This is a genomic window from Neoroseomonas lacus (genome assembly GCF_014644535.1).
Classification (GTDB): domain Bacteria; phylum Pseudomonadota; class Alphaproteobacteria; order Acetobacterales; family Acetobacteraceae; genus Neoroseomonas; species Neoroseomonas lacus.
Genome location: NZ_BMKW01000011.1, coordinates 1 through 55,694 on the forward strand (window position 1 = coordinate 1; position 55,694 = coordinate 55,694).

Sequence of the window (55,694 nt, forward strand, 5' to 3'; positions counted from 1 at the left end):
CCGCGCCTGCGAATCGCCCCGGCCAGGGCCGGCAGCCACCGGGAAGTCACGACCAGGCGCCGCACCGGACGTCCCGCACCGGCACAATGAAAGGCCCGGCAAAGGGCACCGAAGCCGACTTCCCGCATGGCGGGAATTTTGACACGAATTTCTACTAAAGCGGGTATCCGCTGGGCGCCTAATCTGGCGGCCGCGAACCATCCGGACATCACGCATGACATACACGCTTGGCCTTGGAATCCTTGGTGCCGCGAACCAGTGGTATCTTCCTGGCACTGACATCGCGCCATTGCCGTTGCCGCCCGTCGGGGCGCCGCCGGTGGTCGGCGCCATTGCCGAGGTGTTGGTCGCGCCCATCGGATCCGGGGCGGTCTACGGCGGCAGCATACAGGTGACGGACGGCCCCTCTGGAATCCTGGTGGACGTCCTCGGCGCCTGGAACAGCGTCAAGAATGGCAGCTTTATCTCCGATCAGGCTGAGCGACTGACCATGTCCGGCTTCGTCCATGCCGATGTGGAGCTTGGCGGCGGCGGCGATTCCTTCGTGCTGCTGGAGGGCGCCAAGCGCGGCAATGTCGTGACCGCCGAGGGCGACGATGTCATCACGATCCAGGTCGCCACCAACGGCGCGCTCTGGGTGAACGAGTTTCGCCTCAATACCGGTGCAGGCGACGATGTGGTGACGGTTGGCGCCCTCGACATCGCCAACCGTGCCGCTGCGGGCGACGCCACCTTTGCCGCGACAACCAACGGCGCCGGGGCCTTCACCGGATATGATGCGGGCACCCTCGTGATCGCAGCGCTGGGCGACGGGGACGACCGCTTCCTCGGCCTCGGCGACAGCCGGGACAACGTGCAGGGCGGCGCCGGCCACGACAGGATTGCGGCCGGCCGTGGCGAGGACGTGCTCTCCGGCGGGGCGGGAGCCGACATGTTCCGCTTTGCTATCGGCGACGGCGCGGACCAAGTGCTCGACTTCACCCCCGGCGAGGACCGGCTGGTCTTCCTCGGCCTCGACGTCGCCGCGGTGCAGGCCATGCTGGACAATGCCACTACCGAGAATGGCGGTGCCCTCCTGGGCCATGACGGCGACAGCGTCTTCCTGGCGGGGATCACGCCTGACTTGCTGTCGCTCAGCGACCTTGTCTGAAGGAATGCCCGAAGGGCGGCCCTTCACTCCCTCTGACCCTTGATGGTCGCCGCACCGCGCTGGCGCAGGACCACCAGATCCCGCAGGCCGGACAACGATGCCTCGCGCACCGCGACCACCTCGAAGGCGGCGCCCCAGACCTCCGAGAGGTGCGTCTGGCTCCGAAGGACGCGCCGCCCAGCCGGCGCCTCCATGGTCGGCACCATCCCGTGCCTCAGCCATTGCAGCAGTCGAGCGGTGCCGCCGGCGCCATCCAGCAGGGCGGCCGAGCCCGGCATGCCGAGCAAAACCAACCCGGCTGGCGCCAACGCCGCCACCAGCGCGGCGACCAGCGCGGCGTCGCCCCCCCGGCTGGGTGGGTCGAGGCCGTCCAGCGCCAGGATGGCACCCGCGTCGCCCGGCGGCGGCAGCCCCGCCGTGGGCAGCAGGTCGAGGAGCGGCCCATGCGCGGTCATGCTGCGCCCGGTCACAGCGCGCAGCGCCTCGGTGGCGGCGCGCCAATCCATGGCCGAGGCCCAATCGCCATCCGCCGCGGCGGGAGCCAATGGAAAGCCGCCAACGGGTTCCCAGAGTTCCTGTGGCGCGGTCCCCAGACGCAACCGGCCGCCGCGACCAAGCAGGGCGGCCGGCAGATGGAAGTCGTAATGCGGCCGAAAGGCGCCCGGTGCCAGCCCGAGCGCCGCGCCGGCCTCATCCTCGATCGCTTCGAGCGGTTCGATCTGCACGCGCGCCTCGCCGAGGAACAGCCATGGTGGTTGCGCCGAGGGCTCGCCGCGCGGCGCGATGGCCCAGACCTCGCCGCCAAGCGAGCCATCGGCCTGCCACCGCAGCGCCTCGATCCGCCAGAGTCCACGCCGGACGGATTCGCGCCGCCAGGCGGCGGCCAGTTCCTCGGCCGGGTCGGCAAGCCGCGCCTGAGGCCGATGGAGCAGGGGCAGTGGGCCAGCCCAGACGCGCAGATCCTGTACCTCACGCCCGAGCAGATGCGGCGGAACAGCGAGGGTGAAGCCCGCCGCCACCCCCGGCGGCGGCCCCGCCGGCGGGGCGCCCTCGGCTGCGCTCTCGGGCACCGCCTCGGCCACCGTCCGGCCGGCGATCTCGAGGCGGAGCGGTACCGGCGCGTCGCTCCCGGCATCCCAGGCCCAGCCACGAACGGCGCCGCCACGCAGGCTGGACACCGCGCCGCGCAGGCCGGCGCCACCCGTCGGCGTGCCGCGTCGCCGGGCCACGACAAGGTCCTGATACTCGAAGGGGGGTGCGCTGCGCGGGCACCAGGCGCCGGGGCGCCATTCGGCATCGAAGCCGGCGGCGTCGAACAACGCCAGCATCTCGGCCGCGTCATAGGCGACCGCGTCCTCGGGTACCGCGGGGTTGGACAGGCGGGCAATGCCATGCCTGGCGGGAAACGCACGGTCGGCCTGGCCCGCCGCCAATGCGGACCGCGCTTCGGCATCCAGCACGAAGAAGGTCGCGACCAGGACGCCCCCGGGCCGGCACAGCCGCGCCGCCTCGGCGAGGTAGCGGACCATGGCGTCGGGCAGCAGGTGGGTGAACAGCGAAAAGGCGACGACGCGGTCGAAGCGTTCCTCCCACGGCACCAGCGTCGCCGCGGCCGCGGCGATGCGCCCTTGGGGGTTGGCGTAGGAGTTTCGGATGTCGGCATGGTGGAAGCGAAAGCGCGAATCGACCTCGGCGACGTGGCGCCGGCACCAGGCGATCGCCTCGGCGGCGGCGTCCATGCCGAGGTAGCGGCCGGCCGGACCGAGCCGCGCCGCCAATGGCATCGCCAGGCGTCCCCACCCGCAGCCTATGTCGAGCACGGCATGGTCGGGCGCCAAGCCGCCCGATTGCTCGAGGGCCTCGCGCAGCAGCAGGCCGGTGGCCAGGAACTCCTCGGCCCCGGTCGAACCGACGCGGCGGATCGCCGTCGCATCGGGCACGGGGAAGCCCGGATTGGCGAGAAAGGCACGCGACTCAGGCCGGGCCAGAACGTCGGCGTGCCGCGCGGATAGGCTAATCGTCATAGTTGTGTTATTCATATGTTATTCCCGGTCAGATCGTTTTTCTATCATAAAATACCCTCTATGGTTGTGGTTCTAGCCTCCACCCGGCAAAATTGTATGCATCGGACGAATCATATTCCACCTGCGCGTTTGCTTCTCCTCGCCACCAACCGACTCCGCGGCAAGCGTCTGGCGGATGGCCTGTCGCGGCGCGGGATTGCAGTGCAGATGGCCTCGGGCGCCGACGCGCTGATCGAACAGGTTGGCCAGGCCCCCCCCGATGCGGTCCTGCTGATGCCCGACTGCCTCAACAGCGCCGATGGAACAACAACGGTTCTCCGGCTGCGAGCGGTCTCCGGCATCCCATGCCTGGTGATCGCCCTGCCCGGCGGCGCAACGCTGGACCGGGTAGCGGCCCTCGATGCTGGGGCGGATGAGGTGCTGCACGGCGGCATCCCGCTGCCGGAAGCCATTGCCCGCATCCGGGCCGTGTTGCGCCGGGCGCGCCCGACGATGGTGCCTGAGGCATGGCAGCTGATGGCGACCGGGCGGTGCCTCCTCGCCCCCAATGGAGAGGCGCAGCACCTGACCAGCGCCGAATTCGCGCTGGTCGCGATGCTGGCCGCCGCCGAGGGCGCTCCAGTCGATCGGGACGCGATCTGCCGCCAGGTGTTCCGCCGCCCCTGGCGCCCGGACGACCGCGCCGTCGACAGCCTGGTCAAGCGCCTGCGCCGCAAATTGCCGGCCGACGCCATCCATTCGGTGCGCGGCGTCGGTTACGTGCTTACCGCCACCGTCACCGCCTCGCCGGCTCATGTGCAATTTTGTGCACCGCACACGGTTCGTTCTTCGATCCTCGGAAATGCAACCTATAGTGGCATTACTGATGGTCGATACGACCGAGACACCTGAGGGGAGACCTTTGCAATGGCCGATTTCGCCACCCTGCCGGGCGGCCTGCTGTTCGGTACCCATGGGGCCGACCTGGTGGATGCCGACGTCGACATCCCCGGCAGCTTCGACAACCTGATCGCCACCTTCGGCGGCGCCGATACCATCCATGCCGGCGCCGGCGACGACCTGGTCTTCACCGGCAAGGGCGGCGACGTCGCCTATGGTGATGCCGGGGACGACATCATCTTCGGCGACAAGGGCAGCGACCTGCTCAGCGGCGGCACCGGCGACGATCTGCTCGACGGCGGCAAGGGCGACGACGTGCTGTCCGGCGATGACGGCAACGACGTGCTCTTGGGCGGCGACGGCGCCGACATCGTCTCGGGCGGCGCCGGCAACGACGTGGCCGATGGCGGCAAGGGCGACGACATCGTCAGCGGCGGCGAAGGCAATGACCGCCTGACCGGCGAAGACGGCGCCGACACGCTCTCGGGCGGTTCGGGCGACGACTGGGCCGCCGGCGGCAAGGGCAATGACTACGTCATCGGCGGTTCGGGCAGCGACACGCTGGTCGGCGGGGCCGGTAACGACACGTTGGTCGGCCAGAGCGGCGGCGACACCTTCTACTTCGAAAGCGGTTTTGGCCGCGACGTGGTGCTCGACTTCCATCCGGGCGACGACGTGATCGCGATCAAGGCGAACATCAACGGCACCGGCATCACCAGCCCGGCCGACCTCGCCAGCCATATCTCGAGCGACGATACCGGCGCGGTCATCAACCTCGGCGGCGGCGACCAAATCAAGTTGGTCGGCGTTTCGAGCGAGGATCTGGCCGACAACCTGTCCAGCTACGTCCGCATCGTCTGAGGCGCAGCTGGACACCGACCTCGCCATCGCCGCGCCGCCTGGGAGGGCCATCGGCCGTCCTGGGTCGGCGTCCTGCTTGGTACCGAGGCTGGCCGTGACGACAAACGGGCTGCTGTTGCTCGATATCGCCGGGGCCGAAGCGCTACCGGCCGGGGTGGCACGCCTCACGATCGATGGCGCTCCTCTGCCGCCACCGAGCGCGTCCCTTCTGCTCGACGACGGGGCGTCACCGCGCCTCGTCCACGCCACGCGCTTTCGCGGCGCGCTGCGGCCGGGCATGGCGGCGGTGCTGCATCTGGGCGGCACTGCGGCGGCCGCCTTCGCCATGCCCGCGCCGGTGACCTTCGCCGACTTCGCCGCAGGCTTCGGCTCGAATGAGCGGGCCGCGCTGCTGCGCTTCCTCGCCGCCACCTGCGCATCGATGTTGCGCGCCGCCGCCGACCCCGGCCTGGCGGCGCTGTGCCGCGCGCTGGCGGCACCCCGCGGTGTGGCGCGTCGCCTCGCCCGGCCGGTCGGAGAGCTTTCCGCCTGGCACGTCGGCGCCGTGCCAGACGGGCTATGGCGCCTGCTGACGCCGACCGGCATCCGCGCGACGGGCACCGCGACGCGCGGCGTGCTCGTGCTCGACGCAGCGCCGCCACCGGGCGCTCTACTGCTGCCACCGGGTCTGCGTGCCCCGATGCGCCTCGCCGTGCCGGCGGACCAGCTGTCGTTGACGGCGCTAGTACGGCACGAACTGGCCGGACAGGGTGCCGCCCCCGCCGTTCTGCCGGCGCTCGCCGCCTGCGCCACCCGGGACCCGCGCGCGGCGGCCTTGCTGCGGCAGGCACAGTTGCTCGCCCCCGCTCGCGCCACGCGCGTCGAGGACGCCGCCGGGCCGGTTGGCGCGGGGCTCGACATCGCGGTGTCGGACCATGGTGGCGGCGTCTTTCTCTGCGGCTGGCTGCGTGACCCGCTCGGCCTGGTGACCGCGATGGACCTGCGCGGACCAGGCATCGACCATGCGCTGCCCGACGACGCGCTGCATCGCGTGGCCCGGCCGGACCTAGTCGAACGCTTCGCCCGTGCGCCGCTCGGCGACGCCGGAGGGCGACCGGGCTTCCTGGCCCATCTGCCGGCAGCCGATCCGGCACGGACGGCGCAATGGCGGCTCGCCCTGCATCTGGCGGGCGGCGGCAGCATCGAGGTCACCGCACCGCCCGGCCTGATGCCGGCTGCCGCGGCGCGCGACCTCGTGCTGCGCGCCGCGCATCCTTCCGCCGCCAGCGCGACACTGCTTGACGACTGCCTGGCGCCGGCAGCGGCGTCCCTGCACCGCGCCGCCCTGCGCGAGGCCGCCGGCGCGCCCGAGGTCATCGCCTTCGAAGCGCCGGTCGCGGCGCCGCGGGCAAGCCTGATCGTGCCGCTGTATCGCAACCTGCGCTTCCTGCGCTTCCAGCTCGCCGCCTTTGCCCGTGACCCACAGACGCGCGCCGCCGATCTGATCTACGTGCTCGACAGCCCGGAGCAACGCCACGAGGTCGAACATCTGTTGCGCGGCATGGCGGCGATGCTGAGCCAGCCGATCCGGCTCGTGGTGATGCCGCGCAACGGCGGCTACGCGATGGCCTGCAATGCAGGGGCCGCGGTCGCGCGGGCCCCAGCATTGCTGTTCCTCAATTCCGATGTGCTGCCGGCCGGTTCGGGGTGGCTCGGTGCGATGCTGCGACGGATGGGCCGCGACCGGCGGCTTGTCGCGGTCGGGCCGCGGCTGATCTTCGATGATGGTTCCATCCAGCATGCCGGGCTGCTGTTCCGCCGTGGCGAGGATGGGGTCTGGCTCAACGACCACTACTGCAAAGGCTTCCCGCGCCATCACGCGGATGCGCAGCGGGCGCGCCGCGTGCCGGCGGTCACCGGCGCGGCATTGCTGGCGCGGCGCAACGCCTTCGAGGCCGCCGGCGGCTTCTGCACCGACTACATCGTCGGCGATTTCGAAGATTCCGACCTGTGCCTGAAGCTGCGTGCCGCCGGTGGCGAGATCGCCTACGAGCCGGCGGCGGAGCTGTTCCACTTCGAACGCCAGTCGATCGCGCTGCATGATGGCCACGCGCGGACCCTGGCCGGCGTGGTCAATCGCCGCCTGCACCATCGTCGCTGGGATGGTGCCATCGCCGCGTTGATGGCGCGGTTCCCGGCAGCGTGACGGTTATGCGCATCCTCTTTCTCACCCACAATCATCCGGCGCTGCAGGCCGGCGGCACCGAGGCCTTCGCGCATGGCCTGTTCCGCGCGCTGCGCGACGACCACGGCGCCGAGGGGCTCTTCCTCGCCGGCACCACCGCGCTGCTGCGCGAGAAGCGGCCCGGCACCCTGCTTCAGGCGGCAGGCACGGCCGCGGACGAGATGCTTGTCTCGCTCGATCACTTCGACCGCTTCTATCTCTCGCAGGGCGATGTCTACGGCTTGGCCGCGCTGGCGCCGTTGGTCGAGCGCTTGGCGCCGGACGTGGTGCATCTGCATCACCCGCTGTTGTGGGGCATGGAGGGCATCGACTGGCTGCGCCGTGCCGCGCCGCGCGCCGCGATGGTCGCGACGCTGCATGATTATTTCGCGCTGTGCCCGCGCGAAGGCCAGTTGCTGACGACAGAGGGGCGGCTGTGCCGGGTGCCCGCGCCGGACGCCTGCCGGCGCTGCTTCCCCGACCGGCCGGGCAGCGACTTCACCTTGCGTGACCTCGGCATCCGCAGCGCCTTCACTGCCTTCGACGCGCTGCTAGCGCCAAGCGAGTTCCTGCGCGGCCGCTTCGCCGCCGCCGGCTGGGATGCGGCACGCATCGGCGTGCTGCGCAATGCCGTCGCGGCGTCGGCACCGGCGCCGCATCGCATGGCACCGGACGGGCGGCGCGACCGCTTCGCCGTGTTCGGCAACGTCAACCGATTCAAGGGGACATTGGTGGCGATGCGCGCCTCGGCGCGGTTGTCGCGCGATGGCGTCGCGCATGGCCTCGCCATTCATGGCGGCACCGCCTGGCAGGACGACGCCTTCCTCGACGAGTTCACCACCGCCCTCGCCGCCGCACCCGAGGCCGGCCACCACGGCGCCTATCAGCCCGATGAGGTCGCGGCGCGCATCGCGGGCGCCGATTGGGTCGTGGTGCCTTCCATCTGGTGGGAAAACGCCCCGCTGGTGGTGCTCGAGGCCTTCCGCCATCGCCGTCCAGTGATCTGCGGCGGCATCGGCGGCATGGCCGAGGCGGTGCGCGACGGCGTGGACGGGCTGCATGCGCCGGTTGGCGACCCCGCGGGCCTTGCGGCGGTCATGCGCCACGCTGCCGAGGCGCCGGGCCTGTGGGACCGCCTGGTCGCCGGGATCCGCCCGCCACCCGACTTCACGGCCGCCGCCGCCGAGCACCTCGCGCTCTATCGCAGTCTGATCCCCGAAAGGAGGTCTCGCCGTGCCGTCCGACACCGCGCCGCCGCTCACCCGGTCTGAGCCCGCACCCACGCCGGCCGCCGAGTTGCACGGGCTGGTCGACAACGCCGCGCCCGACCGTCTCTATGGCTGGGCGTGGAACGCCGCCGCGCCCGCCGAGCGTGTCGCGATCGAACTGCGCCTTGGTGCCGCGACGGTATTCCGCACCACGGCGGATTTCGCCCGGCCGGACCTTGCCAAGGCCGGCATCGGTGATGGCTGCCACGCCTTCGAGATCCCGCTCGAAGCCGAGTGGATCCGCCGCCGCGCCGAATTCGCCATCGTGGCACGCGCCGGCGATGGCACCGAGACGCCAGTGCCGGTGCGGATCCGCCGCGCCGCCGGAGAACCGGCCGAGGCGGGGATGCAGCGCGCGGTGGAAGCCGTCGCCGCCGGCCAGCGTCGTCTGCACGAGGATCTGCGCAGCATTGCCGCCCGGCTGCCCGAAGCGGGGGAGCGCGCGGCGCTCGAAGCGCTGCTGCGCGCACAACAGACCCTATCGGAACAGGTCGAGACGCTGACGCTGTGGCTGACGCGGCTCGATGAACGGCTGGCCGTGCTGCCGGAGGCCGCCCCGGCACCGGCGCGGCGCGGGCCGGATGGCTGGACCATCGGCCTCGCGGTGGTGCTGGTGGCAGTTGGCGTGGCGGCGCTCGCGCTGTCACGCGGGTTGGGTGGCTGACGATGGCATCGCTCGCCATGGCCGGGCTTTCCGCGGAGCTCGCGCGCAGCGCGCGGGCGGCGGCGCTGCTCGGCCTGGCGGGCGCCTTTGGACCCTTCGCGCTCGTCATGCTGACGGTGCAGTTCTACGCGCTGGTGGTGCCGACCGGCAGCATGTCGACCGCGCTCGGCCTGGTCGCCGGCTTCGCCCTGGTGGCGGTGACCGTGGTGGCGCTGGGCCAGATCCGCCAGCGCCTGCTGCTGGCGGGAACGGAGAGGCTGGTGCGCCGCCTGACCGCGCGGGCGCTGCCGGCCGCGACCGCCCGTGCCACGCAACCGGGCGTGGCGGCCGAACAGGCGCTGCATGACATCGAGGCGGTGCGCCGCGGCGTGGCCGGCCCGCTGACGTCCTTCGCGCTGGATGCGTTGCTGGTGCCCGCGCTGTTGCTGCTGCTCGCGACCTTCCACTGGGCCTTCGCGCTGTTTGCCGCCGCCGCCGCATCGCTCGCGCTGGTGTTCGGCCTGCTGACCGACCGCGCAACGCGCGAGGCGCTGGTCGAGGCCAACGACGCCACCGCGCAGGCCGCCCGGCTGGTCGCCGATGCGGCCCGCGCAGCCGAGGCGGTCGAAGCGATGGGCATGTTGCCGGCACTGGTGCGTCGCTGGGCCGCTGCGCTCGCCCGCGGCACCGGCGGGCTGCGCCGCGCGCAAGGCACCGCGCGGCTGGCGCAGGCTGCGAGCTTCACGCTCTACGGCATCGCCCAGGGCGGCGCGGTGGCGGTCGGCGTGGTGGTGCTCGCCGAGGGCAGTTCGGTCGGCTACGGCATTCTCGCCGGGCTGCTGCTGACGGCGCGGGTGATGGACCCTTTCTCGCGCCTTGGCGGGCAGCTCGAGGATGCGGCGGCGGCGCGCGCCGCCTGGCGGCGGCTCGACCGGCTGTTGGTGGCCGCCGAAGCCGCGCCGGCGGCGGCGGCCAGCGCCTTCCCCTGCCCGGAAGGGCGGCTGGTGGTGGACCACGTCACGCTGGTCTTCCCCGGTTCGGCACGGCCGCTCCTGCGCGATGTCAATTTGGTGCTCGGCCCGGGCGACGTCGTGGCGCTGGCCGGCCCGCCGGGCACCGGGAAGTCGACGCTGCTGCGCCTGCTGCTCGGCATCCAGGGCAGCAATGCCGGCGACGTCTTTCTCGACGGTCACGCCACGGCGCAATGGGACCGCGCCGACCTTGCGCGGCATGTCGGCTACCTGCCGCAGGAACCCGTGCTCGGCGATGGCAGCGTGGCCGAGGCGATCGCCCGGCTGGACGAGGTGCCGGATATGCCGGCGGTGCTCGCCGCGGCGCGTCTGGCCGGGGCGCTGCGCATGGTGGCCGGCCTGCCGCACGGCTTCGCCACGCCGCTCGGTGGTCGGGTCGCGCTGTCGATGGGGCAGCGCCAGCGCGTCGCCCTCGCCCGCGCGGTCTATGGCGCGCCGCGCCTCGTGCTGCTGGACGAGCCGGCCGGCTACCTCGACAGTGAGGGTGAGGCGGCGGTGATGGCGATGATCGGGACGCTGTCGGCAGCCGGCACGGCGGTGGTCTTCACCTCCCATCGCGAGGGCCTGCTGCGCGCCGCGACCCGCGTGATGACGCTGCGGGACGGCATGCTGACGGAATTGGGCGAGCGCCGCCGCCTGCTCGCCGCGCCGTCGCCGCTGGCCGCGCTGGAACGTCCGGCGCGTCGCCTCGCCGCGCCGGTGGCGGCATGAGCGCGACGCTGCGCCTGCGCGGGCCGGTCACGCCAGCCAGTGGCGTGCGGCTGCCGGTCGCTGTCGTGCTGTTCGTCTGCGTGCTCCTGTCGGTCGCCGTCCAGGGCACCATGCTGACCACGCCGCTGCTGACGATGCATGTGTTCGACGGCGTGATGCAGAGCCGCAACCTCGACACGCTCTGGGTGCTCGCCGCGGCGATGCTGGTGGCATTGCTGCTCGGCGGCACGCTGCAGTTCCTGCGCGCGGCGCTGCTGGCGGCCCTTGCCGAACAGGTCGGGCGCCGGCTGCAACTGCGTGCCCTGGCGGCGTCGGTGCGGATCGCGCTCGGCGGTGACCGCACCGCGGCCGGTCGCGTGCTGCAGGATGTGTCGGCGCTGCGCCGGGTGCTCGGCGGCTCAGTGCCGGCCGATGTGCTGGATCTGCTCTCCATCCCCGTCGCCTTCGGCTTCCTGTGGCTGCTGCATCCGCTGTTCTTCGTCGTTGCGCTGGCGATGACGCTGCTGCAGGGCGGCATCGGGCTGCTCGCCGACGGTGCGACGCGCGACACGGTCGCCGCCGCCGCGCTGGCGGAAGGGCGCAGCCGGCGCGCTCTGCTCGGGCGGCTGGCGCAGCGTGACGCGGTGCTGGGGCTCGGGTTGCTGACGATAGTGCTGGCCCGCTTCGCGCCGGCGCAGGCGCGGTCACTCGACGCCCGCTTCGGCGCGGAACGGCGCGCGCGCGCCCTGGCCGGGCTGCTGGAGCTCGCGGTCTTCGCGCAGCAGATCGCGATCGTGAGTGCCGGCGTATGGTTGCTGATCGGGCAGCGGATCTCGCCCGGCTCGATGCTGGCGGCGGCGACCATGGTGTCCTTCGCGACGCGGCCGGTGGTGCATCTGGTGGGGCATTGGCGGGACTGGAGCGAGGGCATCGCCGCCGCCACACGGCTCGTCGCGGTGGCGCGGCGCGGCGCCCCGCCTGCCCCGGTGCCGGGCGATCCGTCAGCGCCCGCGGGATTGCACGCCGAGGGCCTGACACTGCGCGCGCCGGGGGCACCGAAGCCGCTGCTGCGCGACCTCGGCTTCACGCTGCCGCCGGGCGGCGCGTTGCTGCTCGCCGGGCCGAACGGCGCCGGCAAGACGACGCTGATCCGCGCCCTGCTGGGTCTCGCCGAACCCGAGGCCGGGCGCGTGCTGCTCGACGGCAGCGACACGCTGCGCACGCCGCGCAGCGAGACCGGACCGCGCATCGGCTACCTGCCGCAGGAGGCGCAATTGCTCGATGGCAGCGTGACCGACAATGTCGGCCGTTTCGAGGATGCCGGGACGGCGGCGGCGGTGGCCGCCGTGCGGCGCGTCGGCGCGCATGACGCGATCGGGCGCCTGCCGCGCGGCTACGACAATGCCGCCGGGCCGGAGGCGGGGCTATCCGGCGGACAGGCCCGGCTGGTTGCCCTCGCGCGCGCCTTCCACGGCGCACCGCGGCTGATCGTGCTCGACGAGCCCGAGGCCGGGCTCGACGGCGCGGCACGCGCGGCGCTGCGCGAGGGCGTCGCGGCGGCGCGGGCCGAAGGCGCTGCCGTGCTGCTGGTATCGCATGATCCGACCGCCTGGCGGGGCATCGTCGATGGCGTGCTGCGGCTGAAGGGCGGCGGGGACTGGGCGTTGGAGATGGCGACATGAGCGCCGCCGCCGACGCGCTCGAAGCCGCCTTCGATGCCGCCGTGCCGCCGCCGCGCATCGGCCGGCTGGTGGCCGCCGCGCTGGTGGTGCTGTTCGCCGGCGTCGGCGGGTTGCTCGGCTGGGCGGCGCTGACGCCGATCGAGCGGGCGGTGATCGGCCAGGGGTCGCTGATCGCCGAGGGGCGGCGCAAGACCGTCACGCTGCTCGAAGCCGGGATCCTGCGTGCCCTGCTGGTGCAGGAGGGTGATCGCGTGACGGCGGGCCAGCCGCTGTTGCGGCTCGATACGACGCAGGCGGATGCGGCCGCGGCGCAGGCGCGCGTCGCCTTTTGGGCGCAATCGGTTCGTGCGGCCCGGCTGATGGCCGAGCAACAGGACAGCCGGACCATGAGCCTGCCCGAAGGCGCCGGCGCGGCAGGGCGCGTCGACCCGGGCATCGCCTCGGTCATCGCGGCGGAAACGCATCTCTATGCGGCGCGCTGGGAAGCCTATGAGGGCGCGCTCGGCGTCAGCCGCACACGCATCGCGCAAATGCAGGAACAGATGGCCGCCATCGCGGCGCAGCGGGAGGCGACGGGCACGCGTCTGCGTGCCATCCGCGAGGAATTGGACGGGGTCACCCAATTGGTTGCGCGCGGCTTCGCGACGCGGACGCGGCAATGGGAGCTGCAACGCGCCGAGGCGGAACTTGCCGGCAATCTCGGTCAGTACCAGGCGCAGGAAGCGCAGGCGCTGCAAGCGATCGCGCAGGCCGAGCTGGAGATGGCGAATACCCGGCTCAACCGCCAACAGGAGGTGGCGCGCGACCTGCAGGACGCGCAGGCCCAGCGCGCCGATGCGCAGCAGCGGCTGCGCGGCGCGCAGGACGTGCTCGACCGGCGCCTGGTCACCGCGCCCGAGGCCGGCGTGGTCACCGAGATCCGTTTCTTCACGCCAGGCAGCAGCATCGGCGCCGGGCAGCCGGTGCTCGACCTCGTGCCAGTCGATGACCGCCTGGCTGCCGAGGTGCGCCTCGCGTTAACCGATGTGGAGAACGTGCATGTCGGCCAGAAGGCGCGGCTGCGCCTGGCGGCGTTCCGCACGCGCGAGGTGCCGCTGGTGGATACCGACGTGACCTACGTCTCGGCTGACCGGCAGACGGATGCGCAGGGCAATTCCTATTTCGTGGCGCGGCTCGCGATCGATCCGGCGATCGCCGCGAGCCTGCCGCCCGGAGCGACGCTCGCGCCCGGGATGCCTGTCGAGGCCTTCATCCTCGGCGAGCGGCGCAGCGCGCTCGACTACGTGACGCGACCGCTTGCCGACGGCCTGCGCCGATCACTGCGGGACTGAACGATGGGCAATCTCCCGCACCCGACCCTTCGCCGCCTGACCTGCATGACGAGGCCCGCCGCATGACTGAGTTCTTTGCCCTGCTGGACCGCCGCCGCGCCGGACCCGCGATGGCGGAGGAGGTGCCGGAACCATCGCCGCACGAACCGATCGCGGCGGAGGCGATCCGCGCCGTGCACATGATGACGCTGGCGCGCAGTGGGCTGTTCGATGCGGCCTACTACATCGCCACCTATCCCGACATCGCCGCGGCCGGGATCGAGCCCTTCGCGCATTTCTTCGACCACGGCTTCACCGAGGGGCGGCGGCCGAACCCGTATTTCGACCCGCTGTGGTACCTCGCGCAGAACCCTGATGTCGCCGCGGGCGGGTTGAACCCGCTGTTCCACTACGCCCTGCACGGCGACGCGGAAGGGCGGCGGCCAAGCCCGCTGTTCGACCCCGCCTGGTACCGGACGCGCTACGACATCCCGGCCGGTGAACTCGCCCTGGCGCATTGGCTGAAGCATCGTGCAACGGGACGCTTCAGCCCGATCGCCGACTTCGATGCGGAATACTATCTCGGGCGCAACCCGGACGTTGCCGCCGCCGGTGTCGATCCCTTCGAGCATTTCTGGTTCCACGGCTATCGCGAGGGTCGCAACCCGTCGGCGGAATTCGATGTGCGCTTCTACGCCCAGCGCTACCTGCGCGGGGATGTCTCGGAGAATCCCTTTCCGCATTGGCTGGCGCATCGGCACGAGCCAGGGGTCTTCGGCCGGATGCCGGATGACGAGGCTTCGGTGCCTCGCGAGGTGCGGCGCTTCACCAGGCCTGGTCCGGATTTCGAAGAATTCCGCCCGCTGCCGGCGGATGCGGCGAAGCGGGTGAAGTTGCTGGCCTACTACCTGCCGCAGTTCCATGCCTTCGAGCAGAACGATGCCTGGTGGGGCAAGGGCTTTACCGAGTGGACCAATGTCCCGCGTGGGCTGCCGCGCTTCCGCGGGCATTATCAGCCGCGCGTGCCGCGCGACCTCGGCTTCTATGCATTGGAAGGCAACGAGACCTTCCGCCGCCAGGTGGAGATGGCCAAGGCCGGCGGCGTGCACGGCTTCGTCTTCTACTGGTATTGGTTCAACGGCACGCGACTGATGGAGAAGCCGGTCGAGCGCTTCCTCGCCGACGCGTCCATCGACATGCCGTTCTGCCTGATGTGGGCGAATGAGAACTGGACGCGGCGCTGGGACGGCGCCGAGAGCGAAGTGCTGATCAGCCAGGACTATCGCCCCGACGACGATGAACGGATGGTCGCCGAGTTTGCCCGGCATTTCCGCGACCCGCGCTACATCCGCATCGGAGGGCGGCCGGTGCTGATGGTCTATCGCCCGGCGCTGATCCCGCAGAGCAAGTCCACCGTCGCGCGCTGGCGCCACCTGTTTCGCGAGCAGCATGGCGAGGACCCCCTGCTGGTCATGGCGCAGGGCTTCGGCGACACCGACCCGCGGCCACATGGCCTCGATGGCGCCATCGAATTCCCGCCGCACAAGCTGACGCAGAACCTGGAGCCGATCGCGACCGGGCTCGACATCCTCGACCCCGACTTCACCGGCAAGGTGCACGAGTATGAGAGCGTGGTGCGCGTCTCGCTCGAGGAGGCGGCCCCGGACTTCCCGCTGATCCGCACCGCGGTGCCGTCCTGGGACAATGACGCGCGGCGGCAGGGCACCGGGCTCGTCATCACCGGCAGCACGCCAGCGAAGTACGAGGCCTGGCTAGCCGCACTGATCGAGCATGCCGGCAAGCATCCCTTCCATGGCGAAGCCATCGTCTGCGTCAACGCCTGGAACGAATGGTGCGAGGGCGCCTATCTCGAACCCGACCTGCATTTCGGCAGCGCATATCTGAACGCGACCGGCCGCGCGGTGACCGGCCAGACGCGCCTGGGCGAGGAGGCACCGCCGCGCGTCCTTCTCGTCGGGCACGACGCCTTCCCCGGCGGCGCGCAGCAACTGCTGTTGTCAATCGGCACGACGCTGCGCCGCGCCTTCGGTGTCGAGGTCGAGTTCCTGCTGCTCGCCGGCGGCGCGATGGAGGCGGCCTACCGCCGGGTGGCGCCGACGACGGTGGTGGCCGGGGCGGCCGCCCTGTCCGCCCGCATCGGCGCTTTGGCGGCGCGCGGCTGGCGGCATGCCATCGTCAACACCACCGCCGCCGGTCCCGCCGTCGCGACGCTGCGTGCCGCCGGTCTCGATGCGGTGCTGCTGGTGCACGAATTGCCGCGGTTGATCCGCGAGAAGCACCTGACCGAGAGCGCGCGCGCCGGCATCACCGCCGCGCGCTCGGTGGTGTTCCCCGCGCCCTTCGTGCGCGACGAGGTGCTGTCCACCCTGGGGCTCACCGCCGATGAGCATTGCGTGCTGCGGTCGCAGGGAATCTACAAGGACCTCACCGCGTCCCCCGATGCAGCGGCGGGAATCCGTGCGGAACTTGGCCTGGGCGTGGAAGACCGGCTGGTGCTCGGCATCGGCTATGCCGACATGCGCAAGGGTTTCGACCTGTTCCTGCAACTGTGGCGCCTGCTGCGCTGGCGTGGCCGGCGCGGGGTGCACCTGTGCTGGCTCGGCAGCATGGACCCGGAGATGGAAGCTTGGCTGGCGGAGGAGATCGCCGTCGCTCGCGACACCGGCACCTTCCACATGCCGGGCCGGCGCGATGATGTGGGCGCCTTCTTGCGCGCGGCGGATGCCTATGCGCTGACCTCGCGCGAGGACCCCTTCCCCTCGGTGGCGCTGGAGGCGCTGGCGGCCGGCTTGCCGGTCGTCGCCTTCGATCGCAGCGGCGGCATCCCGGGCCTGCTGGCCGAGACCGGCGCGGGCACGGTGGTGCCTTATGGCGACGTGACGGCGATGGCGGAAGCGCTGTCCGGCGTGCTGCGGACAGCGCCCGAGGATGCGACGCGGCGGCAGGAAGCGGCCTCGCGCAAGCGGCTTGCCGCCTCGCGCTTCGCCTGGCGGCCCTATGTGCGGGACCTGCTGCACCTGGCGGTGCCGGACCTGCCCTCGGTCTCCGTCGCCGTGCCGAACTACAACTACGCGCGCTACATGCCCGAGCGGCTTGGCTCGATCTTCGCGCAGTCGCTGCCGGTGCGCGAAGTGGTCGTGCTCGACGACTGCTCGACCGATGACAGCCTCGCGGTGATCCGCGCGGTGGCGATGCGGCACGGGCGCGAGATTCGGCTCGAGCCGAACGAACGGAACTCCGGCTCGGTCTTCGCGCAGTGGCGCAAGGCGGCGATGCTGGCGCAGGGCGACTATCTCTGGATCGCCGAGGCGGACGACCTCTCCGACCCCGACTTCCTGCTGCGCGCGGTGGCGCGCATGAAGGCCGACCCCGCCATCCGCTTCGCCTTCACCGACAGCCGCAGCATCGGCGTCGACGGCGCCGAGATCTGGCCCGACTACAAGGGGTACTACGCGACGCTCGAAGCCGGCGCGCTGGCGCGCAGCGAGGTATTCGCGGCGGATGACTTCGTCCGCCGCTTCCTCGCGGTGAAGAACCTGGTGCTGAATGTCTCGGCCGTCGTGTGGCGGCGCAGCGCCCTGCTCGAAGCGCTGGAAGCCTGCGGCGATGCGCTCGCATCCTTCCGCATGGGGGGGGACTGGCGGTTGTACCTGCAGGCCCTGGCCGCACCAGGCGCACGCGTGGCCTATGAGGCGGCGCCGCTGAATGTGCATCGCCGCCACGCCGCCAGCGTGACGCATGCCCTCGATGCCGACCGCCATGTCGCCGAGATCGCGCGCTGCCACGACTTCGCGCGCGAGGCTTTCCCCGCCGCCACGAAATCCGCGACGGCACAGCGCGCCTATCTGGCGGAGGTCGCGGCGCAACTCGGCGCCGCCGCCCCGCCGCCCCCGAAACGGCGCCGCGCGCGCCGCACAACAAGCCGCGCATCATGAAGCGGCGCGTCGCCAGACCCCGGACCACCCGATCAGGAGCCCGATTCGCCATGTACATCCCGCCCTATGACGCTGTGCTGCAAAGCATCGGCACGTCACGCGAAGCGCTGAAGACGGAAGCCTCCGTCACCATCCCGCTCGGCCTGTTCCGCTTCCTGCTGCAGATCGCCGTGGCGAATGGCGACTTCAATGAAGCCGGCTATCTCGCCGCCAATCCAGACGTCGCGGATGCGGTGCAGTCGGGCGCCATCGAGAGCGCGCGGCTGCACTATATCGGCTTCGGGTATTTCGAGGGGCGGCAGGGCGGCACGCCGGATGTCGATGAGCGCTGGTACCTGCGCTCCTACCCCGACGTCGGCGCGGCGGTGAAGGCGGGGCGGCTGTCCTCCGGGCGCGAGCATTTCGCGATGGTCGGCGCCACCGAGTGGCGCAGCCCGAGTCCGCGCTACGAGGCCGATGCACAGCAGTGGAAGACCGCACTCGAGGACGCATGACGGCACTCGCCAAACCGCGGGCAGCACCCGCCAATCTCTACACCCCGGTGTTCGGCGAGCCGCCGGCACCGGGGCAGGCCGGCGATGGCCGGGTGCCCGACTGGGACGCGCTCGGCATCGCCGTGCCCTATGTCGTGTTCATGACGGGGCGCTGCGGCAGCACATGGTTGATGCACCTGCTGCGCGACACCAGCATGTGCGGCACGCCACATGAATTCTTCAACGAAGGCGGTATCGCCTCCTGGAACCGCCGGATCGGCGCGGCGTCGGTCGGTGCCTATGTCGAAGGCCTCGCGCGCCGGTATGGTTCCTCGGGGCGCTTCGGCTTCGAGATCGATGTCTGGCGCTTCTTCCAGCTGAATCCCTATCTCGACTTCAATCGGAGCTTTCCGTCGGGCCGCACCGTCTTCCTGTGGATGACGCGGCGCGACATCCTCGCCCAGGCCTATTCCTTCGCCACCGCAAAGGCGAGCGGCCGCTGGCACGTCTTCCGGGGCACCAATCCCGAGGGGGCATCACCGGATGCGCCGGCCGACGTGGCGATCTGGCAGGAAATCCACCGGCTGCTGCTTCGCGAGAGGCGCATGACGGCTTTCTTCGCCGCGCAGGACCTGCGGGTCCACTCGATCGCCTATGAGGATCTGGTGGCCGATCGCCGCATGGTGCTGCTGCGGGTGCTCGACCTGCTGGGCTGCCCGCTAGATGCGGCGCTGGCCGCTGCCGAGACGGGCGAGGACCGTACCGAACGCAACGCGCATGCCGGCAAGCACACGCTGCTCGCGGGCTTTGCGCACCGTCATCGCGCCTTGCTGGAACGCGTGATGGCCGAACGCGACAACTTCGACCCCGACACCCTCGCCCCGCTGCTGCGCACATCCGCCGGCATCGTGCTGTGACGCCATCCCGAAGGAGGCCTCCATGACGGATCCTGCCCTGCCGCGACTGTTCCGCATCTCTGCCCCCGGAAAGCGCGTCTGCTACTGGGGCGCGCCGGCGCATGTCGCCGCCTACGACAGCCTGGCGCAGGGGCTGGAGGCGACCGGCGCCAATACCGGCAACCTGTTCATCGGCCACGGCCTGTTCCACGGCATGGATTGCGCGCACAAGGCGTTCCATCCCGGCTTCGGGGTGATCCCGGCCGAACGGCTGCACGAGCATTTCGACATGCTTGTCGTGCCGGCCTCGAACTTCGTCGGCAATGGCGTGGATCTCACGGCGCATGCCGACTACTTCGCGCGCACCAAATTGCCGATCTTCTGCTTCGGCCTCGGCTCGCAACTGCGCCCCGGGGAGGCGCCGGCGCTCAAGCCAGGCACTGAACGCTTCCTGCGGTTGATGGCCGAGCGCGGAGGGTCGATCGGCGTGCGCGGCAGCTTCACCGCCGAGGTGCTGTGGGAGATGGGCATCCGCAACACCAGCATCGTCGGCTGCCCCTCCCTGCTGAGCCTGACGGCCGAGACGCTGACCCGGCTTGGCCAGGCGGTGCCGAGCCGCGACAAGGTGGCGCTGAACTTCTCCAACAATGTGCGCCGTCACGCACTGTACCCGGAAGCGATGCGCGTCTCGGAGAACGGCCTGTTCCAGCGCATGCTGCAGGAGAACGCCTTCTACGTGCTGCAGAACGAACGGGCGGAGATGGACCTGCTCACCGCCATGGCCGAGGCCCAGCCGGACAGGGCCGCGGCGGCCGTGCAGCAGGTCGCCGAGCTGTTCGATGTCTCCCCTTCCCGCGACGACCTGCGCGCCTTCCTCGAACGGCGCATCCGCATCTTCTTCTCGGTGGAGGATTGGGTCGGTTGCATGGCGACGATGAGTGTCGCGATCGGGTCGCGCTTCCACGGCAATGTCGCGGCGCTGTTGGCGGGCACGCCGGCGCTCTACCTGGTGCATGACATGCGCACGCGGGAACTGTGCGATCTGCTGCGCCTGCCGCATATCATTCTCGACCGGCCGGTGCCGGCGGAGGAAGTGCTGGAACGCGCCGGCGAACTCGACTACGCGCCCTTCATTGCGCAGATCGGCCGGCTTGCGATGGAATGGCGCCTGTTCTTCGCGCGCAACGGGCTGGCGCTGGAATTCCATGACGCCGAGGCGAGCCAGCCCGTGGCCGCCTGATGCGGCTCTCCCGCCGCGCCACGTTGCTCGGGGCGGCCGGGGCGCTTCTCGCGGCCCGCCGGCTGCCGGCGGCCGCTCCGATGGGCGCCATCCGCTGGGATGCGTGGCAGGTGCCGGGCAGCCCGACGACGCGCGCGGTGGAACGCAGTCTGTCGCCGCCCGAATACCATCATCGCCTGCCCTTCTTCGCCGCGCTGAACCCCGATAGCAGCGCGCGCATCGACGGCGGCAGCCAGGCGGTGATGGACCGCGAGATCGCGCTGGCGCGCGCCGGCGGGCTTGGCTTCTTCGCCTTCCTTGCCTATCCGCGAGGCAGCGCGATGGGACGCGGGCTGGAGTTGTTCCTTGCCAGCAGCGAACGGCGCGGCCTGCGTTTTTGCCTCATCTGCGAACTGCGCAACTGGGGCAGCGCCGCGCAGCCGGCGGCATTGATCGCCGAACACGCGATGCTGCTGCGCCACCCCGACCAACTGCGCCTGGCCGATGGCCGGCCGGTCTATTTCCTTGGGTTCCTCAGCCAACGGCTGGTCGAGGAACGCTGGGGCGGGCCGGTGGGGTTGGCCGCGGCGGTGGATCGCTTCCGCCAGCAGGCGCGGCGGTCGGAGGCCGGAGATCCGTTCCTCGTGCTGATGGTACGGCCCGAATTGGCGGAACTCGCGCGGCAGATCGGCGCGGATGCGCTGAGTTCCTACAGCATTGCCGATGGGGCGGCGCGCGGCGAACCCTATCGTGCGCTCTCGGCGCTCGCCGAGGCGCGATGGGAGGCGCTGGCCGCGACTGGCCTCAAGGTGGTTCCAACGGCGATGGCCGGATGGGACCGCCGCCCGCGCGTTGCCAACCCGGTACCCTGGGAGGGCGCGCAGCGCCCCGGCGCTGGGATGGACCGCTACTACCGCGACGGGACCGCCGGGGAGATTGCCGCCCATGCGGCGCGGGCACGGGCATGGGCCACGCAGCATCCGGCTTCGGCGGGCTTCGGCTTGATCTATGCCTGGAATGAGAATGACGAGGGTGGCTGGCTGGTGCCGACACTGCCCTTCGACGATTCCCGCCTCAGGGCATTGCGTCAGGCGCTCGGCCCGTGACTGACGCTCCGCGGATGGCGGTCGCCTCCTTGGTGGTGGTGTAGTATGGCCAGAGCACGGGACGCGAAGTGATGCCCCTGCCTTAGCGTAGCGGACCGCCGCGGGCGGCCACGGTGGTGATCCCTGGCCAGGGTTGGGTTGCTGATACCAGCAGTCCCTCATCTTGGATCGACTACGATTCCCGGCGAATCGATGTGGCTTCGGGGCCCGCTGAAGAAGTCCGCCGACACCAACTTCCTGCGCAAGATGATCGGCTTCACCGCGCAGTGCCTCATGGAGTTGGAGGTGGGCGAAGTGAGCCGCCGCTGCGTCGGGCGCGGCGGTTCTTCGACTTCGTCGAGCGCATCATCGGTCCGATCGGTCGCAACCGCCGCCTCCGTCCGCATGGCTATGATCCGCACCGCCTTGCACCAACGTCCTCAGCATGAATCACGAACTTCCCGGAAGGGCTCTGACAGTGCCTTCCAGAGCCATGACGACATCGTCGCCCATACTAGAACCGCCGGATCGATCAGGCCTGGCCCACCATGTCCATTGGGCCGCGCGAGCGGACGGATGGGTTCTGAGCAGCAGGCGTTGGCAGAAGAGGGCTATTGCGCGTAGTCCGGCTGCGTCCGATCGAGCATCCGCTTGAGTGCGGCGAAGTGGTAGTCGGCGCCGCTCATCGACATGGTCGGGTCTTTCCAACCAGCCTGAGCGCGCATCCTCTCCAGCACGTCTTCCTTCACGAAGCGCCGGCGCTGGCCCGTCCACATCGAGAAGAGCTGGGTCCGGCAGGCACGTTCCAGGAAATAGAGGCGCCGATAGGCCTGCGCGACGCTGTCGCCGGTCACGACGACGCCATGATTGGCCATCATCAGGATGACCTTGTCGCCCATCAGCGCCGCCATACGCTCGCCTTCCACATGTTCATGCGCGAAGCCGTTGTAGTCGTAGTCGTAGGCGATGCGGTTGTTGAACTGCAGCGCGCCCTGGCCCGTCATCTCGACGGTCATGTCCTCGAGCTGCGACAGCGCCGTGCAGTACGGCATGTGCGTATGCAGCACGCAGGCCGCGCCGGTGGCCTCGTGGATCGGCGCATGGATGCAGATGGCGCTGCGGTCGGCCGGTCCCTTGCCCTCGACGACCTCGCCGTCGAAAGCGACCTCGATCAGGTTGCTGGCCGTGACCTCGCCCCAGTGCAGGCCGAACTCGTTCAGGTAGAAGCGCCGCGGACGGCCCGGCACCAGCAGCGTGAAGTGATTGTCAATCGCCTCATGGTAGTCGTCGAGAACGGCAAGCCGGTGTGCGGCGGCGAGGTCGATGCGGGCCTGCCGGCGCTGGGCTTCGAGCAGGTCAGGTGGGGTCGACTGCAGGCTGTCCATGGATGCGTCCTTTCCGTCTTCCAACGATCGCCGCCGGCGGCATTACCAGAGCCAGCTCATCATCATCCCACCCTGAGTCCAGAGGCGATTCAAGCCACGATCAAGCCCGAGCCCCTGCGCGCCTGCGTGGCGCTCATACAGCGTGCCATAGTCGCCCACCTGGCGGACGACCTGGAAGGCCCAATCGTCGCGCAGCCCAAGCCCAGTGCCGACATTTTCGTTCAGCCCGAGGAACCGGCGGATCTGCGGGTCCGTGGTGCTGGCGCGCGTAGCCTCGACATTCTCGCGCGTCAGGCCGAATTCCTCTGCCTGTATCAGTGCGGAGACGGTCCAGCGCACCAGCAGGCCCCATTCGGCATCGCCGTTGCGCACCATCGCGCCGTGGGGTTCCTTGGCGATCAGCTCTGGCAGCAGCATCACCGCATTCGGATCGGGTGCAGCAAGGCGGTTGGCGCTGAGGCTAATCATGTCGTTGCTGATGGCATCGCAGCGCCCGGCGAAAAAGGCGGCGATGACACTCGGCTGGGTGTCGAAGGCGATCGTCGTCAGACGGATATTCGAACGTTGCGCGAAGTCGTTCAGGTTCCGTTCGATGACGCTGCCCTGGGTGGCGCAGACCGTGGCGCCGTCGAGTTCCGTCGCGCGCGTGATATTGAGACTGCGGCGCACCAGGAAGCCCTGGCCTGTATAGAAGTACGGCGGCGCGACGATGCTCAGGCCCAGGGTCGCATCGCGCGACAGGGTCAGGGCGGTGAGGTAGACAAGCACGTCGACCTCGCCGCTCTGCAGCGCAGTGAAGCGGCTTTGCGCGGTGAGGGGCACAAAGCGGACCTTCTCCGCATCGCCCAGCGCCGCCGCGGCGATCGCGCGGCAGATGTCGGCGTGCAGGCCGACCCAGCGGCCTTGCGAGTCGGGGCGCGCCATGCCCGCGACGCCGGAGGGCACACCGCAGCGTACGGAGCCGTTCTGGCGCACCGCATCCAGCGTCGGTCCGGCGCTCGCCGGCGCGGCGAGACCCAGCAGGCCCGCCGCGAGGCAGGCGAAGATCGATGTGCGCATCAGCCGAGAATCCCCCCGGCGCGGAGCTGTTCCGCGCGATTGTCCACGAAAGCGGCGACGGCGACCGCGAAGCGGTCGAGCTCCGCCTCACCCACCGGCAGGCTGAGCGCGACCATGCCGCGCCGGGCCAGGTAGATGCCGGCTTCCAGCATGTCGAAGAAGAACAGCTCGCGAAGCTGTTCCTCGCCCTGGCCCTGCGCATAGGGGCGGTTGGGCGCGGGCGTGCGGAAATGCACGCTCACCATGGAACCGATGCCGGTGAAGGAGAGCGGCGCCCCGGCCGCAGCGGCCAGTCCGTTCAGCCGCGCGCGCAGCGCCTCGCCGCGCCGGTACAGCGCCTCCGCCACCTCGGCGGTGAAGATCTCGCCCATCGCGACAACGCCCGCATTCATCGACAGCACGTTGTTGTTGAAGGTGCCGGCATGGGCGAGCTTGCCGCCGAATTGCGCCATGATGTCCTCCCGCCCACCGAAGGCGCCGAAGGACATGCCGCCGGCGATGTATTTGCCGAGCGTCGTCATGTCCGGCGTGATGCCAAGCCTTGCCTGCATCCCGCCGGCAGAATGGCGGCTGGTCATTACCTCGTCGAAGATCAGCAGCGCGCCGGTCTCATTGGCTAGCGCCCTGAGCGCCGCGAGGAACTCGGTCGTACCCGGGATGCAGCCACCGGACCCCTGCATGGGCTCGACGATGATCGCGGCCAGGTCCGCCGCATGTTCCTGCGCGACGGCGGTGGCGCTGGCGATGTCGTTGTAATCCGCGAGCACGAAGGGCAGAGGCAGGGTCGCGAGGCTGCTGCCGGCGAAGGGGAAGGTCAACACGCCGCCATGGTAGCCGCCGCGGAAGGCCATGATCTTCGGGCGGCCTGTGAAGGCCCGCGCGGCGGTCAGCGCCATCAGGTTCGCCTCGGTACCGCTGTTGGTGAAGCGTACCCGCTCGAGCGAGGGGATGCGGCCGCACAGCAGGCGCGCAAGCTTTTCCTCGCCCGGCCCGACCGAGGCGAAGTTGATGCCGCGCCGCAGGACGTCGTGCAGCGCGGCATGGATGCGTGGCTCTGAATGGCCGAACAGCCCCGCCGTGTATTCACCGCAGAGGTCGAGATATTCGTGGCCGTCGAGATCCCAGAGCCGGCATTCCTCGCCCCGCGTCATCGCGGTCGGGAAGGGGCCATAGGCGATGACGGTACGGGTGTTGCCGCCGCCCAGGACCTCCAGCGCCCGCTCATGCAGGGCCGCGCTGAGCGGCCGCTTCGCGGCATATGCCGCGCGGGCGGCCTCGACCGCGCCAGGCAGGTCGAGGCTGTTCCGGCGGCCGTCCAGGGCCGCGCTCATGACGTACCTCTAGGGGCGGGATGGACGGACGGCAGCCGGTTGGTCATGAGCGGGCACTCCGGTATGGGCCACGGAGAAATCTGTTCGGGGTGCGAGCCCCAGTGTGGCATGTAGTTTACACGGCAAATGTGATCACAAAGATCGGACTATGACAATCACTCTCCGCATCCCTGATATCGACGCCGACGACCTGCCTCTTGAGGAGCAGGCCTATCGCCGGCTGCGCCAGGCGCTGATGGAAGGTATTTTCAGCCCCGGGGACAAGCTCTCGATCCGCCGGATCGCCGAGGCGCTCGGCACCAGCCCGATGCCCGCCCGGACCGCGCTTCGCCGGCTGGCCACCGAACAGGCCCTGGACGCCCTCCCGTCTGGTACCGTCCTGGTTCCGCGCCTGACCCGCGCGGCGTTCCGGGAGGTCAGCGCGATCCGTGCGGAACTTGAGCCGCTCGCCATCCGCCTGGCCGCGACGCGCGTGGATGCGCGCAAGCTCGACGCGCTGACGGCAGTGGTCGCCGAGCACGATGCCGCGCGCGCTGCCGGCAGGCCCGAGGTCTATCTCCAGAAGGACCGGGAGTTCCTGTTCGGGCTCTATCGCGAGGCTGACGCGCCGATGCTGCTCAGCATGATCGAGGCGCTGTGGCTCCGGCGCGGCCCACTCTTCTGGGATGCGCGTTGGATCCTGATGGGGCGCCCGCCGCAGGCGGCGCACCGGCATGAACTGATGCTCGCTGCCCTGCGCCGCGGCGCCGGCGAGGAGGCCGCGCAGGAGCTCAAGACCGAGATCGAGCGGATGACGGCTTTCCTGATCGACGCCGTGCAGTTCGAGGGCGAGGCCTCTGCCGCGCCACGGCCGATCCGCCGGCGACAATCGGCGGCGCGGTAGCGACATTGCGGCGACCCGGGAGGGGGCAGGGCGCGCCGCGCCGTTGATCAGCGCGCTCGGCCTGCGCGGCGAGTCTCCCACAGGTACTGAAAGACACGGGTGCAAATTTCGGCTTCCGGAGCGTCGAGATGACGCTTGCCTGGCTACGTATTTGTGATCACAACCAATTGCGCGAAGCGAAGCTATCTCGGCTGGCCCTGCGACGAGAACATCGAGCGGCTGCGTGCAGCCTATGCCGCGGAACCCGACGCGGCACGCCGCGAGGCGATCCTCGAGGAGCTGGCGCGCGCTGTGGGACTTCCTGCCGGTGATCCTGACGGGCAACTACTATTCGCCCTTCGCCTGGCGGCGCGAGCTGAGCGGCGTGATCCGCAGCGCGCCGCTGGTATTCTGGAACATCGAGAAGCGCTGATTCCGCGCGCGGAGGATCATCACGTGCTACTGAACCGCCGGACATTCGCAGCCGCCGCGCTGGGCATGGTCGCCGCGCCGACGGTCGGTCACGCGCAGGCTTTCTCCAGCCGACCGTTGCGTCCGCAGGATCAATCGAAGCAGCGCGGGATCGGCGGTCGGCGCAGCGGCTGAGCGCCACATCGAAACCCCGCTTGCGAAGTCCGGTGACAGCGGCACGGGCAGTGTGCGGCAGCCAGCCGGTCAGCGTCGTGATCTCCGCGAGCGTCGCGCCGGTTTCGGCGGAGATCACCCGCAGCACCTCGGCCCGCTTGCCGGTGGGGCTCCGGGGTTGTTCCTCGTGCGGGATGCCGCCCAATGCGGCACTCCCATCACCTGAAGCCCGGGACTTGCCGGGGTTGCTTTCGCGGGATCTCTTCACCCGCGGCGCGTCAGCACCAATGCTTCCCGTCGGAAGGAAGTCGAGCAGAATGTGCGGGTAGTGCGGCAGTGTTCGATCTGACCGAGTTCATCGCCCGAGATACGACTGGATCTGACCGATAGCTGCCTTCCGCGTTCCGGCGAGTGAACCGCAAAGGATGCCGTGCAGTCCCAATGTCCATCCGGGCGCGAGGGGCAGGCCACGCCTGCGTCCAGCCAGAACGACTGCGACATGGCAAGCACGTCTCGCTGCACCGGTCGGAACGTGAGCCAAAGCGCCTCCCGGGCGGAGTTGTCCTGGAAATCAGACCGGGTCAGGCAGGTCATAGAGGTGTCGTGCCTGATCCGACAGGATCCGCGCCCGTGTCGCCTCATCCGGCACCCAGTCCAGCATCATGTCGAGAAGGTCGCCATCATTGGGCATGACGCGCCCTCGCATGTTCACATGCGGCCAGTCCGATCCCCAGACGAGCCGTTCCGGCGCATGCGCCACAAGCGCATGGGCGAGCGGCGTGACGGAGGGATAGGGGAAGTCCTCCGGCGTGCAGCGCATCGGGCCGGACAGGCGAACCCAGACCTTCCCGGAATCGAGCATGCGCAGGACGGTGCGGAAGGCAGGCTGGTCGACGCCGCCCTCCGCCGGGATCGCGGCGAAATGGTCGAGCACCACGGGCGCGGTCAGCGCCATGAGCCGCTCCGCATGATCGTCCAGATCACGGGGCGACGGATAGAACTGCACGACCCATCCGAGCTCGGCGGCCATCGCCGCCACGCGCTCGGACAGGTGGGGCAGATGCGCGCCGTGGCTCGGGCTGACGAACCGGCAGCCGCGCACCCCCAGCACATGCAGCCGCTCCATCTCAGCCTGCGTCACTTCCGGCGGCAGCAGCGCGACGCCGCGGAAGCGGTCGGGGAAGCGGCGCAGCGTGTCCTCAAGGTGGCGGGTGCTCATGCCATAGCCACCGCCGCTGACGATCACCGCATGGGCCAGGCCGAGCGTGTCCTGGAGTGCGATGTTCGTCTCGGGTAGCGCGTCCTCGGAGATGTAGCGGCTGCCGGGATCGAAGGGGTATTCCGCCGCCGGCCCGAACAGATGGACCTGACAATCGACCGAGCCTGGCGGGCAGACCAGGCGCGGCTTGCGCGGATTGGGATCGGGGGGCGGGGTCAGCGGCGGGGTCATGGGTTCTCCGTCATTCCGCGCGGATGTTGGAGGCGCGGATCACCTCGCGCCATTGCGGGATTTCCCGCGCTATGAGGGCGCGGAAATCATCGGGCGAGGAACCGACCGGTTCGACGCCCTGGGCGTTGAGGCGCTCAGTCACGTCCGGCGCACGCACGGCCGCGATGAGGGCGCGCGAGAGGGCGCCGACGGCGTCCGGGGGCGTGCCGGCAGGCGCGAGCACGCCCATCCAGAGGATGCCCTCGAAGCCGGGCAGGCCGGATTCCGCGATGGTGGGCACATCCGGGATCTGTGGAGAACGATGCGCGCCGGCGGTCGCCAGCACGCGGATGGTCCCGGCATCCAGATGCGGCTTCGAGGTCGCGAGGCTGTCAAGCTTGAGGGCGACGCGCCCGGCCACAAGGTCAGTCAGCGCCGGGGCGGCGCCGCGATAGGGCACGTGGAGCACTTCGATGCCGAGCCGGCGCAGCATCAGTTCCATCGTCACATGCGGATGCGAGCCGATACCCGCCGAGGAATAGCTCAGCTTGCCGGGATTCTGCCGCGCATAGGCGACGAACTCGGCGAAGGTCGTGAAGGGTGCCGAGACCGGGCTGATCAGGATCTCGGGGATCTGCGCGACCAGGGAGATTGGCGCGAAGTCCCGCAGCGGGTCGACGCCGCTGTCGGGAAACAGGGTGGGGTTGATGGTGAGGTTCGGTGCGGTGAACAGCAGCGTGTAGCCATCCGCCGGCGACCGCGCGACGCGCTGCGTCCCGATATTGCCGCCCGCGCCCGGCAGGCTGTCGAGCACGAAGGACGCGTTGCCGAGCAGTTCGCCGGCCTTGGCGAAGATTGGGCGCGCCGTGACATCCACCGTGCCGCCGGGCGGAAACGGCACGACCACCCGTATGGGCCGGTCCGGATAGGCGGCTCGAGCGATTCCAGGCGCGAATGCCGACCCCGCCGCTAGTCCGAAGAGAAGCCTGCGGCGCAGTCCCTGTCCGATCATGATCGTTCCTCCCGATTGTCGTTCATTGCGAGAAGTAGAGGCCGAGCGGCGTCGCCCCGAAGATGGTCGCGCGCGTCGCGGCATCCGGCACGCAGTCGATGAGCCAGTCGATCGTCTCGCGATAGGTGATCTGGCCCTCATGGCCCGCGAAGGGGCAATCGCTTGCCCAGACCAGGCGTTCGGCGCTCGCCTCGCGCACCAATGCACGCGCGTAGTCCGACGACTGGGGGCCGAGTCGATAGCCGCCCGAGAGCTTCACCCAGGTCCGGCCACGCTGAATGGCGGCCAGCATGGCCTGGAATCCCTCGCTCGCTATCCCCAGTTCCGGGTCCGGCCGGCCCATATGGTCGATCACCAGCTTGACGCCCGATGCTTCCAGTGGCGGCAGCAGCGCCGGCAGCTTGGCGCCTTCGACATGTAGATGGATATGCCAGTTGAGGTCGCGGCAGCGGCGCAGGAAGCGGCGGTATTCGAAGGAGTTGAGGTCCGGCAGGTCGTCGCGGTTGATGAAGGGCAGCCGGACGCCGACGACGCCCGCATCGTTCATCCATTCCATCGTGCTGCGGTCGACGCTCGGATCGAGGATCACAGTTCCGCGCAGCCGCGGGGAACGGCGTAGGCAATCGATGGTGTAGTCGTTGTAGTCGCCATAGGGGCTGGCCGCGGCGATCACCGCCAGGCTCACGCCGTGCTCATCGAGGATGGCGAGATACTGTTCGACGGTGAAGTCGTAGTCGAGGCGGTGACGCGGATTGGCCACCAGCGGCATGTCCGCGGTCCAGATATGGGCGTGGCAATCGATGATCGGCGTGGTCGCCATGATGGTCCTCCCGGCGGCTGCCGCTATTGACGCTCGATGCCCGCGGCGTCGATGACGCGTGCCCAGGTGGCGATGTCCTGGCGCAGCAGCGTGCCCATCGCCTCCGGCGAGTTCGGGGCGGGCTCGACGCCGAGGCCCAGCAGCCTCTCGCGGATCTCCGGCATTGCGAGGATCGCCGCGATCTGCTGGTTGAGCAGGGCAACCACCGGCGCAGGCGTGGCCGCCGGCGCGAACAGCGCGTTCCATCCCGTCACGGCATATTCGCCAAGGCCGGCCTCGCGCAGCGTGGGCAGGTCCGGCAGCAGCATCGATCGGCGTTCGCCCGTGCTGGCCACCGGGCGCAACAGATTGCCATCGATGGCCCCGCGCGCTGCGGCGTAGGATTCGAAGCCGATCTGCGCATCGCCGCGTTGCACCGCCGTCAGAACCTCGCCGGTACTGCGATAGGTGACGATGGTGGCATCGAGGCCGCCGGCGTTCTTGAGCCACTCTGCCGCGAGATTCTGCGTGCTACCCGCGCTGATGGTGGCGATCACCAGGCCGCGACCACCGGGCCGCCCGGCGGCCAGCACGTCCTGCACGCTGCGCAGCGGGCTGCCGACGGCCGCGAGCAGCAGCAGGTCGAACGAGACCAGCGCCGAGATGGGCGTGAAGTCGCGGACGGGATCGTAGGGCAGCGAGCGGAACAGCGACGCGTTGATCGCATTCCCCGTGCTGATGACGATGAGGGTCTGCCCGCTCGGCTCGGCCGTTGCGGCGGCGCGCGCGGCGAGCGACCCGCCCGCGCCGGGCCGGTTCTCCACCACCACAGGATGCCCGAGCCGTGCCGCGAGCTTCTCACCGACCAGGCGCACCGTCACATCCGCGAGGCCGCCGGACCCGAAGCCGACGATGATGCGGATTGGGCCGTTCGGATAGGTGCCGGTCTGGGCCTGGCCTGCAACTGGCCATGCCGCCGCGAGGGCGGCGCCGCGCAGCACGCCGCGCCGGCTGGTCCGCTTGCCGTCGAAATCTGTCATGCCGATTCCTCCTTGTTCTTGTTAGGCCACTTGTCGTGGCAGGCCTTCCCAGATGTCCTCGAGTGACAATGGTCGCATGAGCAGGCCTTGCGCGACGCAGAATTCAACGGCGTGCCGGAGCGGCATTGCCAGCGCGTCGCGGCCGACCGGCAGCGATGCCGCCGTTGCCGCCGCGCTGAAATGCCGTGCAAGCCGCGCCACACGATCCGGTTCGCGCCGGGCGAGGTCGCGCTGGACCGTCACGAGGTGGTTGACCGGCATGAAGCCAAAGGCCGCCTGGAAGTCGGCCCCCGCGGCGACGGGGTCGGGGAAGACGGTGCGCAGCGCCGGGTCGTCCGGCACGTCGTTGCCGAAGATGGCGGCGTCGAGCGTGCCTTCGCGCAGCATCCGTGTCATGTCGGCGCCCGCGGGCGCACGTTCGGCCCAGGGCGGGTCGCGATATTCCGGCAGGTGGGCATCCTCGAAAGTCACCCAGCGGATCGTCTCCGGCGCAACGCCGTGGCGGTCTTGCAGGACGCCACGCAGCCACATCCCGGTCGTCTGGCTATAGGCGCGGACTCCAATGTTGCGGCCCGCGAGATCCGCCGGTCCGCGCACCGGTCCATCGGCACGGCACAGCAGCGCCGGTTCCTGGAATCGCGCAGCCAGCGTCACCGGCAGCAGCACTAGCGGATTGCCGGATGCCTTCGCCATCAGGAAGGTGGCGATCGCCATCTCGCTGACATCGTAACGTGCATCCCGCACCATTGGAGCAAAGGCACGGCTGATGACCGGCACATCGACGAAGGCGAGGCCGAGCTCTGCCGCAGCGACGTCGTCCGCCAGCAGCGCCTCGGTGTGCGCGTAGCGTCCGATCGCCGCACGCAGGGGCGCTGCCTCAGCCATGGGGGGCGTCCTCGTACCGCAGGCCCTTGCGCGCCAGCGCGTCCCGCATGCCGTAGATGTCGAGGCCGAGCTCTCCCGCCATGAGCCGTTCACGCGTCACCGCTTCCTTGGCATCGCGCGCCGCGGCGGCCTGCAACACTTGCGCGGCGTCCGTCCGCCGCACCACGACGACGCCGTCATCATCGGCCAGCACCAAGTCGCCCGGTTCCACGAGCTGGCCGGCGCAGACCAGCGGCTGGTTCACCGAGCCAAGCGTCTCCTTCACCGTGCCTTGTGCGGAGATGGCGCGGCTCCAGACCGGAAAGCCCATCGCCTCCAGCGCCACCACGTCGCGGCAGCCGCCTTCGATGACGAGGCCAGCGACACCCCTGGCGCGCAGGGAACAGGCGAGCAGCTCCCCGAAATACCCGGCATCGGAGGGCGAGGTCGGCGCGACGACGAGGAGGTCGCCCTCGCGGCATTGCTCGACCGCGACGTGGATCATCCAATTATCGGCCGGCGGCAGAGATACGGTGACGGCGGTGCCGGCGGCCCGCGCGCGCGGCCAGGCCGGGCGCATGTCGGAGGCAAGCAAGCCCGTGCGGCCCTGGGCCTCATGCACCGTAGCGACGCCATGCGATGCGAAGCCGGCGACGATGTCCGCCGGGACGCGCGCGGGGTTGCGGCGTACCAGGCTCATGCCAGGCTTTCCACCACATGCGGGAAGACGGACTGGAAGCCCTCGCCCCATTTGATGGTCTTGTCGGAATTGCGGGCAGCCTGGGCACCGCGCTGCAGGGCGACGCGCGTGTAGTATTCCCACAGGTGCTCCTGCCCTTCCATGCATTCGATGGCGGCGCGCTTCTTCTCCCACACGCTGCCGATGTCGAGCAGCACATCGGGCTTCCAGCCGCATTGTTCCGGCTGATGCGGTTCGAACAGGAAGACCGGCGGGGCGCCGAGCACCTTCTGCCCCGGATTGTGNTGGAACAGCGAGTCATTGCTCAGCGTGATCGGGTAGTCGCCGAGGTCCCAGAACTGGATGTCGTGCACGCCGAGCGCCTCGGCGGCCTTCTTCGCCTCGACCTCGCGCGATGCCTTCACGCGGTCGAGCGTCATGCCGGGCACGCGCCACAGTTTGGCCGATTCGCCGCGCTCGCCATAGGACAGGCAAACCACCGTGACCTTGAAGCCCTTCTCGGCATGCAGCGCGATGGCGCCGCCGCAGCGCCAGACGAAATCGGCGGAATGGGCGCTCACCACCAGCGCCGTGCGAGGGTTGCTCATGGGTATGCCGCTTTCGCGGCGCCGTGCTGGGGCATCCGTTCCTCCTGCCGTCCCTGAACCGGGCGTGCGATCGGCAAGCTAGGAGCGACGGCGCCTTCCCGTCTTATCGCTTTTTCGGGCCGAGCTATCAGGGTTCGGCATATCGGCCAGGCCACGCGTCGCGATTTCCGCGATATGCGCGCGCAGGCTTTCGGCGAAGGCGGCACCGGCCGGCGACAGCCGCCTGTCGCGTGGCAGCACCAGGCCCGCAGACCGTGGCGGCGCCGGGATACGAAGGGGAATCACGCGCAGCGCGCCGCGCAGCAAGTCACCCGCCATCATCAGCCGCGGCATGACCGAAATGTGGTCCGTCGCGAGCAACATCTCCCGGATGAAACCGTAGGAGCTGGAGCGCATCGGCATGCCCTGCGCCATGCCGAGAAGGAATAGCATGTGCTCGATTTCCTGCCCGACGCGCTGGCTGACGGTGGGCAGTACGAGTTCGTAAGACCGCAGGGCGGCGGCGGTGATCTCCCCGGCGGTCGAGAAGACCGGGTGGTCGGGCCGGGCGAGGAAGGAGATGGGTTCCTCCCACAGCGCCTCCCGCACGAAGCCGTCGGGGATTGCCGGCGCGTAGAGGCGGCCGACGACCATGTCGATATCACGCGCCAGGAGCATCGGCAGCAGGTCCTCCATGCGTCCTTGCTGGACGCGCACCTGGATGCCGGGATGTTCGCGCTTCAGCCGAATGAGCGCGCCAGGAAGTACCCCCGCGGCGGTGACCGGCAACGCGCCAAGCGCGACGACACCGCTGTCGGGCCCGGCAATGCTGTCCAACTCTTCGTCGGCGCGGCGGAGCTCGGCAAGGACCCGGCGAGCCAGACGGACCACGGCCACGCCCGCGATCGTCGGCCGCACCCCGCGTGAATGGCGTTCGAAGAGCTGCAAGCCGATGATCGCCTCAGCTTCCTTGAGGCTGCGCGACACTGCCGGCTGGCCGATGCCGAGCGCCGAGGAGGCCTTGAGCAGGCTGCCATGAGCGTCGAGCGCATCGACGACACGCAGGATCGGAAGCTTGAGACGTTGGTCGAGATAGCGGCGCGTCATGGATGGCCAACCCGATTCATGCGACGTCGCAGCGGCAGACGATTTGCAGGCTCTGGCGAAGGCGATCGGAGCGACGCTTGCTCCCGCTCCGGTGTTGGGCCGCGCAGCACATGCAATGCAACATAGGCCCGGACCGTGGCGGAGCCCAGAAGCTCGTTTCCCGACGCCTGTCGAATACGAAGCTAAGGAACTTGGCCGACGACAACTGATCGCTACCCAACAGCCGCCCATAAAAGCGGGGCAACTTCAGTAGTCGGTGCATGACGGCGGGCGACTGGCGCATCAGCCGCTGCGCCTGGCGCGCGGTCCCGCGGGGGCGATCGGCGCGGTCCTGGACCGGCACCGCGGCGTGGGCGCGCTATTCGTGCAGCGATGGCTTCACCTGCTTGCGCTCGAGCATGGCGGCGCCGTCCGGCGCTTCCGCGATCATGGGCAATGGCTGCGTGATGACCTCGGCCAGGCCGGGGCGGACCCGTGTCCGCGGAAGGTCGCGACCGCCTGACCGGGCTTCCGCCGCGGCCGCCGCGATGCGAGGCTTCACCCGGGCAGGAGGATCACCGACATGGCCGGAACACGCGAAGGCGCGATCGCAGCGGCGCAGGGGTTGTACGACGACGGCGTCTACCTGGCGCATCTGCGGTCCCTGGTGGCGGTGCCGACCGAAAGCCAGATGCCCGACCGCCTGCCCGACCTGCATCGCTACTGCTCCGAGGCGCTGCCCGGCGTGATGGAGGGCATGGGCTTCGAAATCCGCCTGCTGGAGAACCCCAACCCCGGCCGCGGCCCGGTGATGCTCGCGACCCGCATCGAGGATCCGTCGATGCCGACCGTGCTGGTCTATGGCCATGGCGATGTGGTGCGCGGCCTGGGCGGCAAATGGACCGACGGGCGCGACCCTTGGGCCGTCACGCAGGTCGGCGACCTCTGGTACGGCCGTGGCACCGTGGACAACAAAGGCCAGCACCTCATCGCCATCGAGGCGCTGCGCGCCGTCATCGCTGAACGCGGCAGCCTCGGCTTCAATGCCAAGGTCTTCGTCGAGACCGGCGAGGAAGTCGGCTCCCCTGGCCTGCGCGCGCTGATGCAGCGTGACCGCGACCTGCTGGCGGCGGATGTCTTCATCGGTCTCGACGGTCCGCGCCAAACCACCTTCATGCCGGAGATCAAGCTCGGCGCGCGCGGCGGCGTCGCTTTCGACCTGGTGGTGCGTCTGCGCGACCATGCGCATCATTCCGGCCATTGGGGTGGCGTGCTGGCCGATCCCGGTTTCATCCTCGCCCATGCGCTGGCGAGCATCGTCACGCCACAGGGCCGCATCCGGGTGAAGGGTTGGCTGCCCGCCAAGGTGCCCGACAGCGTCCTGCAGGCGACCCGCGCCATCGTCTTCGAGGACATCCCCGGCCTGCCCGAAGCCGACCCCGATTGGGGCGAACCAGGCCTGACGAAAGCCGAGAAGATCTTCGCCTGGACCAGCGTGATCATGCTCGCCCACATCACGGGTCACCCCGACGCGCCGACCAACGCCGTGCAGGGCGAGGCCCGCGCGCGGCTCCAGGTGCGCCACACGGTCGATGTTCCCGGCGAGGCCATCATCCCCGCCCTGCGTGCCCATCTGAACGAAGCCGGCTTTGCCCATATCGAGGTGATCCCGGTGATGGAGCGCGACATGTTCGGCGCTTCCCGCACCGACCCGGCGGACCCCTGGGTGGGCATGGTGGCGGGCTCGATGGCGCGCACCGCGAACCGCGCGCCGAACGTCATCCCGAATTCCTCCGGCTCGAACCCGTCCAACATCTTCGCCGAGGAACTCGGCGTGCCGGTGATCTGGGTGCCGAACTCCTATGCCGGCTGCAACCAGCACGGCCCGGACGAACACGCGTTGGCACCGCTGCTGCGCGAAGGCCTCGGCCTGATGGCCGGCATCTGGTGGGATATCGGGGCCGGCGCGGCGCCGAAGCGATGACCGCGCGCCCCTCGCGCCAGGCCTGGATGGTCGTCGCCGGCGGCTTCCTCGCCTTCACCGTCAGCGCCAGTTTGATGCACGCCTACACCGTGTTCCTGCTGGCCTTCGTCGCCGACTTCGCCTGGTCCCGTGCGGAAGCAAGCGTCGCCTATTCGGTCGGGCAGGTGGTGGGCGGCGTCTCCTCGCCGCTTGTGGGTGGGTTGGTCGACCGGCTCGGCGCACGGCGCATGGTGCTGCTCGGCGGCTGCCTGCTGACGCTCGGCCTGGTCGGCAGCGCGATGGCGACGGCGCTTTGGCAGATGGTGTTCCTCTACGGCGTGGTGATGACGCTCGGCGCCAGCTGCATTGGCATGGTGGTCTTCGTGCCGCTGGTGTCTCGGCTGTTCGTGGAACGGCGCGGTCTCGCCATTTCCATCCTGCAATCGGCGAACGGCTTCGGTCGCGCCGTCTCCGCCCCCGTCGCGCAATTGCTGATCGATGGCGTCGGCTGGCGTGGTGCCTATTGGATGCAGGCGGGTGCAATGGCGGTACTGGTGGTGCCGCTCGCCGCGCTGTTCCGTCGCGCCGAATCCGCGCTGCCGCCACCCGTGGTGCCGCCCGCCGGCAGCGCGCCAGCGATAGAACGCGCGCATGACTGGACGCTCGCCGACGCGATGCGCACCCGGCATTTCTGGCTGTTGTCGCTGGTCTACATGCTGACCAGTATCGGCAGCTTCCTCGTCTCGCTGCACCAAATCGCCTTCGCGGTGGGGCAGGGGTTCGACCCGCTCTACGCCGCCTTCGTGCTCGGCACCGGGGCACTGCTGGCGCTGCCCGGGGTGATCGTGACCGGCTCCATCTCCGACGTGGTCGGGCGGGAGAAAGCGGCGATCCTCACCTACCTCATCTCGATCGTCGGCGTCGCCGCTGCGCTCGGCATCCATTCAGGCGACCAGCATGTCCTGCTCTGGGTACATGCGTGCTTCTTCGGCATCACCTGGGGCGCGCGCGGACCGGCGATCACGGCGAAGACGGCCGACCTGTTCGGCGGCAAGCGGCTCGGCACCATCCTCGGTGTCATCACCATCGGGTCGGGGGTCGGCGCCGGGCTTGGGTCGTGGGGGGCGGGGCTGCTGTTCGACCTGACCGGCAATTATCGGGTCGCGTTCTGGCTGTCGATGCTGGCCTATGCGCTGGGGGCGATGTTCTTCTGGTTGGTGCGCAAGCCGGTGGTGCGGGGGGCGAAAAAGATGGAGGTGTAGAGGCCCCTCCCGATCACCCCCGCTTATGGCAAGCCACCCAATGCCCTGTGCTCGTCTCCTTCAGCGACGGCGCCACTTCGCGGCACATGCCGGTATCCGCGATCGGGCAGCGCGTATGGAAATGGCAGCCTGACGGCGGGTTCAGCGGGCTCGGGATGTCCCCTTCCAGCCGGATCCGCTGGCGCTTCGCCGTCGGGTCGGGGATCGGCACAGCGGAGAGCAGCGCCTCGGTATAGGGATGCAGCGGATTGACGTAGAGCTCGCGCGACGGCGCGATTTCCACGATGCGCCCGAGATACATCACCGCCACGCGGTCGGAGATGTGTTCGACCACCGACAGATCATGCGCGATGAACAGGTAGGAGAGCCCGAACTTCTCCTGCAGATCCTCCAGCAGGTTGATCACCTGCGCCTGGATCGAGACGTCCAGCGCCGAGACCGGCTCATCGCAGATGATCAATTTGGGCGACACCGCGAGCGCCCGGGCAATGCCGATGCGCTGGCGCTGTCCGCCTGAGAACTCATGCGGAAAGCGTGACATCTGGTCGGGCTTCAGCCCGACCGTCTCCAGCAGGTCCGCCACCTTCTCCTCGCGCTCGCGACGGTTCTTCGCCAGGCGATGGATCTCCAACGCCTCGCCGATGATCGCGCCGACAGTCATGCGCGGATTCAGCGAAGCGAAAGGGTCCTGGAAGATGATCTGCATGTCGCGACGGATCGCCGCGAGATCCTTGCCATCGAGCGCGCGCACGTCGCGCCCCTCGAACATCACCTCGCCCGAGGTCGGCTCGATCAGCCGCAGGATGCAGCGCCCGGTGGTGGATTTCCCGCAGCCCGATTCACCAACGAGCCCCAGCGTCTCGCTGGCGCCGAGTTCGAAGCCCACGCCATCGACGGCATGCACATGGTCCACCACGCGGCGGAGCAGGCCGCCGCGCACGGGGAATTGCTTCACAAGGTCACGGACGGTCAGAAGCGGCGTCGCCATCGGCGTTCCCTTCGCGGCGCTCACAGGATGCACGCCACCTTGTGGCCCGACGCAACCTCACGCAGCGGGGGCTCCGCGGCGAGGCAGGCATCGGTCACGTAGCGGCAGCGCGCGGCGAAACGACACCCCCCCGGCGGATTCAACAGGCTCGGCACCGAGCCCGGAATGGCCTCCAGCCGGTGATGCTCCGTCGCCGCGAGATCGAGTCGTGGGATCGAACGGATCAACCCCTGCGTATAGGGATGCCGCGGATTGCCGAACAACTCGCGGACCGGCGCTTCCTCGACCACCTTGCCGGCGTACATCACGACGACGCGCTGCGCGACCTCGGCGACCACGCCCATGGCATGGGTGATGAGCATCACCGCCATGCCGAGCCGATCCTTCATCTCGGCCAGCAGGTCGAGGATCTGCGCCTGGATGGTGACATCGAGCGCGGTGGTCGGCTCATCCGCGATCAGCAGTTGCGGATTGCACGACAGCGCCATGGCGATCATCACGCGCTGCCGCATGCCGCCGGAGAATTGATGCGGGTAGTCATGGGCACGGCGCGACGCATTCGGAATGTTCACCAGGTTCAGCATCTCGATCGCGCGATCCATCGCCGCGCGTTTGCCGAGCTTTTCCTGCTGGCGCACCACTTCCGCGATTTGCTCGCCCACTGAATAGACCGGGTTGAGCGAAGTCATCGGCTCCTGGAAGACGATCGCGATCTCCTTGGCGCGGATCGAACGCATCGCCTCGGAGGGCAGCGGCACCAGGTCGCGACCCTGCCACATGATCTGGCCGCTGACGATCTTGCCCGGCGGCATGGCAATCAGCTTCAGCACCGTCATCGCAGTGACGGTCTTGCCGCAGCCGGATTCGCCAACGACGCAGACCGTCTCCTGCTTGCCGACATCGATGTTCACACCATCCACCGCACGGACCATGCCGTCATCAGTGGCGAAATGGACCCGCAGGTCGCGTATGGAGAGCAAAGGTTCGACCAGGGACGCGCTCATGCCGAGATGATCCGGCGCGGGTCGAGCGCATCGCGCAGCCCATCGCCGATGTAGTTGATGGACAGCACGGTCAGGAAGATGGCAGCCCCCGGAAACAGCGCCCAATGCGGCGCGAAGTCGAGATTGTCCTTGGCGTCGAACAGCAGCCGCCCCCAGGTCGGTACATCGGGCGGGAAGCCGAGACCGAGGAAGGACAGCGTCGATTCCGCGATGATCGCGGCCGCCACGTCGATGCTCGCTGCCACGATCACCGGGCCCAGCGCATTGGGCAGGATGTGACGCAGCACCAGGCGAGGACGCGAAGCACCAAGCGCGCGGGCGGCCTCGACGAACTCCTTCTCGCGCAGGGAGAGGAATTGCGCGCGCACCAGCCGCGCCGCCGGCATCCAGCGGAAGCCGCCGATCACCGCGACCACCATGATGAAGACGCCGAGTTCCAAGCCGACCAGCGCCGTCAGCGTGTCGCGGAACAGGTAGATGATCAGCAGCAGCAGCGGCAACTGCGGCAGGGAGAGGAACAGGTCGGTCAGCCACATCAGCGCTGCATCGACCGCGCCGCCGGCCATGCCGGCGATCGCACCGACGAGCACGCCGACGAAGATCGCCACCGCCATCGCAGCAAACCCCACCGCCAGCGAGATCCGCCCGCCATACAGGATGCGCGCCAGCAGATCCTGCCCGAGATCATCGGTGCCGAGCGGATGCGCCCAGGATGGACCCTGCAACTGGGCGGAGAAGTCGATCTCGTCGATCGGCAGGGTCCAGACCAAGGGGCCGATCACCACGGCGAGGATCAACGCCCCAAGCACGCCGGTGCTGATCACCGCCAGCCGGTGCTTGCGGAAGCGGCGCCAGGCCTCCTGCCACGGCCCGATGCGCGGGCGCGGCGCGGCGGCGCTAACGGTAGCTGATGCGAGGGTCGAGCCAGCCATAAAGCACATCCGCGAGCAGGTTGAAGAAAATGACCAGCGCCGAGAACACGAAGGTGACCGCCATGATCACCGGCGTGTCGTTGGACAGGATGGCGGTGATCAGCAGGGAGCCGATGCCGGGCACGCGGAAGATCTGTTCGGTGACGATGGCGCCGCTGAACACGACGGGCATCTGCAGCGCGACCAGCGTGACCACTGGGATCATCGCATTGCGCACGACGTGACGCATGGTGATGCGCGATTCCGGCAGGCCCTTCGACCGTGCCGTGGTCACGTAGTCCAGCCGGATCACGTCAAGCACCGCCGAACGCACGAAGCGCGTCCAGGCCGCGCCCTGGAACAGGCCGAGCACGGCGATCGGCATGATGGACTGACGAAACATCTCCCACCACCACATCCAGCCCGTCGCCTCGATACTAGTGCGGAACACGAAGGGCAGCCAGTCGAGCTGGATCGAGAACAGCATGATCAGCAGCAGGCCGGTGAAGAAGGTCGGTAGCGAGAAGCCGATGAAGGCGAGCGTATTCGCGACCTGGTCGAACACCGAATAGGGCCTGGTCGCGGCATAGACGCCGACCGGCATGGCGATCGCCAGCGCCAGCACCTGTGACAGGCCGATCACCGCGATGGTGGTCGGCAGGCGTTGCAGGATCAGCTGGTCCACCGGGATGCGACTGACGAAGGAATACCCCCAATCGCCCCGCAGCATGGCAGAGAGCCAGCTGAAATAGCGCAGATACACCGGGTCATCGAGCCCGAGGCTGGCGCGCAGATGCGCCCGCACATCGGGCGGGATGGCCGGGTTCGTCGCCAGTTCCTCGAACGGGTCACCGGGCGCGAGGGCGAGGACGGTGAACAGGATCACGCTGATCCCGAGCAGGCTCGGGATCGCGATGATCAGACGGCGGGCCAGATACTGGAGCACGTGAGGCCGATCAGGCGTCGCGCCACCAGTCGCTCAGCAGCCATGTGGTGCCGTCCCAGGCGCTCAGCACCGGGTGCAGCGTGTTCAGGCTGGCGCTGACCGTCGGGCGCTTCACCAGCGGGATGATGTGGTTGCTGGACACCACCAGGTCATTCATGCGGATGAACAGCGCCGCACGCTTCACCGGGTCGAGCTCGCCCTGCGCCTCGCTGAAGATGCGGTCATACTCCGCATTGCGCCACCGGACGATGTTGCGCCCCTGCCAGTTGTTCGCCTTGGAGGAAACCTCCGCCGAGGTGTACTGGTTCATGAACCGCTCGGGGTCGGCCTGCGGCATCGTTGTCGTGTACATCTGCATGTCGGCGTAGAGCTTGGTGTAGGTGTCGGGGTTGGCGACATCCGACGAGAAGAACACCGAGGCGGTGACCGACTTCAGTTCAAGCTCGATACCCGCGCGCTGCGCCGCCTGCTTGTAGATCGCCTGGGTACGCTGGCGCGGAGCATTGACCGAGGTCTGGAACAGGAACTTCAGCCGCACGCCGTTCTTGGCCCGGATGCCGTCGCCGCCACGCGCCCAGCCGGCGGCGTCGAGCACGTCGTTCGCCTTCTGGATGCTGAATTCCCAGCGCATGTTGGGCGACCGGAAGCGCGGCGGGTTGTTCAGGAAATTCGCCGTTGCCGGGCCGCCGCGGCCGTAGATGAACTGTTCCAGCGCATTGCGGTCGATCAGCAGCGCCATCGCCTGGCGCACTGCGGGGTCGCGGAAGGCGGGGTGCTCGGTTTTGATCGAGGACCGCTCGCCATCGACCTCCTGGTTCGGGTCGGTGCAGTTGAGCTGGACGAATTCGATGCCGCCGCCATCGACGATGTTCACCTTGCCGCGGCCGGCTGCTTCCAGCCGCTTCAGGATCGCATCCTCGACCTGCATGTTCCACGCATAGTCGTAGTCGCCGGTCTGCAACACCGCGCGCGCGGCGGAGACGGCATCGCCGCCGCCCTTGATCTCGAGTGTGTCGAAATACGGGCGGTTGTCGAGGTGGTAGTTCGGGTTCAGCTCGGCGCGCAGATTGTCGCCCGGCGCAAAGGAGACGAACTTGTACGCGCTGGTGCCGACCGGGCGCAGATTAGTCGGCGCGTCGCGCGCATTGGCTCCGGCATAATCCTTGAACAGGTGCTTGGGGATGATGCCGCCGACCGCGGCGACGAAGGCGTCGGCCCAGAACGGCGTCGGCTGGTTGAATTCCACCCGCACCGTGTAGTCGTCCACCTTCACGACATTCACGTCGCGATAGGAACCGGAGGTGACCGCCGCCACCGCCGGGTTCTTCGCGTACTCCCAGTTGAACACGACGTCGTCGGCCGAGAAATCCTGGCCGTCATGCCATTTCACGCCGCGCTTGAGCTTCCAGGTGACCGAACGCCCGTCTTCCGTCAGGCCGCGATTCTCGATCGATGGGACCTCGGCGGCGAGGATCGGATGCAGCGTGCCATCCGTGTTCCAGCCGGCGAGCGGCTCGTAGAACACACGGCTGGCATCCTGGTTGGTCGTGCCGGAGCCGAAATGCGGGTTCAGCAGCGTCGAGGCCTGCCAGTACAGGATCTTCAACTGGCCGCCGCCGCCACGGCGCGTCGGGCGATAGGCGGAGGAGGTCTGCGCCGCCGCCGGCGCGGCGCCCGTGATGGCGAGAAGCTGCGTGGCCATTGGCGCGGTCAAGCCAAGCGCCGCCATCCGCTTCACGAAACCACGGCGTGACAGCATGCCGCGCTGCACGCGACCGATCATCTGACGCAGGTCGTCTTCGTACATGTGAGGTCTCCCAGACCAATACATACGACGGTTCGCCGGCCCTCCCTTGGACGCGGCGCCATCGCAACTTCTTCAATCGCAAAAACGCTACATGATGACCGGCCACCCCACTACCGGATTTTTTCGCCCTTCGCGGGACTACGCGCCGGCCATGCCCATTTCCTGTTCGACCAGGCTTACCCAATAGGCGACGCCGAGCGGAATGATTGCGTCATTGAAATTGTAGTGCGGCGTATGCACCTCGGGCGAGGTACCATCCGGCCCGGTGCCGGCGCCCAGGAACATGAAGGCGCCCGGCCGGGCTTCGAGCATCAGCGCGAAATCCTCCGCGCCGGTGATCGGCGGCATCACCTTGACCGCTGCCGAATCCACAAAGGTCCGTGCGGCCGCGCGCGCGACCTCCGTCTGTTCCTTATGATTGACGAGGGCGGGCGAGCCGCGACGGTAGATCGCCTCCGCCGTGCAGCCATAGGAGGCGGCAAGGCCCTGCGCCAATTCGCCGATCCGCTTCTCCAGCAGATCGCGCACCGCCGGGACATAGCTGCGCGCCGTGCCGGTGATGGTGATCGCCGAGGGCATCACATTCGGCGATACCGGCGACCCGCCTTCGATCGAACCCACCGACAGCACCGCCGCCTCGATCGCCGGCACGTTGCGCGAGACGATGGACTGCAACGCCAGCACGAAATGCGCCTGCACCACCGTCACATCCGTGGCGAGATGCGGCGAGGAACCGCCATGCCCGCCAGTGCCCCTGAACGTCACGATGAAGCGGTCCGAGGCTGCGAGCGCCGGCCCGGTGCGCGTGCCGAAAACACCTTGCGGCAGCGTCGGCGCATTGTGCAGGCCATAGACAGCATCGCAGGGAAATCGGTCGAACAGCCCGTCGGCGATCATCGCCCGCGCCCCGCCGCGGCCTTCCTCGGCAGGCTGGAAGATCAGGTGCACCGTCCCGGCGAAATCCCGATGCGCCGCCAGCCAGCGCGCAGCACCCAGCAGCATCGTGGTGTGCCCGTCATGCCCGCAGGCATGCATCACCCCCGGCGTGGTTGAGGCATAGGGCATCCCGGTCTGCTCGTGGATCTGCAGCGCGTCCATATCCGCCCGCAGGCCGATCACCCGCTGGCCCGGCCTGCTGCCGCGGATGGTGCCGACCACGCCAAGCTTGCCGACACCCTCGGTCACCTCGATGCCGAGCGCGCGCAGCTCGCGCGCCACCAGCGCCGCGGTGCGTGTCTCCTCCATGCCGAGTTCGGGATGCGCGTGGATGTCCTGGCGGATGGCAGCGAGTTCCGGCAGCCAGGCTTTCACGCCATCGATCACGGGATTGGTCATCAGGTGATTCCCTCTTCTGCCGGATGTGGGCGCGGCCGGCCTGGCTGGAGCAGATCCCGATCTGATCGAAACGCCCGATCGGGTAAAGCTGTTCGCGAGAACAAACGGCCGGAGCGATTGCCGTGAACCGGTGCGAGCGGAAGGTGCGGCACCGTCAGGGCGCGCGGATGCCGGCGAAGCGAATGATGCCGTCCGGGTTCGGCTCGAAACCCGCGATGCCGGCACGCAGCCCCCAGAACCAGCGGTGATGATACAGGAACAGATGCGGCCGGTCTGCCAGCCAGGCTTCCGCGGCGCGATGATACTGCGCCTGGCGCTCTGCCGTGACCGTGCTGCGCCGCGCGGCGGCGAAGGCGGCATCGACCACGGGGTTGGCGTAGTGGCCCCAGTTCAGGAACCCATCGCTCGCCAGCCAGATCGCCACATTGCCATGCGGGTCCGGCCGGCCGGACCAGATGGCGATGGCGGCGTCGTAGTCGCCACGCCGGGTCGCGGCGACCATGGCGCTCGATTCCATCTGCTCGATGCGCACATCGAAGCCGCCCTCGGCGGCCATCGCCTGGATGATCTGCGCGACCTGCGCCTCGACTGGGCTGTTGGGCACCTTCAGCGTGAAGGCGACGCGGTCATGCCCCGCTTGGCGCAACAGCGCCTGCGCCCGCGCCGGGTCGCGCGGCGGCGGCGGCAAATCGGCGAAATGATAGGCGGTGCCGGGCGCCTCCGGCTGATTGCCGGGCACCAACAGTCCTTCCAACGCGACCTGGTTGATCACCGCGCGGTCGATGCTGCGTTCCAGCGCCTCGCGCACCAGCGGGTCGCGCAGCGCGCCCGTCGCGGTGTTGATCGACATGGTCTGGTAGGCGAGGGCGGTCGCCTCCACCACGCGCAGCCGCTGGTCGCGCCGCGCATCGGCGACATCGGAGGGCGACAGCCGCTCGATGATGTCGAGCTGCCCGGCACGCAGGTTCAGCAGCCGCACCGTATTGTCCGGGATCGGCAGGAACACGAGCTTCTCGACATGGATGTTCGCCGCGTTCCAGTGACCGGGGAAACGTTCCATCTCGATCCGATCCTGCGGCACACGGCGCGTCAGGCGGAACGGGCCGGAACAGACCGGCTCGTCGCGGATGCGCTCGCCCAACCGCGCCAGCGCGGTCGGCGACATGATCATCCCGCCGCGGTCGGCCAGCACCGAGAGCAGCGGCGCGAATGGTTCCGACAGCCGGATGATCACGGTGCGCTGGTCCGGCGCCTCGACCGCGCTGATCTGCGCGAGCTCACTGCGGCGGCGTGATTCGCGCGCGGTGCGATAGCGTTCGAGATTGACCCGCACCGCCTCGGCATCGAGCGACGTGCCGTCATGGAAGCGTGCATCGCTCCGCAGCGTCAGCGTCAGCGCCAGGCCATCCGGCGCCCATTCCCAGCGCGTTGCCAGTTCCGGCCGGAAGGACAGGTCCGGCGCGGTGTCGATCAATTTGTCGCACAGCGCCGAGAAGACGACGCGTTCGACGAAGGACCCGCTGACCGCCGGGTCGAGTACATTCGGGTCGGACCCGATGCCGATGCGAAGCGTCTGCGCGCCGGCGGGCTGCGCGACCGTCAGCACCACGAGCAAGGCGAAGGCAACGAGCGCACGCATCCCGGTCATCCCATCCCGATGCAGGATCATCCGCGTCGCACGATGTCTCCGCAAGCAGCGAGAGTTGCCGCGCCATGTCCCGTGGCGCAGGCTCGTCGCCATCCCAGACGTGAGGCAACGACCATGGCTGACCCCATCCTGTTCCCCGGCACCGTCGAATGGTCCGGCGAAAATCCCGGCATCTCGCTGAAGGAGGACCCCGCCGGCCCGTTCACCACCCTGGCCTCCTTCTTTCGGGTCGTACTCTCGCCGCATGGTCGCGGGCATGCGCTGGTGCTGCTGCTCTCGCCGGGTGAAGCAGCACCACCGGCCGAACGCGCGAATGTCTGCTTCACCGACAATGAGCCGCTCGCGCGCTGGCTGGTGGCTGACTATGTCTCGCATTTCGGCGCCTGGCGCGGCCTGCCGGGGCTTGCCGGGCTGCAATACCGCGCGCTCGACAGCGTGCAGTCGGACGGCGACGCGATCTCCAGCTACAGCGAGACAGTGCGCGCGGCGGATACCACGGTGACGCTGGCCTGGTCAGGACTCGGCAAGCCCTTCTGCTTCGCGCTGACGCCCCCGGCCTCGGCGACCGGCGCGCACATCATGCCGAGCCTGTTCGTCGGTTGCGAGACGGCGAGCGTCACGGTGAACGGGCAGGCGCGGCCCGGCGCGCCGGTGCCGCGCGAAATCGCCGGGCAGCGCATCTCGACCGCCATGCTGGCCTTCTCGGAGACCTGGATCCGCGCCTGATTGGCTCTTGGCAGACACGCTCCCGCTCGCGCAAATGAGAGGTGGGAGCATCTGCATGAGCGAACCGACCATTCCGCGTCCGGCGCTGTGGCTCGGCCTGGCCGGCCTGCTGCCGAGCATCACCGCGCTTGTCGTCATGTTGGCGCTACCCGGCATGCGGGAGCTCGCGGCCAGCGCGGGCCTCGGCTTTGCCGCCGTGATCGCGAGCTTCGTGGGCGGCAGCTGGTGGGGGCTCGCGGCGGGCCGGGCGTCGCCCGAGGCCATGCCATGCTATCTCAGCCTCGCCGTGATGCCTGGCCTGCTCGCCTGGCTGGCGGTGCTGGTCCCGCCGATGACCGGCTTCGGTGTCCTGGCGCTGCTGTTTGCCGTCCTGCCGCCGACCGACAGGCGGCTGTTGCACGAGGGCGTCAGCCCGTTCTGGTGGCTGGCGCTGCGCTTGCCGCTTTCCTTGGCCATGGCCGCGCTGCAGGCGGCCATGGCGCTGGTCTTGGTATTCTAGAGCAGATCGCGCCTGACGGGACTCAGTCAGGCGCGCGAAGATGCTCGATCAGACAATGGCTTGGGGCGGTCTGCGTGAGCGCCGTCAAACGCAAACCGCTCCAAGCCCGGCACCGCCCCTCGGCAATCGGCCAACCATGCTCGGATGCTGACGTGGGTCGCCGATAGGGGTGCGAACCGTCGCCGGACGGGTCAAACGGACGCTCGACCCTGCTGGTCGAGCCGCTTCAGCCGGAAGGCCAGCGCCAGCAGCACGACGCCCATCACGATCGCCTCGAGCGCGATGATCCAGGCGATGGCAAGCAGCCCCGCCCCCGGCCGGGTCAACAGGATGGCACCAAACAGCACGGTGACGGCGCCGAGCACGCCGAGCAGCACGTCGGAGACGCGGAAGGCGAGCACGATGCGCCCGACGCCCATCGCCACGGCGAAGCCACCGGCGACCAGCACGAGGACGAAGACCGAAACCCCAGGCGCCAGCAGCAACGCCACGGCCGCGGCCAGGGAGAGCAACCCGTCGAGCCAGGTCCAGACCCCGTGCGGCCCCTTGCCGGCGACTGCCTGCCAGATCGTCGTGCCGCCCTCGATCGCCATCCAGGCAGCGAGGAAGGCGAGCAGCACGAAGATGCTCAGCCCCGGATTCAGGAAGGTGAGGATGCCGAAGATGATCGCCGCCACCCCGCGCAGCGCGAAGGCCCACCAATGCCTGGCCATGGCACGCAGGATGGTCACCTGCTCATGGCCCGGAAGGCCGGGTGATGTGCTCGTCATCGGTGCGGGCTCCTGCTGCGCGATCGGTGCAGCATAACGGATTCCGTCACGTCGGAAATTGATTGCGGCAAGGTTGTTTGCGGCGCACCGGGCGTTCGTGGCAGACCCCGTGCCAAACCGGGATGCGGCGGATGGGGATGCTCACCAGCGGCTTCGAGAATTGGATCGGCGCCAGCGCCGGATGGGCGCCGGTGGCGGTCTTCGTGATCACCTTCCTGGAATCGTTGCCTGGCGTCAGCCTGTTGGTGCCGGCCACGGCCATGTTGGTGGGGATCGGCGCGCTGCTCGGCGCCGGGACGATCGAACCGGCGCCGGTGGTGGCGGCGGCGATCGGCGGCGCCATCACCGGTGATGCCATCGGCTTCTGGGCGTCGCGTGCGCTGGGCCCGCAGGTGGTACGGCGCTGGCTGCCGCGAAGCCAGCGCCGCGCCTATGCCCGGGCGCTGCTGCTGTTTCGCCGCTGGGGATGGGCGGCGGTGTTCGTCGGGCGCTTCCTCGGCCCTGTCCGCGCCGTGGCGCCGTTGATGGCCGGGGTGGCGCGCATGCGGGAATACCGCTTCCAGACGGCAAATGTCGCCTCGGCCATCGTCTGGGCGCCGGCGATGCTGCTGCCTGGCTATGCCGCCGCGCGCGGTCTCGAAGGGATGGATATGGGCCAGGGCTTCGCGTGGCTGTTCGTTGCGCTGCTGCTGGCCGCCACCGTTTGGTGGGCACTGCATCGCAGGGCCGGCTAATCGTGGCGTGGCGCATGAAGGAACGCGGCGCGCGCATGCGCCATGCGGCCGGCGTGTCGGATCGGTGGGATGAGGTTTCGCGGGCGGTGGTGGAGCTGAGGGGAATCGAACCCCTGACCTCCTCATTGCGAACGAGGCGCTCTCCCATCTGAGCTACAGCCCCGCCGCGCGAGGCCGGCTGAGTGCCCCAGCCGGCAAGGGAAGTCAAGGCGCCTTGTCCGGGCCGCCCCTGCTCACTAGGTTGCCACCGCTTTCGAGGAGGGATCATGCGCGCGCTGTTCTGGCTGCTGGATACTGCGATCAGTCTTTATGTCTGGGCGCTGATCATCGCGGCGGTGATGTCGCTGCTGCTCGCCTTCAATGTGCTCGACTCGCGGAACCGGCTGGTCTGGACGATCTCCGACTTCTTCTACCGCGTCACCGAGCCCGCCCTGCGGCCGATTCGCCGCTTCCTGCCGGATCTGGGCGGCGTCGATCTCTCGCCCCTGGTGCTGATCCTGCTGCTGCAGGCGCTGCGCATCCTACTTGGCGAGATCTATGTCGGCATGCTGAGCAACGGCATCGGCTTTTGACCTTCTGGCGGGCCGAGGGCGATGGCGTGCTGGTCCGTGTGAAGGTCCAGCCGAAATCGCGCCGGCCCGGCCTGGGCGGGTTGAAACCCGCCGCCGACGGCCCCCGCCTGGCCATCGCCGTCACCGATGCGCCGGAGGATGGCCGCGCCACCCGGGCGGCCTGCGACGCGCTCGCCCACGCCCTGGGCGTCGCCAAATCCTCGGTGGATCTGGTGCAGGGCGCGACCTCGCGCGAAAAGCTGCTGCGCGTCGCCGGCGACCCGGCGGCGCTCGCCCTCGGCCTGGAGTCCCTCGCATGACCGCCCGCATCCTCGATGGCAAGGCGATCGCCGCCGCCCTGCGCGCCCGCTTGGCCGAGCGCGTCGCCGCACTGCCCTACAGCCCCGGCCTGCGCGTCGTGCGGGTGGGGGAAGACCCGGCCTCGGGCGTCTATGTCCGCAACAAGGACAAGGCGGCCAAGGCGGCCGGCTACGACAGCGCCACCATCCACCTGCCGGCCGAGACCACCGAGGCCGAACTGCTCGCCACCATCGCCACGCTGAATGCCGACCCGGTGGTGGACGGCATCCTCGTCCAACTGCCCCTGCCGCCGCGGATCCGCACCGAGGCCGCCATCGCCGCGGTGGACCCGGCCAAGGATGTGGACGGCTTCCACCCGCTCAATGCCGGCCGGCTCGCTGCCGGGCAGCCGGGCCTGGTGCCCTGTACGCCGCGTGGGGTGATGCACATCCTCGCCGAGGCGGGTGTCGTGCTGCGCGGGGCGCGGGCCGTGGTGCTCGGGCGGTCGCAGATCGTCGGGCGGCCGATGGCGCAGCTGCTGCTCGGCGCGGACTGCACCGTGACGATCGCGCATTCCCGCACACGCGACCTGCCGGGCGAATGCCGCCGCGCCGACATCCTGGTCGCCGCCGTGGGCCGGCCTGAGATGGTGCGGGCCGATTGGGTCGCCCCCGGTGTCGTGGTCATCGATGTCGGCATCAACCGGCTGCCGGATGGCCGGCTGGTGGGCGATGTCGCCTTTGGCGAGGTCGCGGCGGTCGCCGGCGCCATCACCCCGGTCCCCGGCGGCGTCGGGCCGATGACCATCGCCTGCCTGTTGCAGAACACGCTCGAAGCGGCCATTGCGCGGCGGGGGGCGGCATGATCCTCGTGCGACTGCTGCAGGGCGTCGGCATCGCCGGCCTGCTGGCCTGCGCGCATCTCGCCTGGGAATCTACGCCCTGGGGCGGCGAGGCCTGGAACCGCGGGCGAATGCTCTATGCCTGGGCCGGGGCGATCCCGGCGCTCGGGCTGATCGGCATCGCCGCGCTGCTCGGGGCGCTGCGGCGGCAGGCGGGGGAGATTGCGTCCCTCAAGGCCTCCCTGGAGCGGATCGAGACGCGTCTCGGGGGATGAGCCCGGGCACGCTGGGCCTGGCCGGGCTGTTCGTCCTGGTCTGGGCCTCGGCCTTCAATGCCGCGCGCATCGTCGCGCAGGAATGGCCGCCGCTGATGGCGCTGTCGCTGCGCTTCGCGATCGGCGTGCCGATCCTGCTGGCGATCGCCTGGTATGCGCGGGCGAGGTTGCCGGCGCGCGCCGACCTACCGCGCATCGCCGCCATGGGTGCCTTCGGGATGGGTGGCTATCTCGGCTGCGCCTGGGCGGCCTCGGCGCTGATCCCTTCCGGGCTGGTCGCGCTGCTCTCGGCGACCGCGCCGCTCTGCGTGGCGCTGGGGGAACGGCTGCTGTTCGGCCGTCATCTGACGGTGCGGGCCTGGGCGGGGCTGGCACTGGGCTGGGTCGGCGTCGCCATGCTGGGGCTGCCGCGCGCGGCCGGTGGGCTGACCGATGCGGCGTCGCTCGGCATCGCCGTGGCGCTGGCCGGCGCGGTGTTCCAGGCGGGCGGGCTGCTCGCCTTCGCCCCAGCGCGCGGGCGGCTCGACCCGCTGACGTCGAATCTGGGCCAGACCATCGTCGCCGCGATGGTGGTAGCCCCCTTCTCCCTGGCGCTGGAATCTGTGCCAGTGGCGGCGCCGGGCTGGTTGGGCGTGGCGGCGCTGGCCTGGTCGATCCTGGTGGTCGGGCTGGGCGGCTATGCGCTGTATTTCACGCTGCTGCGGCGCTTGCCGGCCTCCTCGGCCGCCGCGCTGCAATTGCTGGCACCCCCGGTGGCGGCGCTGATCGGTTGGGCGCTGCTCGGCGAGACCCTGCGCCTGAGCGATGTGGCCGGTGGGATGGTGACGCTGGGCGGGCTGGCGATGCTGCTGCGCGCGCCGCGCAGCGGGTGATGGGCGGATATCGGCAGGATGGCTGATGATCCGCCGCACCCGATGGGACGATTCCGTTCGGCGAATCCCGGCGCGACGTCGTCGTCCGCGCGGCCCGCGATGCCCAGAGCCAAAAAATGGTGTCCAGGGGCCTCGGGCCTTTGGCGGGGAGGGGTTCGGAGAGGGGCAGCGCCCCTCTCTGACACCCCCGGCGCGCTACGGGATCAGCCCGCCCGCATTGCCTCGGCCACGGCGCGGTCGGCCGGCTCCGCGCTGGCGGACAGGCCGGCCAGCACGCCCGTGCGGTCCGGTTCGGGCCGGTTCTGGCTGAGTTTGCGCTTGCCGATCAGCGTCTCGATGCGCAGCACGATCCCGACGATGCCCTTCAACTGGCTGGCGACGAAATCGTCCGGCGCGTCGGCCACCGCCCAGGGTGTGTCGCGCGGCGCCTCATGCTGTTCCGTCAGGCGGGAGACGATGGCATGCAGCCGCGTCGCGTCCTCGACAACCTCGACCGGGCCGATGGCGTGCACGGCGACGTAATTCCAGGTCGGCACGACGCGGCCATGTTCCTGCTTCGATGGGTACAGCGACGGTGACACATAGGCCTCGGGGCCGGTGAAGATGGCGCGCGCCGCACCCGCCGCCGCCAGGCCGCGCCATTGCGGATTGGCCTTCGCCACATGGCCGTACAGCGTGCCGTGGGGGCCTTCCCCAGGCACCAGCGTCATCGGCAGATGCGTCGCCTCCGGTACGCTGCCATCCGCCGCGGCGCTGACCAGCAGGGCCAGGCGCGCGGCGCGGATGATCTCCGCCAATAACTCGGGGCGGTCCTCGCGAAACTGCGGCGGGTTGTACATGGCGCGATGCTCCTGACGGGTGCAGGCTACCGGTCCGCGATCGGATCGGGAAATGGCCGCCGACGCGCAGGAGACATGTCATGGACGAAGACCGTTTCAACATGGAGCTGCGGAAGTTCCTCAAGCACGTCGGCGTCACCTCGCAGCGCGAGGTCGAGAAGGTGGCACGCGAGGGCGCCGGCGGCGCCAAGGTGCTGCGGCTGAAGATGGCATTGACCTCGCCCGATGACCCCGGCCTGAACCATATCGTCGAAGCCGACATTCCCCTGGATTGAACGCCCCATGAGCCATGACCTGATCCGCCTCACCGCCACCGAGGCGGTGGCGAAATTGCGCGCGCGCGAGGTCTCACCTCTCGACCTGATCGACGCCGCCGCCGCGCGCATCGAAGCGGTGGATCCGGCTGTGAATGCGCTGCCGACGCTGTGCCTCGACCGCGCGCGGGACCACGCCCGCGCGCTGATGAACGGCCAGCGGCGCGAGGGGGAGGGCGAAGCCGGCTGGCTCGCCGGCTTGCCTGTTGCCATCAAGGATCTCACCGAGGTCGGCGGCGTGCGGACCACCTTCGGCAGCCCGATCTTCGCCGACTACGTCCCCGAGCGCAGCCATCCCATCGTCGAGCGCATCGAGCGGCGCGGCGGCATCGTCATCGCCAAGTCCAACACGCCGGAATTCGGCGCCGGCGGGTCGACCTTCAACGAGGTGTTCGGCCGCACGCGCAACCCGTGGAACACCTCGCTGACCTGTGGCGGGTCGACCGGTGGCGGCGCCGTCGCATTGGCCACCGGGGAGGTCTGGCTGGCGCATGGGTCGGACCATGGCGGCTCGCTGCGGCGGCCGGCGACCTATTGCTCGGTGGTCGGGCTGCGGCCCTCGCCCGGGCGCGTAACGCGCGGGGCGCAGGAGGATCTGTGGTCGCCGCTCTCCGTCCAGGGGCCGATGGCGCGCAACATTCCCGACCTCGCGCTGTTCCTCGACACCATGGCCGGCTGGGATATCGACGACCCGATGACCTATGACGCGCCGGCGCGGTCCTTCGTCGAGGCGGTTGCCGCCGCCGAGCGCGAGAAGCCGCTGCGCATCGCCTTCACCGCCGATTTCGGCGGCACCATGGCGATGGACCGCGAGATGGCGGCGATCTGCGCGAAGGAAGTCCGTCGCTTCGAGGCCCTGGGCATCGAGATCGAGGAGGTCTTCCCCGATCTCGGCGCACTGAACGAGGCCTTCCTGGTGCTGCGCAGCCAGCATTTCGTGGTGGATCGGGAGGAACTGCTCGCCACCAAGCGCGACCTGCTGAAGCCCGACATCATCTGGCAGACCGAGCGTGGGTTGGCCGAGACACCCTCCCGCCTCGCGTGGGCGGAGCATGAACGCGCCCGCTTCTTCCGGGCGATGCGCGACATCTTCGCGCGCTGCGACGTGCTGGTCACGCCAGGCGCTTCCTCGCCTGCCTTCGACGTGATGCTGCGGGCGCCGGAGAAGATCGGCGGCAAGGTGCTGGATAACTACATGGGCGGGTCGCTGATCAACGCCTTCGCGACCATGGCGAGCTGCCCGGCCGTCGCGGTTCCCTGCGGGTTCGACCAGTATGGGCGGCCGGTCGGGCTGCAGGTGGTCGCTCCGCCGCGGCAGGATGGCCGCGCTCTGCAGGTGGCGGCGCTGTTCGAGCGGCTGACCGGGCTCGACCGGATGCTGCCGCTGGACCCGAAGCCGGGGGTGGTGCCGCCGTACGAGTGAGGCGGGGACAGAAGGTTGGAGGGGCGCCGCCCCTCCAAGCCACCCCGCCAAAGGGCTGGGCCCTTTGGAGTGCCGTCTTCTGGTGCCTTGCCCGGCGGGTGGGATGCGCGGCCCGGCGCTGCCTCGGCACGACGCGCCGGCAGGCTTAGAGACGGCCTAAATTGTTGATAATAAACATTTTGAGATTTTAGGATTTTAGACTTTTAGAGCGTGATGGCCGCATGTGCGAATGCATCGGAGGTCTGAATCACGCGATCAGGCAATAGGTCGGAGCTTGATGGGGGAGCCAACGCGAACCAATCACGCTCCAAGGCGGATCGCGCGTGGTGGAATCATTCAGGCACGTGATGACCGCCGCTCAATCCAAGGGTTGGAGCGCTTTCCGTTCACGCCGAAGCGGCACCGGCCCGCACGCCCACCCGGCTGCCCATCCAGGATACTGTCGTTGGGTGGGCGTGCGGGTCGGTGCCATCTGACCGGAAAATGCTCCAGCGTGCATTGCGCGGGCGCCGTCGAACGCCAAGCCATGTCGCCAAATCCGCCGCAGGCGCAATGCGCCCCCAGGACGGCTGAAACATATCATGAACATTTATCAAATTCCAGCGCCATCCGTCTTCGAGGGCGGCTCGATGTATCCAGAGGCCTTTAGGCCTTTGGTGGGGAGGTTCGGAGGGGCGACGCCCCTCTGACCTTTCGCCGCACCACCGCAATCCCCGGACTACCCTCGCCCCCCGCGATGCCTCATCACATCGCCATGTCCTTCCTCGCCTGGTCCCTGCTCGTCGCACTTTCCGTCCTCTGGGGCGGGTCCTTCTTCTTCGTCGGCGTGGCGGTGGCGGAGATCCCGCCGCTGACCCTCGTCGCCCTGCGCGTGTCGCTCGCCGCCATGATGCTGTGGGCCGCGCTGCCGATGCTGGGCGTGGCACCGCCGCGCGGCGGCCGGGCCTGGCGCGCCATCGCGGTGATGGGGCTGGTCAACAATGTCATCCCTTTCACCCTGATCGTCTGGGCGCAGCGGACGCTGCCCTCAGGCCTGGCGGCGATCCTCAACGCCACCACGCCGCTGTGGACCGTGCTGGTCGCCCATGCGCTGACCACCGAGGAGAAGGCGACGCCGGGCAAGCTGGCGGGCGTGCTGTTCGGCGTGGCCGGCGTCGCCGCGATGATGGGGGTGGATGTCCTGGGTGGGGCGCCCGCGGCGGGGCTGGCCACGGTCGCGATGCTGGCCGCGACCCTGTCCTATGCCGTCGCCGGGGTGTTCGGGCGGCGGTTCCGCGCCATCGGGGTGCAGCCGATGCAGGCGGCCCTTGGCCAGGTGACGGCCTCCGCGCTGATGATGCTGCCGCTCGCCCTGGCGGTGGACCGGCCCTGGGCGCTGCCGGCGCCCTCCGGCGCGACGGTGGCCGCGGTGCTCGGCCTGGCCGGGCTCTCCACGGCGCTGGCCTATGTCCTGTATTTCCGCATCCTGGCGTTGGCTGGGGCGGTGAACCTGCTGCTGGTCACCTTCCTGATCCCGGTCAGCGCCATCCTGCTCGGCACGCTGGTGCTGGGGGAGGCGCTGGCGCCGTGCCATCTGCTGGGGATGGCGCTGATCGGGC

The 55,694-nt window shown here is 69.5% G+C and carries 51 protein-coding genes, 1 tRNA gene and 1 pseudogene (1 of these 53 running past the window's edge); 29 read left to right on the forward strand and 24 right to left on the reverse strand.

Annotation, left to right across the window (positions count from 1 at the left end; translation table 11 throughout):
- Window positions 1-214 precede the first annotated feature (214 nt).
- Window positions 215-1,150 (forward strand): calcium-binding protein, encoded by a 936-nt coding sequence (locus IEY36_RS20780; RefSeq protein ID WP_188970376.1) that lies wholly within the window; start codon window positions 215-217, stop codon window positions 1,148-1,150.
- A 23-nt stretch (window positions 1,151-1,173) separates the two neighbouring features.
- On the opposite strand, the gene IEY36_RS20785 is transcribed toward IEY36_RS20780, so the two are convergent.
- On the reverse strand, window positions 1,174-3,174 hold the full coding sequence (locus IEY36_RS20785) for a class I SAM-dependent methyltransferase (RefSeq protein WP_188970378.1): 2,001 nt from the start codon (window positions 3,172-3,174) through the stop codon (window positions 1,174-1,176).
- A 60-nt stretch (window positions 3,175-3,234) separates the two neighbouring features.
- Here IEY36_RS20785 and IEY36_RS20790 point away from each other — a divergent pair, with 60 nt between their 5' ends.
- The 13 genes from IEY36_RS20790 (at window position 3,235) to IEY36_RS20850 (ending at window position 21,391) form a co-directional block, all read left to right on the forward strand.
- Window positions 3,235-4,065: a response regulator transcription factor gene (locus IEY36_RS20790; RefSeq protein ID WP_188970380.1), complete on the forward strand. Its 831-nt coding sequence runs from the start codon at window positions 3,235-3,237 to the stop codon at window positions 4,063-4,065.
- A 15-nt stretch (window positions 4,066-4,080) separates the two neighbouring features.
- Window positions 4,081-4,914, forward strand: a complete 834-nt coding sequence (locus tag IEY36_RS20795; protein WP_188970382.1) for a calcium-binding protein — start codon at window positions 4,081-4,083, stop codon at window positions 4,912-4,914.
- Window positions 4,915-5,008: 94 nt separating this feature from the next.
- Window positions 5,009-7,099 carry a glycosyltransferase gene (locus IEY36_RS20800; RefSeq protein WP_188970384.1) on the forward strand — a complete coding sequence of 697 codons (2,091 nt, stop codon included), beginning with the start codon at window positions 5,009-5,011 and terminating at the stop codon, window positions 7,097-7,099.
- Window positions 7,100-7,104: 5 nt separating this feature from the next.
- Window positions 7,105-8,388 carry a glycosyltransferase family 4 protein gene (locus IEY36_RS20805; protein ID WP_188970386.1) on the forward strand — a complete coding sequence of 428 codons (1,284 nt, stop codon included), beginning with the start codon at window positions 7,105-7,107 and terminating at the stop codon, window positions 8,386-8,388.
- A complete protein-coding gene (locus tag IEY36_RS20810) occupies window positions 8,351-9,049 on the forward strand; it encodes a hypothetical protein (protein WP_188970388.1) in 699 nt (232 codons plus the stop codon). Before IEY36_RS20805 ends, IEY36_RS20810 begins: the two co-directional genes overlap by 38 nt.
- A gap of 2 nt (window positions 9,050-9,051) precedes the next feature.
- Complete coding sequence (locus IEY36_RS20815) at window positions 9,052-10,770, forward strand: ATP-binding cassette domain-containing protein (protein WP_188970398.1); 1,719 nt, start codon at window positions 9,052-9,054, stop codon at window positions 10,768-10,770.
- The gene (locus IEY36_RS20820) at window positions 10,767-12,431 is read left to right on the forward strand and encodes an ATP-binding cassette domain-containing protein (protein WP_188970407.1); all 1,665 of its coding nucleotides are present in this window, start codon (window positions 10,767-10,769) and stop codon (window positions 12,429-12,431) included. The genes IEY36_RS20815 and IEY36_RS20820 overlap by 4 nt, the downstream gene beginning before the upstream one ends.
- Window positions 12,428-13,762 carry an HlyD family type I secretion periplasmic adaptor subunit gene (locus IEY36_RS20825; RefSeq protein WP_188970409.1) on the forward strand — a complete coding sequence of 445 codons (1,335 nt, stop codon included), beginning with the start codon at window positions 12,428-12,430 and terminating at the stop codon, window positions 13,760-13,762. Before IEY36_RS20820 ends, IEY36_RS20825 begins: the two co-directional genes overlap by 4 nt.
- A gap of 62 nt (window positions 13,763-13,824) precedes the next feature.
- Window positions 13,825-17,697 (forward strand): glycoside hydrolase family 99-like domain-containing protein, encoded by a 3,873-nt coding sequence (locus tag IEY36_RS20830; protein ID WP_188970411.1) that lies wholly within the window; start codon window positions 13,825-13,827, stop codon window positions 17,695-17,697.
- A gap of 50 nt (window positions 17,698-17,747) precedes the next feature.
- On the forward strand, window positions 17,748-18,191 hold the full coding sequence (locus IEY36_RS20835; protein ID WP_188970413.1) for a hypothetical protein: 444 nt from the start codon (window positions 17,748-17,750) through the stop codon (window positions 18,189-18,191).
- Window positions 18,188-19,087, forward strand: coding sequence for a Stf0 family sulfotransferase (locus IEY36_RS20840; protein ID WP_188970415.1), 900 nt, complete (start codon window positions 18,188-18,190; stop codon window positions 19,085-19,087). Before IEY36_RS20835 ends, IEY36_RS20840 begins: the two co-directional genes overlap by 4 nt.
- 22 nt (window positions 19,088-19,109) lie before the next feature.
- A complete protein-coding gene (locus IEY36_RS20845) occupies window positions 19,110-20,306 on the forward strand; it encodes a polysaccharide pyruvyl transferase family protein (protein ID WP_188970418.1) in 1,197 nt (398 codons plus the stop codon).
- Complete coding sequence (locus IEY36_RS20850; protein ID WP_188970420.1) at window positions 20,306-21,391, forward strand: glycoside hydrolase family 71/99 protein; 1,086 nt, start codon at window positions 20,306-20,308, stop codon at window positions 21,389-21,391. Before IEY36_RS20845 ends, IEY36_RS20850 begins: the two co-directional genes overlap by 1 nt.
- 590 nt (window positions 21,392-21,981) lie before the next feature.
- On the opposite strand, the gene IEY36_RS20855 is transcribed toward IEY36_RS20850, so the two are convergent.
- Genes IEY36_RS20855 through IEY36_RS20865 form a run of 3 tightly spaced genes read right to left on the reverse strand, consistent with a single transcriptional unit; the run spans window position 21,982 to window position 25,145 of the window.
- Entirely contained in the window at window positions 21,982-22,755 is a 774-nt protein-coding gene (locus tag IEY36_RS20855; RefSeq protein ID WP_188970430.1) for a class II aldolase/adducin family protein, read from the reverse strand.
- Window positions 22,756-22,797: 42 nt separating this feature from the next.
- The gene (locus IEY36_RS20860) at window positions 22,798-23,814 is read right to left on the reverse strand and encodes an amino acid ABC transporter substrate-binding protein (RefSeq protein WP_188970432.1); all 1,017 of its coding nucleotides are present in this window, start codon (window positions 23,812-23,814) and stop codon (window positions 22,798-22,800) included.
- On the reverse strand, window positions 23,814-25,145 hold the full coding sequence (locus IEY36_RS20865) for an aspartate aminotransferase family protein (RefSeq protein WP_188970434.1): 1,332 nt from the start codon (window positions 25,143-25,145) through the stop codon (window positions 23,814-23,816). The genes IEY36_RS20860 and IEY36_RS20865 overlap by 1 nt, the downstream gene beginning before the upstream one ends.
- A 148-nt stretch (window positions 25,146-25,293) precedes the next feature.
- On the opposite strand from IEY36_RS20865, the gene IEY36_RS20870 reads away from it, so the two are divergent.
- Window positions 25,294-26,028 carry a GntR family transcriptional regulator gene (locus tag IEY36_RS20870; protein ID WP_188970436.1) on the forward strand — a complete coding sequence of 245 codons (735 nt, stop codon included), beginning with the start codon at window positions 25,294-25,296 and terminating at the stop codon, window positions 26,026-26,028.
- 135 nt (window positions 26,029-26,163) lie between these two features.
- The gene (locus tag IEY36_RS30745; protein WP_229681467.1) at window positions 26,164-26,613 is read left to right on the forward strand and encodes a hypothetical protein; all 450 of its coding nucleotides are present in this window, start codon (window positions 26,164-26,166) and stop codon (window positions 26,611-26,613) included.
- Between the two features lie 52 nt (window positions 26,614-26,665).
- Here IEY36_RS30745 and IEY36_RS31430 read toward each other — a convergent pair.
- The 10 genes and pseudogenes from IEY36_RS31430 to IEY36_RS20920 all read right to left on the reverse strand — a co-directional run.
- A pseudogene (locus IEY36_RS31430) lies at window positions 26,666-26,860 on the reverse strand (hypothetical protein); the annotation flags it as partial.
- A gap of 303 nt (window positions 26,861-27,163) precedes the next feature.
- Window positions 27,164-28,042, reverse strand: coding sequence for an amidohydrolase family protein (locus IEY36_RS20880; RefSeq protein ID WP_188970438.1), 879 nt, complete (start codon window positions 28,040-28,042; stop codon window positions 27,164-27,166).
- Window positions 28,043-28,052: 10 nt separating this feature from the next.
- Entirely contained in the window at window positions 28,053-29,033 is a 981-nt protein-coding gene (locus IEY36_RS20885) for a Bug family tripartite tricarboxylate transporter substrate binding protein (protein WP_188970440.1), read from the reverse strand.
- A 22-nt stretch (window positions 29,034-29,055) separates the two neighbouring features.
- On the reverse strand, window positions 29,056-29,853 hold the full coding sequence (locus IEY36_RS20890) for an amidohydrolase family protein (RefSeq protein ID WP_188970442.1): 798 nt from the start codon (window positions 29,851-29,853) through the stop codon (window positions 29,056-29,058).
- Between the two features lie 23 nt (window positions 29,854-29,876).
- Window positions 29,877-30,872 (reverse strand): Bug family tripartite tricarboxylate transporter substrate binding protein, encoded by a 996-nt coding sequence (locus tag IEY36_RS20895; RefSeq protein WP_188970445.1) that lies wholly within the window; start codon window positions 30,870-30,872, stop codon window positions 29,877-29,879.
- A gap of 21 nt (window positions 30,873-30,893) precedes the next feature.
- A complete protein-coding gene (locus tag IEY36_RS20900) occupies window positions 30,894-31,757 on the reverse strand; it encodes a substrate-binding domain-containing protein (protein WP_188970447.1) in 864 nt (287 codons plus the stop codon).
- The gene (locus tag IEY36_RS20905) at window positions 31,750-32,436 is read right to left on the reverse strand and encodes a 4-carboxy-4-hydroxy-2-oxoadipate aldolase/oxaloacetate decarboxylase (RefSeq protein ID WP_188970449.1); all 687 of its coding nucleotides are present in this window, start codon (window positions 32,434-32,436) and stop codon (window positions 31,750-31,752) included. Before IEY36_RS20905 ends, IEY36_RS20900 begins: the two co-directional genes overlap by 8 nt.
- Window positions 32,433-33,023, reverse strand: coding sequence for a PIG-L deacetylase family protein (locus tag IEY36_RS20910; protein ID WP_188970451.1), 591 nt, complete (start codon window positions 33,021-33,023; stop codon window positions 32,433-32,435). The genes IEY36_RS20905 and IEY36_RS20910 overlap by 4 nt, the downstream gene beginning before the upstream one ends.
- Before the next feature lie 78 nt (window positions 33,024-33,101).
- The gene (locus IEY36_RS20915) at window positions 33,102-34,109 is read right to left on the reverse strand and encodes a LysR family transcriptional regulator (protein ID WP_188970453.1); all 1,008 of its coding nucleotides are present in this window, start codon (window positions 34,107-34,109) and stop codon (window positions 33,102-33,104) included.
- Between the two features lie 358 nt (window positions 34,110-34,467).
- A complete protein-coding gene (locus tag IEY36_RS20920) occupies window positions 34,468-34,650 on the reverse strand; it encodes a hypothetical protein (RefSeq protein ID WP_188970455.1) in 183 nt (60 codons plus the stop codon).
- A gap of 21 nt (window positions 34,651-34,671) precedes the next feature.
- Here IEY36_RS20920 and IEY36_RS20925 point away from each other — a divergent pair, with 21 nt between their 5' ends.
- A complete protein-coding gene (locus tag IEY36_RS20925) occupies window positions 34,672-36,072 on the forward strand; it encodes a M20/M25/M40 family metallo-hydrolase (protein WP_188970457.1) in 1,401 nt (466 codons plus the stop codon).
- Window positions 36,069-37,313, forward strand: coding sequence for an MFS transporter (locus tag IEY36_RS20930; protein ID WP_188970459.1), 1,245 nt, complete (start codon window positions 36,069-36,071; stop codon window positions 37,311-37,313). Before IEY36_RS20925 ends, IEY36_RS20930 begins: the two co-directional genes overlap by 4 nt.
- A gap of 13 nt (window positions 37,314-37,326) precedes the next feature.
- On the opposite strand, the gene IEY36_RS20935 is transcribed toward IEY36_RS20930, so the two are convergent.
- From IEY36_RS20935 to IEY36_RS20965, 7 genes are all read right to left on the reverse strand, one after another.
- Window positions 37,327-38,301 (reverse strand): ABC transporter ATP-binding protein, encoded by a 975-nt coding sequence (locus IEY36_RS20935; RefSeq protein ID WP_188970461.1) that lies wholly within the window; start codon window positions 38,299-38,301, stop codon window positions 37,327-37,329.
- Between the two features lie 20 nt (window positions 38,302-38,321).
- Window positions 38,322-39,305 carry an ABC transporter ATP-binding protein gene (locus tag IEY36_RS20940; RefSeq protein ID WP_188970463.1) on the reverse strand — a complete coding sequence of 328 codons (984 nt, stop codon included), beginning with the start codon at window positions 39,303-39,305 and terminating at the stop codon, window positions 38,322-38,324.
- On the reverse strand, window positions 39,302-40,237 hold the full coding sequence (locus tag IEY36_RS20945) for an ABC transporter permease (protein WP_188970465.1): 936 nt from the start codon (window positions 40,235-40,237) through the stop codon (window positions 39,302-39,304). The genes IEY36_RS20940 and IEY36_RS20945 overlap by 4 nt, the downstream gene beginning before the upstream one ends.
- Entirely contained in the window at window positions 40,203-41,162 is a 960-nt protein-coding gene (locus tag IEY36_RS20950; RefSeq protein ID WP_188970467.1) for an ABC transporter permease, read from the reverse strand. The genes IEY36_RS20945 and IEY36_RS20950 overlap by 35 nt, the downstream gene beginning before the upstream one ends.
- A 10-nt stretch (window positions 41,163-41,172) precedes the next feature.
- Window positions 41,173-42,969, reverse strand: coding sequence for a peptide ABC transporter substrate-binding protein (locus IEY36_RS20955; protein WP_188970469.1), 1,797 nt, complete (start codon window positions 42,967-42,969; stop codon window positions 41,173-41,175).
- Between the two features lie 138 nt (window positions 42,970-43,107).
- Window positions 43,108-44,304 (reverse strand): M20 aminoacylase family protein, encoded by a 1,197-nt coding sequence (locus IEY36_RS20960; protein ID WP_188970471.1) that lies wholly within the window; start codon window positions 44,302-44,304, stop codon window positions 43,108-43,110.
- Window positions 44,305-44,458: 154 nt separating this feature from the next.
- Window positions 44,459-45,943, reverse strand: coding sequence for an ABC transporter substrate-binding protein (locus tag IEY36_RS20965; RefSeq protein ID WP_188970473.1), 1,485 nt, complete (start codon window positions 45,941-45,943; stop codon window positions 44,459-44,461).
- A gap of 123 nt (window positions 45,944-46,066) precedes the next feature.
- On the opposite strand from IEY36_RS20965, the gene IEY36_RS20970 reads away from it, so the two are divergent.
- Complete coding sequence (locus IEY36_RS20970; RefSeq protein ID WP_188970475.1) at window positions 46,067-46,678, forward strand: hypothetical protein; 612 nt, start codon at window positions 46,067-46,069, stop codon at window positions 46,676-46,678.
- Between the two features lie 55 nt (window positions 46,679-46,733).
- A complete protein-coding gene (locus IEY36_RS20975) occupies window positions 46,734-47,177 on the forward strand; it encodes a DUF3429 domain-containing protein (protein ID WP_188970477.1) in 444 nt (147 codons plus the stop codon).
- Between the two features lie 191 nt (window positions 47,178-47,368).
- On the opposite strand, the gene IEY36_RS20980 is transcribed toward IEY36_RS20975, so the two are convergent.
- Complete coding sequence (locus IEY36_RS20980; protein ID WP_188970479.1) at window positions 47,369-47,947, reverse strand: HdeD family acid-resistance protein; 579 nt, start codon at window positions 47,945-47,947, stop codon at window positions 47,369-47,371.
- Between the two features lie 131 nt (window positions 47,948-48,078).
- Between IEY36_RS20980 and IEY36_RS20985 the strand changes: the two genes are divergently transcribed.
- On the forward strand, window positions 48,079-48,681 hold the full coding sequence (locus IEY36_RS20985; RefSeq protein ID WP_188970481.1) for a DedA family protein: 603 nt from the start codon (window positions 48,079-48,081) through the stop codon (window positions 48,679-48,681).
- 87 nt (window positions 48,682-48,768) lie between these two features.
- Here the strand turns inward: IEY36_RS20985 and IEY36_RS20990 are convergent.
- A tRNA-Ala gene (locus IEY36_RS20990) sits at window positions 48,769-48,844 on the reverse strand.
- Between the two features lie 103 nt (window positions 48,845-48,947).
- Here IEY36_RS20990 and IEY36_RS20995 point away from each other — a divergent pair.
- From IEY36_RS20995 to IEY36_RS21015, 5 genes are read left to right on the forward strand one after another with little or no spacing between them, the layout of a single operon-like run.
- Window positions 48,948-49,253 carry a YggT family protein gene (locus IEY36_RS20995; protein ID WP_188970484.1) on the forward strand — a complete coding sequence of 102 codons (306 nt, stop codon included), beginning with the start codon at window positions 48,948-48,950 and terminating at the stop codon, window positions 49,251-49,253.
- Window positions 49,250-49,552, forward strand: a complete 303-nt coding sequence (locus tag IEY36_RS21000; protein WP_188970486.1) for a DUF167 domain-containing protein — start codon at window positions 49,250-49,252, stop codon at window positions 49,550-49,552. The genes IEY36_RS20995 and IEY36_RS21000 overlap by 4 nt, the downstream gene beginning before the upstream one ends.
- Complete coding sequence (folD, locus tag IEY36_RS21005; protein ID WP_188970488.1) at window positions 49,549-50,397, forward strand: bifunctional methylenetetrahydrofolate dehydrogenase/methenyltetrahydrofolate cyclohydrolase FolD; 849 nt, start codon at window positions 49,549-49,551, stop codon at window positions 50,395-50,397. The genes IEY36_RS21000 and folD overlap by 4 nt, the downstream gene beginning before the upstream one ends.
- Window positions 50,394-50,648 carry a hypothetical protein gene (locus IEY36_RS21010; protein ID WP_188970491.1) on the forward strand — a complete coding sequence of 85 codons (255 nt, stop codon included), beginning with the start codon at window positions 50,394-50,396 and terminating at the stop codon, window positions 50,646-50,648. Before folD ends, IEY36_RS21010 begins: the two co-directional genes overlap by 4 nt.
- The gene (locus IEY36_RS21015) at window positions 50,645-51,520 is read left to right on the forward strand and encodes a DMT family transporter (protein ID WP_188970493.1); all 876 of its coding nucleotides are present in this window, start codon (window positions 50,645-50,647) and stop codon (window positions 51,518-51,520) included. The genes IEY36_RS21010 and IEY36_RS21015 overlap by 4 nt, the downstream gene beginning before the upstream one ends.
- A gap of 203 nt (window positions 51,521-51,723) precedes the next feature.
- Here IEY36_RS21015 and IEY36_RS21020 read toward each other — a convergent pair whose 3' ends face one another.
- Entirely contained in the window at window positions 51,724-52,359 is a 636-nt protein-coding gene (locus IEY36_RS21020; protein WP_188970495.1) for an FMN-binding negative transcriptional regulator, read from the reverse strand.
- Between the two features lie 80 nt (window positions 52,360-52,439).
- Between IEY36_RS21020 and IEY36_RS21025 the strand changes: the two genes are divergently transcribed.
- From IEY36_RS21025 to IEY36_RS21035, 3 genes are all read left to right on the forward strand, one after another.
- Window positions 52,440-52,634: a DUF6494 family protein gene (locus tag IEY36_RS21025; protein ID WP_188970497.1), complete on the forward strand. Its 195-nt coding sequence runs from the start codon at window positions 52,440-52,442 to the stop codon at window positions 52,632-52,634.
- A 7-nt stretch (window positions 52,635-52,641) separates the two neighbouring features.
- A complete protein-coding gene (locus IEY36_RS21030) occupies window positions 52,642-54,096 on the forward strand; it encodes an amidase (RefSeq protein ID WP_188970499.1) in 1,455 nt (484 codons plus the stop codon).
- Between the two features lie 754 nt (window positions 54,097-54,850).
- Window positions 54,851-55,694, forward strand: the 5' portion of a protein-coding gene (locus IEY36_RS21035) for a DMT family transporter (RefSeq protein ID WP_229681468.1). 62 nt of this gene lie beyond the right edge of the window; only the first 844 of its 906 coding nucleotides appear in the window; its start codon is at window positions 54,851-54,853; the stop codon falls past the right edge of the window.

What these genes read in the sequence shown, in the direction of transcription:
- IEY36_RS20780 (WP_188970376.1), top strand. Translation starts at nt 215, where the DNA reads ATGACATACACGCTTGGCCTTGGAATCCTTGGTGCCGCGAACCAGTGG.
- IEY36_RS20785 (WP_188970378.1), bottom strand. Translation starts at nt 3,174, where the DNA reads ATGACGATTAGCCTATCCGCGCGGCACGCCGACGTTCTGGCCCGGCCT.
- IEY36_RS20790 (WP_188970380.1), top strand. Translation starts at nt 3,235, where the DNA reads ATGGTTGTGGTTCTAGCCTCCACCCGGCAAAATTGTATGCATCGGACG.
- IEY36_RS20795 (WP_188970382.1), top strand. Translation starts at nt 4,081, where the DNA reads ATGGCCGATTTCGCCACCCTGCCGGGCGGCCTGCTGTTCGGTACCCAT.
- IEY36_RS20805 (WP_188970386.1), top strand. Translation starts at nt 7,105, where the DNA reads ATGCGCATCCTCTTTCTCACCCACAATCATCCGGCGCTGCAGGCCGGC.
- IEY36_RS20815 (WP_188970398.1), top strand. Translation starts at nt 9,052, where the DNA reads ATGGCATCGCTCGCCATGGCCGGGCTTTCCGCGGAGCTCGCGCGCAGC.
- IEY36_RS20820 (WP_188970407.1), top strand. Translation starts at nt 10,767, where the DNA reads ATGAGCGCGACGCTGCGCCTGCGCGGGCCGGTCACGCCAGCCAGTGGC.
- IEY36_RS20825 (WP_188970409.1), top strand. Translation starts at nt 12,428, where the DNA reads ATGAGCGCCGCCGCCGACGCGCTCGAAGCCGCCTTCGATGCCGCCGTG.
- IEY36_RS20830 (WP_188970411.1), top strand. Translation starts at nt 13,825, where the DNA reads ATGACTGAGTTCTTTGCCCTGCTGGACCGCCGCCGCGCCGGACCCGCG.
- IEY36_RS20835 (WP_188970413.1), top strand. Translation starts at nt 17,748, where the DNA reads ATGTACATCCCGCCCTATGACGCTGTGCTGCAAAGCATCGGCACGTCA.
- IEY36_RS20840 (WP_188970415.1), top strand. Translation starts at nt 18,188, where the DNA reads ATGACGGCACTCGCCAAACCGCGGGCAGCACCCGCCAATCTCTACACC.
- IEY36_RS20845 (WP_188970418.1), top strand. Translation starts at nt 19,110, where the DNA reads ATGACGGATCCTGCCCTGCCGCGACTGTTCCGCATCTCTGCCCCCGGA.
- IEY36_RS20850 (WP_188970420.1), top strand. Translation starts at nt 20,306, where the DNA reads ATGCGGCTCTCCCGCCGCGCCACGTTGCTCGGGGCGGCCGGGGCGCTT.
- IEY36_RS20855 (WP_188970430.1), bottom strand. Translation starts at nt 22,755, where the DNA reads ATGGACAGCCTGCAGTCGACCCCACCTGACCTGCTCGAAGCCCAGCGC.
- IEY36_RS20860 (WP_188970432.1), bottom strand. Translation starts at nt 23,814, where the DNA reads ATGCGCACATCGATCTTCGCCTGCCTCGCGGCGGGCCTGCTGGGTCTC.
- IEY36_RS20865 (WP_188970434.1), bottom strand. Translation starts at nt 25,145, where the DNA reads ATGAGCGCGGCCCTGGACGGCCGCCGGAACAGCCTCGACCTGCCTGGC.
- IEY36_RS20870 (WP_188970436.1), top strand. Translation starts at nt 25,294, where the DNA reads ATGACAATCACTCTCCGCATCCCTGATATCGACGCCGACGACCTGCCT.
- IEY36_RS20880 (WP_188970438.1), bottom strand. Translation starts at nt 28,042, where the DNA reads ATGACCCCGCCGCTGACCCCGCCCCCCGATCCCAATCCGCGCAAGCCG.
- IEY36_RS20885 (WP_188970440.1), bottom strand. Translation starts at nt 29,033, where the DNA reads ATGATCGGACAGGGACTGCGCCGCAGGCTTCTCTTCGGACTAGCGGCG.
- IEY36_RS20890 (WP_188970442.1), bottom strand. Translation starts at nt 29,853, where the DNA reads ATGGCGACCACGCCGATCATCGATTGCCACGCCCATATCTGGACCGCG.
- IEY36_RS20895 (WP_188970445.1), bottom strand. Translation starts at nt 30,872, where the DNA reads ATGACAGATTTCGACGGCAAGCGGACCAGCCGGCGCGGCGTGCTGCGC.
- IEY36_RS20900 (WP_188970447.1), bottom strand. Translation starts at nt 31,757, where the DNA reads ATGGCTGAGGCAGCGCCCCTGCGTGCGGCGATCGGACGCTACGCGCAC.
- IEY36_RS20905 (WP_188970449.1), bottom strand. Translation starts at nt 32,436, where the DNA reads ATGAGCCTGGTACGCCGCAACCCCGCGCGCGTCCCGGCGGACATCGTC.
- IEY36_RS20915 (WP_188970453.1), bottom strand. Translation starts at nt 34,109, where the DNA reads ATGACGCGCCGCTATCTCGACCAACGTCTCAAGCTTCCGATCCTGCGT.
- IEY36_RS20925 (WP_188970457.1), top strand. Translation starts at nt 34,672, where the DNA reads ATGGCCGGAACACGCGAAGGCGCGATCGCAGCGGCGCAGGGGTTGTAC.
- IEY36_RS20930 (WP_188970459.1), top strand. Translation starts at nt 36,069, where the DNA reads ATGACCGCGCGCCCCTCGCGCCAGGCCTGGATGGTCGTCGCCGGCGGC.
- IEY36_RS20935 (WP_188970461.1), bottom strand. Translation starts at nt 38,301, where the DNA reads ATGGCGACGCCGCTTCTGACCGTCCGTGACCTTGTGAAGCAATTCCCC.
- IEY36_RS20940 (WP_188970463.1), bottom strand. Translation starts at nt 39,305, where the DNA reads ATGAGCGCGTCCCTGGTCGAACCTTTGCTCTCCATACGCGACCTGCGG.
- IEY36_RS20945 (WP_188970465.1), bottom strand. Translation starts at nt 40,237, where the DNA reads ATGGCTGGCTCGACCCTCGCATCAGCTACCGTTAGCGCCGCCGCGCCG.
- IEY36_RS20955 (WP_188970469.1), bottom strand. Translation starts at nt 42,969, where the DNA reads ATGTACGAAGACGACCTGCGTCAGATGATCGGTCGCGTGCAGCGCGGC.
- IEY36_RS20960 (WP_188970471.1), bottom strand. Translation starts at nt 44,304, where the DNA reads ATGACCAATCCCGTGATCGATGGCGTGAAAGCCTGGCTGCCGGAACTC.
- IEY36_RS20965 (WP_188970473.1), bottom strand. Translation starts at nt 45,943, where the DNA reads ATGCGTGCGCTCGTTGCCTTCGCCTTGCTCGTGGTGCTGACGGTCGCG.
- IEY36_RS20970 (WP_188970475.1), top strand. Translation starts at nt 46,067, where the DNA reads ATGGCTGACCCCATCCTGTTCCCCGGCACCGTCGAATGGTCCGGCGAA.
- IEY36_RS20975 (WP_188970477.1), top strand. Translation starts at nt 46,734, where the DNA reads ATGAGCGAACCGACCATTCCGCGTCCGGCGCTGTGGCTCGGCCTGGCC.
- IEY36_RS20980 (WP_188970479.1), bottom strand. Translation starts at nt 47,947, where the DNA reads ATGACGAGCACATCACCCGGCCTTCCGGGCCATGAGCAGGTGACCATC.
- IEY36_RS20985 (WP_188970481.1), top strand. Translation starts at nt 48,079, where the DNA reads ATGGGGATGCTCACCAGCGGCTTCGAGAATTGGATCGGCGCCAGCGCC.
- IEY36_RS20995 (WP_188970484.1), top strand. Translation starts at nt 48,948, where the DNA reads ATGCGCGCGCTGTTCTGGCTGCTGGATACTGCGATCAGTCTTTATGTC.
- folD (WP_188970488.1), top strand. Translation starts at nt 49,549, where the DNA reads ATGACCGCCCGCATCCTCGATGGCAAGGCGATCGCCGCCGCCCTGCGC.
- IEY36_RS21010 (WP_188970491.1), top strand. Translation starts at nt 50,394, where the DNA reads ATGATCCTCGTGCGACTGCTGCAGGGCGTCGGCATCGCCGGCCTGCTG.
- IEY36_RS21015 (WP_188970493.1), top strand. Translation starts at nt 50,645, where the DNA reads ATGAGCCCGGGCACGCTGGGCCTGGCCGGGCTGTTCGTCCTGGTCTGG.
- IEY36_RS21020 (WP_188970495.1), bottom strand. Translation starts at nt 52,359, where the DNA reads ATGTACAACCCGCCGCAGTTTCGCGAGGACCGCCCCGAGTTATTGGCG.
- IEY36_RS21025 (WP_188970497.1), top strand. Translation starts at nt 52,440, where the DNA reads ATGGACGAAGACCGTTTCAACATGGAGCTGCGGAAGTTCCTCAAGCAC.
- IEY36_RS21030 (WP_188970499.1), top strand. Translation starts at nt 52,642, where the DNA reads ATGAGCCATGACCTGATCCGCCTCACCGCCACCGAGGCGGTGGCGAAA.